The sequence below is a fragment of the Ottowia thiooxydans genome (assembly GCF_040548795.1).
GTDB classification, from domain to species: domain Bacteria; phylum Pseudomonadota; class Gammaproteobacteria; order Burkholderiales; family Burkholderiaceae_C; genus Ottowia; species Ottowia thiooxydans_A.
Genome location: NZ_JBEPSH010000017.1, coordinates 1 through 57,009, shown reverse-complemented (window position 1 = coordinate 57,009; position 57,009 = coordinate 1). Strand labels below are relative to the sequence as shown.

Sequence of the window (57,009 nt, the reverse complement as noted above, 5' to 3'; positions counted from 1 at the left end):
GGTCGTCATAGAACCGGGCCTGTTTCGGACCAGGCCTTGCCCGGGTTATGCGGGCATCGATCTGGCGGTGCGACCTGGCCCTGCACTCAACCGCATGCTGGATGAAGAGCAGCCTGATGCCATCCATATCGCGACCGAAGGCCCGCTTGGCTGGGCTGCCCGGCGTTATTGCTTGCGTCACGGCCTGGCGTTCACCACTGCGTTTCATACCAAGTTCCCGGAGATACTGAACGCTGCGGTGAAAGTGCCCTTGTGGATGGGCTATGCGCTGTTTCGCCATTTTCACCGGCCCTCGTCGGGCGTCATGGTGCCCACGCGCGGTGTGGCGGACATGCTGGCTACTCGCGGTTTTCAAAACCTACGGTACTGGACTCATGGGGTAGACACAGACCTCTTTTCCTTCTCTTCTCAGGCGAGTGAATACCCGCCACTGGGGCTTCTGGCCAGGCCGGTTCAGTTGTTCGTAGGCCGGGTGTCGTACGAGAAGAACATCGAGGCCTTTCTCCAGCTCGATACGCCTGGTACCAAGGTGGTTTGCGGTGTCGGGCCCATAGAAGGGCGGCTGCGTGAACGCTTTCCAGAGGTGTGTTGGCTAGGTGTGCTTCCTCGGGCAGAGCTATCGCGTGTGTATGCGGCGGCTGATGTGTTTGTGTTCCCCAGCCGGGCAGATACCTTTGGCCTGGTGATGCTCGAGGCCATGGCCACGGGCACTCCGGTGGCCGCGTTCCCCGTCGATGGCCCGCTGGAAGTGTTGGCAGAGGTGCCCGGCCAGCCTTGTGGCGGCACCATGCGCATCAATCTGGCCGAGGCCGTTCAGGCGGCACTGCAAATTCCCAGGGAAAACGCGAGGGCGCATGCATTGCGCTTTGACTGGAATCAGGCTGCGCAGCTTTTTGCTGATTTTCTAGTGCCCGCACGCACGGACACTGCTGCATTGAAGCCTGCCTCGTGATACAACGTTAGACGATCAAAATTTCCCCTCAGATGCCTTTGTCTGCCTCCAAATTGCCAGCTATCTTGCAGAAATACCCATTGCAAGACCGTGACCTGAGTATTCTCGGCTTCAATCATCGTGTCATGCACTGGGCGGAGAGGCCGGACGTTCCGCTGCTTGAGCGCTTGCGCTACCTTTGCATCGTCTCGTCCAATCTTGACGAGTTTTTTGAGGTGCGCGCAGAGGCGCATATTTCCGCGTGGCGAGAAACGTCTCGCGTGGATGCCGGTATGCGAAGCATGCTGGATGCTGCCCATGCGCTGGTAGAGCGGCAGTACGCCATCTACAACGGTTCTCTGATGCGGGCACTCGCTGCACAAGGCATGCGCATCGTGTCTCACCTGGACCGCACTGAAGTGCAAAGGCGCTGGGTAAGAGAGCTCTTTCTGCGAGAAGTGAAGCCGCTGCTGGTACCGATCGCTTTGGACCCGGCGCACCCATTTCCGCAAGTCGCCAATAAATCGCTCAACTTCATTGTTCAGCTCAAGGGCAAGGACGCTTTTGGCCGCAGCAACGAGATCGCGATCGTGAAAGTGCCGCGCGTGTTGCCGCGCGTGCTGCGTATGCCTGAAAAAGTGGCAGGCGGGGAGACTCTCTTTGTCATGCTTTCCAGCGTGATTCGTGCCCACCTGGCCGACCTGTTCCCAGGGCGAGAAGTGGGAGAGTTTTCGCATTTCCGGGTGACGCGACACTCAGACCTGTGGGTGGATGAAGAAGAAGTCAAGAACCTGCGTACCGCTCTGCGGCAGGGCTTACACCAGCGTCACTACGGCGAAGCCGTGCGGCTGGAGGTGTCTTCTGCGTGTTCAGACGAATTGGCGCAGTTTTTACTGCGGCAGTTCAAGCTGCCGCCAGAAGCCATGTTCAGGGTGCAGGGGCCGGTGAATCTGGTTCGCCTTCAGCAATTGATTCAGTTGGTGGTTGCGCCTGAGCTGCTTTTCAAGCCGTACGTGGCCAGCTACCCTGCACAACTCAGGGTAGAGCCGGACGAATCCATATTTGACAGATTGCGAAGCAAAGATGCGCTGATTCATTTGCCGTTTGAAAGCTTTGACGGCGTGATCGATTTTCTTCGTCAGGCTGTGCATGACCCGGCTGTTCTGGCCATCAAGCAAACCATCTATCGCACTGGCAATGACAGTCGAATGATAGACCTGCTGATTGAGGCCCAGCGGCGCGGAAAAGAAGTGACTGCCGTCGTGGAGCTCAAGGCACGTTTTGACGAAGAGGCCAATATCAACTGGGCCGAACACCTGGAGCGCACCGGCGCGCAGGTGGTCTATGGCGTAGTGGGCCTCAAGACACATGCCAAGATGCTTCTGGTCACGCGGCGTGAGGGACGCCACCTGCGCCGCTACGGTCATCTCTCTACAGGCAACTACAACCCTCGTACAGCGTCGCTCTACACTGATTTGAGTTACCTCACCGCCGATGCGCGCCTGACTGCTGACATGGAGCAGCTCTTTGTGCACTTGGCCAGCCATAGCAGGCTGCCACGTATGCAACGAATGCTTTTAGCGCCGTTTACGCTTCACAAGCGCATGATTGAAAAGATCCGGCACTCTGGAGAAGCGGCACGCCGTGGCCAACCCGCCCGCATTGTCGCCAAGATGAATGCACTGACCGATCAAGCGATGATAGAAGCGCTGTTGATCGCCGGAGACGCAGGTGCAAAGATCGACCTCATTGTGCGAGGCGCTTGCATGCTGCCAGCCCAGCTGACAAAAAATATCAGAGTGCGCAGCATCATCGGCCGTTTCCTGGAGCACTCCAGGGTGTTTTACTTCCGGGCCGGTGAGAAAGAAGAGCTCTGGCTTTCAAGCGCGGACTGGATGAACCGCAACATGCTGCGCCGGGTGGAGACCGCCTGGCCTGTGACGGACCCCCAACTTCGCCAACGCATCATCGATGAATGCCTGGTCGCGGGACTGCATGACTCTCTCGATGCATGGACCATGGGTGAGGGCGGCAAGTACCACCTGGTCGCGCCCGGGTCTGGCGCTCCAGCACGTGGCTCCCAGGATGCACTGATGGCGCGCTATTCAGCGCAACGAGGAGTTGAAAAGTAATGGACCTTATTTTGTGGCGCCATGCAGAGGCGCAAGAGCCCGAAGGCGACATGACCGATATGGAGCGGGCGCTCACGCGCAGAGGAGACAAGCAGGCGGCGCGCATGGCAGCCTGGCTGGATCGTCAGCTCCCCGACGGAACGCGCATTCTTTGCAGCCCTGCCGTCCGTACTGAACAGACGGTGAAGGCGTTGGCCCGCAAGTACCGGCTGCATGATGAACTGCGCCCTGGGGCGTCGCCCGAGCAGTTGCTGGAATTGGCTGGGTGGCCCAACGCCAAGGCGCCGGTGCTGATAGTAGGTCACCAACCCACGCTTGGAGAAACCATTTCCCGATTGCTTCAGTTAGGCGAGCCCGAGTGTTCGGTCAAAAAAGGTGCCGTATGGTGGCTTCGCAGCCGCGAGCGAGACACCTTGCAGCAGACCGTGGTCGTGACGGTGCAAACCGCTGAACTGCTCTGAATACGACCCCTTGACGTGAGAAGCACGTCAAAACTGGTGCAATCAGTTGGACAGGCGCCAGAGCCAGAAACTCTCACCCCTCTTTGGCGCCCAGTACCAATTGCGTTTGGGTCACCACGGCACACAGCTTGCCTTCGGCAGTCCGTATGCTGGTCTGCCAAACTTGAGTCGTGCGGCCGCGGTGCAGGGCAATGGCTTCGCCGGTGACCACGGTGTTGACCTTGGCTGCCCCTATGAACTTGGTGCTCGAATCGGTGGTGGTGGTGCTTTGGCCTGCGCCAAGATTCAAGACAGTGCCCACCGCGCCCAGCGTGTCCGCGAAGGCCATGTAGGCGCCACCATGGAGTATGGCTCCTGCAGTACAAAGATCAGGCCGAACCATCAGCTCCGCCAGGACGCGTTCGCCGCTGGCCTCGAGCAATCGAACACCCATCAGGCCCGGAAATAGTGGATCAAGAATGCGTTGAACGTCGGGAATAGCGAACACGATAATCCTCCGAGAAAAGGGGCGGGTGGCACGGTGACTATGAGGCAGGATAGCAGGTGAGCGTCGAATCTGACCAGCCAGCCGATCATCTATCTGATCGTCTATCTGATCGCCATCCACCCGCCGTTACCTTGATATTCGTTGTCCCCTGGTACCTTTTGCCTACAATTTAAACTTTCGCTCATAGTCGACGTATTGAACGTCACGCATCGCTTTAAAGGAGTCCGCCATGCCCATGACCACTGCTTCGTTTCCCTCGCGTCATGCCTTGGCCGTGCTGGCTGCTGCCTGTCTGGCCAGTGCCTGCTCGTCGGTCGAGCTGAACCCCCGATACGACCCGCCTCCTGTACGCCTGCCACAGCCACTGCCGGCCCCACAAGCTCCCGTCCCTGTCGATGTAGCTCAGCCTCAGGCCATTCCGCCTTCGCAGCCAGTGCCCCAGGTATTGCCCCCTATAGGCAGCGTTCCTTCGCAACCGTCTGCTCCGCCGCAGGCGCCCGTAGACTCCACCGTCGTCGCGCCGCCCCGTCCCGATGCCCATCTGGTCACATTCACAGGCCAGCTCGATGGCATCAGCGTGGTGCCGGCAACCCGCAGCGCTGGAGCTGGGCAGCTCGATGCGCTGTACGACTCCAACACGCGCACACTGCGCTGGAAGACTTCCTGGAACGGGCTGTCAGGCGCTATCACCAGCGTTCAATTCCACGGCCCTGCAGATGCAGGACAAAACGGTCCGGCAGCCATGATCTGGCCCGGGCCCTTCGGCCCGCGCTACGAAGGCAGAGCGACGCTGACACCGCAACAAGCGGTGGATCTTCTGGATGGCCGTTGGTACGTCAATGTGACGACCAGTGCCTTTCCTTCCGGAGAAGTGCGCGCTCAGCTGCGCATTGTCAGGTAGGCCTTGAAAGCTTGGCGGCAAAGCTGAGCGCTGCTCACAAGCCCATTCTGAGGATCGACCGCCTTACACCGAGTTGCGGTCGATCGACAAGAGCCGTTCGGGCTGAGCCTGTCGAAGAGCCTCACGCGGCGCTTGGACAGTCTCAGCGTGAACGGTTTGATATTTTTGAAAGCAAATGGGTATTAATTGGCGGAGCCCAGGTACCCATTCATCAGCGCAAAAAGCTCATTGCGGTGGTGAATGCCCAGCTTGTCGAAAGCCCGGTCCCTATAGGTCTTCACAGTGGCAGGAGAGAGCTGGAGATCTGCCGAAATCCCCTCGTGCGTCCAGCCCTTGAGCATGCGTTCGCACACTTCGCGTTCACGAATGGTGAGCGAGCTGAGCGCACTGGTCGCCAGCGAGGCGCCAGGGTCCAGAGCCAGATGCCGCTGGACACTTGAAAGAATCAGCGCACATGCGCTTTCTGCCGCATCTATTTCGTCATCGGAAAAGTTAGGTTGCTCCTCTTTCCGGTAGAGGTTGACGGCCAACCAGGCACCTTCGTTTTCACAGACCAGGGATAGTCGCTCACGCAAGGCGTGCTTGCTGTAGATGCGCTCTCGGTGGGCTCGCGGAATTTCGCGTGCATTCCAGTGCACCAGGACCTGCTGCGAGCCGCTGGCCTTTTCACGTGCCTCCATAAAGGTCTCATCGCGCAGGTACAGAGACTTTCTGTAGGCCTGCCATGAATCCAGGGTCCCGTCTGGAGACTGAAAGCTGGCGGTCAGCGGCATGGACGGCGGCATGTCACGGTACAACTGAAATACAGACCACCACGCAATGGGCATGAAGCGATTGATCTGCGCGAGCGCGTCGTTCGCGAAGTTGGTATCGCCTATGCAACCTATCAGTCCAGCCATCGACTCCAGTGCACGAGCGCTGGTCCAGGAACGGATGCGAGTGGGTTGGCTGGCGGAAATGAGCTGCATGCCTGGATTTTGGCTACGAAGGGTCTGAGCTTGGTGTGCGTACTTTCCCGCATGCTATCTCAGCGCAGGCAAGGGTTTTCCCTTGTTTGGTGCGAGCTTTGTCCCCATCGCAGAGGACAGACGGCAGGAGGGATCACAAAGAAAATTTGAACCAGTGCATAGGCTCATGGGCACGGCCCTGACCCCAAGCTGGCGCTTTCTTAGTCCGACTGGCTCCAGGAGCGTCTCTTGAGTATTCGTCCCATTCATTCTCTCAGCGATGTTCGTGCCATCGAATCGCAGTCATTTGAGTCGTATTTGCCCTTCACCAGCGTCATGCACGCCCTGGAAGTGCAAGCGCAAAGGCATCCCACCCGTGCAGCGCTGAAGTACGTAAAGAGTTCAGATCTGGCAGAGCCTGCCCAGCAATGGAGCTACCCCGAGTTAGTGGCTCAGATACGGCGGGCCGCACGCCTGTTCCAATCGCTGTGCGGACAAGAGCAGCCGCGAGTGGCTTTTCTGCTCCCTGCCATCCCTGAGGCGCACTTCACGCTCTGGGGTGCAGAAGCGGTCGGCATCGCTTGCCCCATCAACTACCTGCTGGGTGAGGAACATATTGCCGAGCTCATTCACGCTGCGCAGGTGAACGTTCTGGTGGTTCTGGGTCCGCACCCTGAACTTGATATCTGGTCGCGTGTGGCCGGCATACGCCAGCGATGCCCACAACTGAAGAACGTGTTGGCAGTGGGCGGTTGCGACGCGCTTGGCGCAGGGCAGGGCGATGTACTCGATTTTCATCAAGCCGTCGCATTGCAAAGCGATGCGGCCTTGCGCATCTCAGCCTCATTGGACGATGTGGCCGCGCTTTTTCACACCGGTGGCACCACGGGTAGCCCCAAGCTTGCGCAACACCAGCATCGCAACCAGCTTTGCGCCGCAGCGGGCGCGGCGTGTATGTATGGCGCTTCGGATCAGGACGTCATCATCAACGGTTTTCCGCTGTTCCATGTGGCGGGCTCGTTCGTGTATGGCTTGTCCATGTTCCTGGTGGGTGCGACCGTGGTTCTCCCTACTCTGCTGGGCATGCGAAACACCGGCTATGTCCAGCGCTACTGGCACTTTGCCGAGCGAGAGAAGGCGACGCTGCTGGCGGCGGTGCCTACAGTCATGTCTTCGCTGCTTACTGTGCCCAAGAACGGCGCAGACACTTCAAGAATCCGATGCCTGCTGACGGGCGGATCGCCCTTGCCACCGGATCTCGCAGAGGCTTTTGAACGGCAATTTTCGATGCCGGTACGCAATATTCTGGGGATGACCGAGTGCGGCGGCATTATTGCCATTGAACCCTGTGCAATGGCTCGCACTGCGGGCTCCGTGGGTTTGCCCATTCCGTTTGTGACGGTCCGCGCGGTGAATTCCGATGGACAGGCTGTACCCGCCGGTGAAGACGGCGAGCTGCAAATCCATGGCCCCAACGTCAGCCCCGGCTACACGGACGCCGCGAAGAACGCTGGCGTATTTCTGGAGGGCGGTTGGCTGAACAGCGGAGATGTTGGTCACCTTGATTCGGAAGGGCGCATTTATGTGACAGGCCGTGCCAAGGACATGATCATCCGAAGCAGCCACAACATTGACCCGCTGCTGATAGAAGACACGTTGCACAAGCACCCTGATGTCGCGATGGCAGCGGCCGTAGGGGCGCCTGATGAATACGCGGGTGAGTTGCCTGTGGTCTATGTCACTCTGAAGCCCGGCGCGCAGGCCGACGTCAAAAGCTTGTTGGCCTTTGCCGAACAACACATGCCAGAACGTCCCGCAGTCCCCAAGCAGATCTTCATCCTGGATGCACTGCCCATGACGGCCATTGGCAAGTTCTTCAAGCCCAGATTGAGAGAGTTGGCAACGCAACAAGTCATTGAGTCCCGATTGACGGATCGATCTCTTCAAGCCAAGGTCGTTGCACAAGTGCAGGCTGACAACAAGGGCGTGCAAGTGATTTTCCACTGCGGTGACGACGCGGCAGCTTCTGCGGTCAAGGAAATGATGTTGCCCTTTGCGCTGCGTTGGAGGGTGGCTGATCAAGCGGTTACACAAGGAGCGGCGGCATGAACGGAACCATCCACATGGATAGGCACGGCGAACACGTCGCTGTGATCCGCATCGACAGGCCCGAGGCGCGCAACGCCCTGTCGCCCAAAATGCTCTGCGCGCTGGCCGACGCGTTCCTGGCTGCCCGTCGTGATGCGCACGTGCGAGCGGTGGTGCTCACGGGCGAGGGCGATGCAGCATTTTGTTCCGGAGGCGACCTGGGTTTGACACTGCCGCTTCTGACAGGCGCGCGCGCTCCGCAGGACGAGTTCGACCGGCGCTTGCTTGAGGATGAGCGAACCATGGAGGTCTCGTCCCTGCGCAACTTCGACATCGTCAAACCGACCATCTGCGCTGTCAACGGCACCTGTCTGGCCGGTGGTTTCGAAATGATGCTGGGAACCGACATCCGCATTGCGGCGGATCATGCTCAGTTCGGGCTGCCTGAAGTGCAGCGAGCGTTGCTCCCATTTGCGGGATCCATGGCGCGTCTGCCACGGCAAGTTCCCGCAGCCGTGGCCATGCAAGTGCTTCTGACAGGCCGGCCATTCAGCGCGCAACAGGCATTGCAATGGGGCCTGGTCACGGAACTGCTGCCTCGCGATCACTTGATGGCAAGGGCCCTCGAGCTGGCCGAGCAGATTGCAGGCAACGGCCCCATCGCGGTGCAGGCTGTCCGCCGCGCAGCCATTCAAGGAAGCGGTCTTCCTCTTCACAGCGCGTTTGCTTTGGAGGACGCCGCCAAGCGAGAAGTGTTGAGCAGCGAAGACGCCCGCGAGGGACCGCTCTCGTTCATGGAAAAGCGCGCCCCCCGATTTACCGGCCGCTAAGCCCAGACATACCCCATTACATCAACAAAGGAGCCAACCCATGTCTTTTCATTCAAAGCAGCGTCGACAAGTCTTTCAAACCTGGTTCGCCGTGGCACTTGGCGTGGCCGCTGGCGGAGTCCAGGCACAAGCCAAATACCCCGACCACCCCATACGTTTGCAGGTGGGTTTCGCTCCTGGCACCGGCCCGGACATTCTTGCGCGCACGCTCGCCAAAGGCATGTCGGCCCAGTTGAACCAGCAGGTGGTGGTGGAAAACCGCACAGGCGCCGGAGGCCAGATCGCAGCAACCAACGTCGCCAAAGGTCCCAAGGACGGCTACAACCTGTTGCTCGCCGATGTCAGTGCAATTTCCATCGCGCCTTTCGCATTCTCGAAGATCGGCTACGAACCTTCCAAGGAATTGATAGCTCTTTCGGAAGTAGCGAAAACCGATTTTGTTCTGGTCGTACCCAACAGCTCCCCTGCCAAAGACGCGCAGAGCTTCATGAAAATGGCGGCCGCCAAAAACGGTAAGGTTGATTTTGGGACTTTCGGTGCAGGCAGCCCCGGACACTTTGGCGCCGTCATCCTTGGGCAACTAGGCAGCTTTCCCCTGGAAGCGGTGCACTACCGCCAAACCGGCGATGCCGTCACGGCCACCATCGCCGGCCAGATTGACGGCATATTGATGTCCACCCCACTCGCCATGGCACAGATCAAAGGCGCCAAAGTCAAAGGCCTGGCTACGACAGCGCCCAAACGTTCGCCTTTGCTGCCCGACGTTGCCACCTTCGCAGAGCAGGGCTACCCGAAAGCGGACTTCTCAGCGTGGTTCACCGTGTTCGCGCCCACGGGAACACCTGAGCCCATCTTGCAACTGCTCAGCGAAAAAGTGATTGCTGCGGTGCGCGACCCCGAAATCAGCAAGACGCTGGTTGAGGCTGGTTTCTCTGTGACGGGCACCGGCAGAGAGGAAGTCACGCGCATGATCGCCGCGGATACTCCTCGGTGGAAAAGCGTGGTGGAGGCTTCTGGGTTCCGCGGGGTGGATTGACCTTTTTAGGGGATCTCGCGCCGTCCTCCAGGGGGCGCAACCTGTCGTTTGAATCTGGTCGGTATTTATTCCTTCCCTTTGAGAGAGGGTGGGGCGGGGGTGGCTAACCGGTGAAGGCAAGCAGCGGGGGGTTAACTCCCTCTCCCCGTGGGGAGAGGGCGGGGCGGGGCCGGCCAACCGGTGAGGGCAAGCGGCGGTTGATTGATCGCTGCGGTTACTAATTACCTTCTGCTCTTCACTTGAGGTCGGAGGCCGGGGAGTGCGCCCGGCAGCGCAGCCACCTTCTTTTGGTCCGCCAAAAGAACCTGGCGCAAGAAAAGGCGGCCCCACTTGCCGTGCCTATGCCGGCCGCGACCCTTCACTTCGCTACGGGCAACCTGCGCTGCTCGTTCGAAGGGCGGTGTCGCAGAAACTCCCTGCGTTCGCTTCGCTCACTTCGGTCAAACAACTGCGACAAGCTAGATCACGAAGCAGTGGCATCTTGCAGTGCCACTGCCCGCCCCTCGCCCTGTGCTGCTCGGCACGTCCAGAGGGGTGGGATACCCACTCGGGCCATTGCTTCGCTCGGCCCTACACGTATCAGTCGCAAGCGACGGGTTTTACTCCTTCTCCCGCTTGCGGGCGCCCGGCTAGGGGAGAGGGCGGGGCGGGGCCGGCCAACCGGTGAGGGTAGGCTGCGCCTCCAGAATCAGCGGCGTGTACTAAGCGATGAGAGGTCAAAAACCTCCTGTGTTGCACTTTGCAATCACACCCCACCCCCCAAGAATGTTATGGTTCGCAACATGCTGTTGCCGACCGCCCCCAACACCCCGTCCCTCCGCTCTGCCACCAACCCTTCCCACGCCAGAGCCACCCGCCGGCTCATCGGCGCAGCCCTGCTGGCCTTGCTCAGCGCCTGCGGCACCCAGCCCGTCCTTTCGCCACCTATTAAGTCATCCGCGCCACCGCCGCCGCCGGATCGCGAGCCGCAAATGGCCGCATTCAGCGCGCAACTGAACGGAAAAAGCGTCGTGCCCCGTTCAGACAGCGGCGCGCAAGGCCAGGTGGTCGCTGTCCTCGACCGCAAGACCGGACTTTTCCGCTGGAAGCTGAGCTTCGAAGGTCTGAGCGGCCCGGTGCTCCGCGCGAATTTCCACGGCCCCGCCATGGATGGCGAAGTGGCCAACCCACGCATCGCGTTAGGCCAACGCGGCGTTTCAAGCCCCAGCGAAGGCCGGGCCATGCTCACGCCTTCCCAGCGGGCCGATCTGCTGGCAGGCCAGTGGTATGTCAATCTGAGCACCGCCAAGTACCCAGACGGCGAAATCCGCGGCCAACTGATTGAAAAGCATTGATGGACAAATGCAGCTCGAGAATCACTGATCGAGCCGCCTGGCTCTCCGAAAACTGACCAAAAACCACAGATTTGGGCGTTCCTGTCCCCAGGGGGCGGGCATTCTATCCCTTTTTCAGCAAAGATTCGGCTGAAAAAGTACACTATGGGGTTGTCTTCAAGACTGGCCTACGTGAACGCCCCCATCGACGTTTCCTTTTTTCCGCGCGCCGCCAAGCCCCTTCCCAGTTACAAGCCCTACTGGGCCAAGCGCTTCGGTACCGCTCCTTTTCTGCCCATGAGCCGGGCAGAGATGGATGTGCTCGGCTGGGATTCGTGCGATGTCATCCTGGTAACGGGCGACGCCTATGTCGACCACCCCAGCTTCGGCATGTCCGTCATCGGGCGTGTACTTGAAGCACAGGGCTTTCGGGTCGGCATCATTGCCCAGCCTGATTGGCAAAGCAGCGAGCCTTTCAAGGCATTAGGACGCCCCAACCTCTTCTGGGGTGTCACGGCCGGCAACATGGATTCCATGATCAACCGCTACACGGCTGATCGAAAAATTCGCAGTGACGACGCCTACACCCCCGGTGACATCGGCGGCAAACGGCCCGATCGCGCCGCCATTGTGTACAGCCAGCGCTGCCGTGAGGCCTACAAGGATGTGCCCATCGTCCTCGGCGGCATAGAAGGCAGCCTGCGCCGTATTGCCCACTACGACTACTGGAGCGACAAGGTCCGCCGCTCCATCGTGGTGGACAGCAAATGTGACCTGCTGCTCTACGGCAACGCCGAACGCGCGCTGGTAGAAGTGGCGCACAGGCTGGCGCGGCGCGAATCCGTGGAGAACATTACCGACGTGCGCGGCACGGCCTTTGTTGCCCGCGCCACGCCCGAAGGCTGGTTTGAACTGGATTCGACAGAGGTCGATCGCCCAGGTCGGGTGGAAGATCACATCAACCCCTATCAGACCACCAGCGAGCAAGCGGCTGCGCAAGGAAGTGTCTGCGAGGCTGAGTCAGGCACCCAAGACGCCTCCAAAGCCAATACGCTGGCTGCCGAGCAGCCTTTGCGCTTTGTTCGGGGGGCGGGGCGTGTGTCCTCCACCGGTTCAGTTGCACCTGCGGGTGCCGGCACTGCGTTGCAGGGGGAGGTCGTAGCCACGCCTACGGCCGTTCTTCGTCCGCCACGCGAGCGCACGGTCATCCGTCTGCCCAGCTACGAAAAGGTCAAATCAGACACGGTGCTCTATGCCCACGCCAACCGCGTGCTGCATCTGGAAACCAACCCTGGCAACGCGCGCGCCCTGGTCCAAGCCCATGGTGAAGGAGCCACCGCGCGCGATGTCTGGATCAATCCACCTCCCATTCCGCTCACCACGCAAGAGATGGATCTTGTCTTCGATCTGCCCTATGCGCGCAGTCCGCACCCCAGCTATGCGGATGCCCGAGGGCGCCATGATGGCGAGACCAAGATCCCCGCCTGGGAGATGATCCGCTTTTCCGTGAACATCATGCGCGGCTGCTTTGGGGGGTGCACCTTCTGCAGCATTACCGAGCATGAGGGCCGCATCATTCAGTCTCGCTCAGAAGACTCTATCGTGCGCGAGGTCGAGGAAATGCGCGATAAGGTTCAGGGCTTTACCGGCATAGTGAGCGATCTCGGCGGCCCCACGGCCAATATGTACCGGCTGGGCTGCTCGTCTCCCTTGATAGAGGCCGTCTGTCGCAAGCCCAGCTGTGTTTATCCGGGGATTTGCCAGAACCTCACCACCAATCACGATCCCCTGATCAAGATCTACAAGCGTGTGCGTACGCTCCCCGGCGTTAAAAAGGTGTTGATCGGCTCCGGCTTGCGGTACGACCTGGCAGTGAAATCGCCAGCGTATGTCAAAGAACTCGTGCAGCATCACGTTGGAGGCTATCTCAAGATTGCCCCCGAGCACACGGAGGAGGGCCCGCTCTCCAAGATGATGAAGCCGGGTATCGGCAGCTACGATCGGTTCAAGCAACTCTTCGAACAATTCAGCGAAGAGGCAGGAAAGAAACAGTTCCTGATTCCCTATTTCATCGCGGCGCACCCCGGCACGACCGATGAGGACATGCTTAATCTTGCCCTCTGGTTGAAGAAAAACGGCTTCCGTGCAGACCAGGTGCAGGCTTTCTACCCGTCGCCCATGGCCACGGCGACCACCATGTACCACACCGGGCTGAATACCCTGAAAGGTATTCACCGCGACGAGCGCGCTGAAAAAGTGGATACGCCCAAGGGTGAACGCCGCCGGCGCCTACACAAAGCGTTTTTGCGCTACCACGACTCCAACAATTGGCCTCTGCTGCGCGAAGCGCTGAAAGACATGGGCCGAGCCGATCTTGTTGGTAATGGCAAGCACCACCTCATTCCCTCCTGGCAGCCTCTTTCCGATGGTGGCTACCAGACAGCTCGGCGAAAAAATAGTACACCGGCCACGACCTCGGCTTCAGGCGCATCCGTTTCCGCGAAGCCGCGTGTAGGTTCCTCCGCCGCGGGCAAGGTAGGACGTCGTGACGCCGAGATGGCGGCCTATGAACCGGTTGAGGACGTGCGGTTTCGCACTAGCCGGCCCACACCGGGTCAGCTGCTCACGCAGCACACTGGCCTTCCACCGCGTTCTACGGGCCAGGGCGGCAAGCGAAAAGCGCCTAATCGCAAGCCGAGATAAGCAGCCCGTTCCAGGGCGCTTTAAGGTTTGAAGGGCCTGGGAGCTTTTCGGACTTGGAAGTTGCCCGCTGCAAATGGACCGCATCGGTCCATTTCTCTTTTGCTTCCTGACCCAAAGCGGGGACGGCACACTAGTGGCCTGCGAACCCAAGAGCAGGCCATCCCGGAATGATGGCGGGGCGGATGCTCTCCTCTCCCTCCATCCAACATGGCTTTAAAAGTGGCATAGTCGCTAGAGCCTATGGTCGTTTTCGGGGCTCCAAGCCCGAAAGCCTCCTGGCGCTGAACTGTCCAACTCGGGTAGACTGGTTTCCACTATGCGGCATCATCCTCGTACTTCGCTGCAGCGTCTCGCGCTCGCTGCTGCCACTTTCGCTGCTTGTGCAGCGCCGAGCTGGGCTCAATTCGACCCCGCCAAGGTAGTTGTCGAACCAGAGGGAATCGCCAGGCAATTTCCCGATCCGGCGCAGGCCTACCAAACACCCGGCTTTGCTGCTGGGCGCAAAGACTTCACCTCGCATGCAGAAGTCTTCAGCTTCATCGATGACCTGGCACGTCAATCACCCCGAGTCGTTATCGAGACCATGGGCCGCTCCCAGGAAGGTCGGGCCATGGCGCTGGTGGTGCTCACGGGCACACGAGGCTTCAACCCAGCGCTGCCAACCGTGATGCTCTTGGGCCAACAGCACGGCAATGAACCAGCGGGGGGAGAGGCGGCTTTGGTTCTTGCGCAAACGCTTGCCACGCAACGCAGCGCGCTGCTGGAGCAAGTCAATGTATTGATCGTGCCGCGCGCCAATCCAGATGCCGCAGAGCACTTCCGGCGAGTCACGACGAGCGGCATCGACGTCAATCGCGATCACCTGCTGTTGCGTACGCCGGAGGCCCTGGCGATTGCCAGCGCGGTGCGGCGCTATCAGCCTGCAGTCACGCTGGACATGCACGAATTCACCGTTGCAGGGCGTTGGGTGGACAAGTTCGGATCGATGATGCGCTACGACGCGCTTTTGCAAGCGGCCTCGGTGGGCAATCTGAACCCGACCATTCGATCATTGCAAGACCGTTACTTGTCCGCCGCCCGCTCGGCCATCGAAGCTGCTGGGCAGCAGGTGTCCGACTATCACACGACCTCGCCAGATCCGAAGAACAAGACGGTGTCTATGGGCGGCGTCAATGTCGACACGGGGCGCAACGTCGGTGGCTTGCACAATTCTGTGAGCATCTTGCTCGAAACGCGCGGCGTTGGCCTGGGCCGGGCGCACTTGGGGCGACGGGTGCAGGCCCACGTGGCTGCCGCCATGGGTGTGATCGAGGAAGCCGCCAAGGATGGCGCCTCGCTGGTGCGCACGCGTGCGGAGGCCGGCTCAGCCAACGCACAGCAGGCGTGCCGCGGCAACATGGCCTTGGTGGTGCGCCAGACCCCGGAGCGTCGCACGCTTAGTTTTCTCGACGCGCGTACGGGGGAGGTCCGCGAGATCGACGTCGACTGGCGAAGCGCATTGCAGTTGGAGAATGTGCGCGAGCGAGCACGGCCCTGCGGCTACCTGATTGGCGCCGATCAGAAGGCTGCCGTCGAACAGTTGCGCCTACTGGGCGTGAAGGTTCAGGCATTGAACACGGCGCCCTCGCGCAAGCCTTGGGACGTCGAAAACTATGTGGTCGAATCGGAATCATCCGGGCAACGGCAAGACGCACGCGGCGCTATCGATGATGATGGGCAGGGCATCCGCCAATTGACTGTGCGTACAGAGCCCGCCAAGGCCGTGCCAGCCAGGGGCAGCTACTACGTGTCCATGAGCCAACCGCAGGCGGGCCTCATCAGCGCTGCCTTGGAGCCCGATTCCCAGAACAGCTTCGCGGCCAATCGCATCATCGCCTTGGATTCCGCGCAGCTTCGTCGCGTGACGCGGGTGCCAGCAGGTTTCAAGCTCGATCGCGAGCGGTAGCGAGAAAGCAGCCTTTGACGCCGGACGATGGACCGTCCATAGGGCAGCGATAATCCGGTGGAGAATGAAAAAGGCAGTTGAGAGCTGCCTTTTTTTGCGAAAGCCTGATACCACTTTGCGCTCAATGAACCTCAAGCGGCGTTATTTATTCAGCGCAACCCGGATGCGCCAAGTTGCTTGATATCGAATCGCGTTAAATAGATAAATTCCGTTCGGGCTGAGCCTGTCGAAGCCTTGCACAGTGCTTCGAGCGGCCCAGTATGAACGGATCTACAGGCTTAAAGACGATTGGTAGGAGCCCGCAAACGACCCGGAGCAGGTCGGCGGGGAGATTTGAGGAGGAATGAGTGTTGGTATCAATTGCTTATCTGGTGGTCCTTGTGTGGATCCTGTATCTCGTCTGGAGCCAGCGGGTCATGAAACGCCTGCAGAACGAGCTGGCCGCCGATTTGAAGGGCGTTCGTTTCTGGCGCGTGAATCTGGCTCGTCCTGCTTTCTTCAAACGCTGGTTCAATGTGCTGCCGTTTGAGGCCAAGGGCATCCTGATTGAAGAGGGGTCTCAATTGCGAGTGCGCGGCTACTGGCGCAGCAACAGGAAGAGATTTGAGTCTGTGCTGCGAAAGGCTGAATGCCAGCCGAGCTGGCTCGGCAACCGCTCGATCAAGTCAGGCAACATGTATTGGGGGCAGCTGAGAACGCCTAAAGGCGACTTGCTGTTTTCCGCCGATACAGGGGCCTATGCCTTGCCGTCGCGCGAAAGCCTGAAAGACATTTTCTCTTCCATCTTTCCGGAGCTCGAGTTACCAGAAGACGCCATTCAGGACTTTGCTCTGGAGAAAAATTCCCGCAGCATTGCGGCGATGGTGTTCTTCTTTGGCTTGTTGGCGTACGCGGTCATCGATTCGTTCTTCGTCTCGCGCTACGAATTGACCGACCAACAGTTGTTTCGCATTCTTTTTCACCCGGGCGTGTGGATAGGTTCGGCGGTAGTTGGAAGTGTCATGGCCATCGGCGCTTACAGGTGGATGCTCTCCGGTCACGTTCCGTCCCGTGAATCGCTGGTGCTTTCGTTCTTTGTCATCAGCGCGATAGGGTTCTCGGCACTGCCACTGGCCAAACGTGTGGATCAAGTCCTTGCGGCCGAGCCCAGCAAAAACTACGCTTATCGAGTCAATCTGCCGGCGCGTTTGGAGCCGGCCGATGAAGCTCTTGGTTTGCCCAGGCTGCGGTTTCCCAAGTCAAGAGAGTACTGGGATCAATTCAAAGATGGGCAGCCTTACTCCATTCCATTTTTGAGAGGTCCCTTGGGACTATGGCAGCTGGATCATGAGAAATTTGACCCGCCGTTGATCGCTTTTTTTGAGAAGCAAGGGCCCCGGAAATAGTCTTTCTGAGGACTACTCCATAACTTCCGACTAGCTCTGCGCAGACTGAAAACAGAAGGCCACACAGATGCCGTAGGTAGACTAGGGCCTATTCACACGTCTTAAAAGGTCTGTACCTCCCATCAGCCATCAGCCATCAGCGATCAGCCTGCACTTCAATTACTCATGTACACATGACACAGTCACCATCAACACTGCCCGCAGCCTCCGACGTTCTGGCCTTCTGGTTCGGAGGCATGCCCCCCACAGATGCGGCCGCACTTCAGGTGCAAAGCCAATGGTTTACCAAATCGGATGCGTTTGACGAGCAGATTCGCACGCGTTTTGGCGCCACTATAGAAGCTGCTGTCCAAGGTGAACTGGATTCCTGGGCCGCTGAGCCATTGGGATGGCTTGCTTTGATCATCGTGCTGGATCAGTTCACCCGCAATGTGTACCGTGGCCAGGCCGCGAGCTTCTCGGGAGACAGCGCGGCCTTGCGCTGGTCCGACCGAGGATTGGCCGAAGGCTGGGATCGCAGCCTGCCGCTCATGGCCCGTCCGTTCGCCTACCTTCCTTTGGAGCATTCCGAAGATCTCGCACGGCAAGACCAAAGTGTCGCGGTTTTCCAGGCGCTGGTGGCCCAGGCGGAGTCAGCCAAGGCGCCTGCGCCGGTGATTGCTACTCTTCGCTCCAATCTGGATTACGCCGAGCGTCACCGCGATGTCATTGACCGCTTTGGTCGGTTTCCTCATAGGAACGCCTTCCTGGGGCGGGCCAGCACCCAGGCTGAAACTGAGTATCTGGCGCAGCCCGGCTCAGGTTTCTGATGGGCTGAAAAGCGTCGCTCAAGACCCATGTCCAGCTTCGATTCGCAGCGCGAGTGCGCTGCCCGCAAGCCTTGCGCCAGCAATGATGCTGCGCAAGGTAGAGTCCGCGATGGCTCCGGAAAGCCCGTTGGCGTATCCAATATCAAGGCGAAATGAAAATGCTTCAATCTACAGAGAGTTTGGGAGATACCCCTGCTGATCGGCTTCCACCCATTCCCCCGGAAAAGTGGACTGCAGAGCAGCGCGTGCGCGCAGAGGCCATCATCCAGGGGCCGCGGGGAGCGTTGATATCGCCCTTTGTGCCGTTGCTACGCAGTCCCGAGTTGATGGATCACGCGCAAGCCATGGGCGAATACTTGCGTTATCGAAGTGCCTTGGGCCTGCATCTGTCGGAGTTCGCTATTTTGCTTACAGCGCGTGATTGGACCCAACAAGTGGAATGGGCTATTCACGCGCCTATCGCCCTGAGGGAAGGCGTGCCTGCCGCCACCATCGAAGCCATCGCTCAGGGCCGGCGCCCGGTGGGCATGACCGTAGAGCAGTCCCTGGTCTACGAATTTGTCGGCGAACTTCAACGCAACAAGTCGATCTCCGATGCGACCTGGGCCGATTTCGTGCAGCACTTTGGTGAACGCGAAGCCATGGATCTCGTGGGCATCGTGGGTTACTACTCGTTTTTGTCAATGGTGATGAACGCGGCCCGGACAGCCGTGCCGCCGTCTACGGCAGCGAGGCTGCAGCCACTCTGATGGGAGTTTCCCGGTCTTCCGGGAAAGCTTCGGGTGATCGGTGCCCATATCCCCAGAGGCCAGACTGCCGAGCGCGGCCAAGGCTCTGTGGCAGGGCAGGGGACCTTACGATCACATGGGTTGATTAGGGCATGTTACTGGAACACGCCCTAGTCGCAATGCTGTTCACTTAAGCACACAAATACCCGTTCGGGCTGAGCTTGTCGAAGCCGGGTGCGACGCTTCGACAAGCTCAGCCCGAACGGACTGGGTTTAACTGAACAGCATTGGTCCTAGTCGGCCTTCATGATGGTCTCTCCGCGCAGGAGACCTGTATCGCGAATGTTGACTTTGTGCCGCTTCCAGCCTGCATAGGTCCGCTTGAAGTAGCGCAGAGAGATGAGGTAGTAGAACACCTTGAACATGAACAGCGAACGGCGGTACGCCGGGCCGTGGTGCAGGTCTGCAGCCAGCAGAGACATCAAACCTTGCTTGATCTTGAACATGTTCTTGGGGTGCATGAACATATCGCGAATGGTTGGGTTCGTGGCTCTGTAGATGAACCAGGAATAGTCCTTCGGGCCTGCGCGCATCCGCGCTTCCAGCGCCTGCCGGGCCAAGGCGAGTTCTGCCGGCTGGTCCAGGGCCGTTGCCACCAGTTTCGCGCCATCGAAAGCGCCTTGCATGGCAAGAAACACGCCAGACGAAAACATGGGGTCGATGAAGGTAAACGCGTCGCCGATCATCAGGTACTGATCGCCGGTGGCATGCGTACTTGAATACGCAAAGTTGCCGGTGGCGTGAACCTTGTCGTCCACCAGGGTGGCGTCTTTGAGCCTGTCTGCCAATTCAGGGCACAGCGCGATCGTGTCGTAGAAGTATTCTTTCAGCGGCTTGTTCCGGGCCTTGAGATAGTAGGCCCAGCAGACTGCGCCTACGCTGGTGGTGCCATCAGCCAGAGGAATGAACCAGAACCAGCCGTGCTCGAACCAGCAAATGCTGATGTTGCCTTCACGCTTGCCTTCCAGTCGCCGTACATCGGTAAAGTGTCCGAAGAGGGCAGTGCTGTTGTGGTCAGGGTTCTTGTTCTTGCATTTGAACTTGTTGGCCAGAAGGGTGTCCCGCCCGCTGGCATCGACCAGAAATCGCGCACGCCATTGGCGCTTGCTTCCATCATCAAGCAGCGCCTGCACCTTCACACCATCCGCAGTGAAGTCTACATCTCGGACTTTCGCGCCTTCCAAGGTGCGGGCCCCGGCCTTGCCGGCATTGCGAAACAGAACTTGATCAAGGTCCGAGCGGCGAACCTGCCATGCAGAAGCTTTTGACGGGTCCCAACCCTCTGCGAAATCCACATAACTGCAGTAGTTCAGATCTGGCCTGACAAATTCGATGCCGAACTTGGGCATACCGATTTTTTCGACCTCTTCGCGCACACCCAGTTGATCGAACAAGGCGACGTTGCCTGGAAGGAGCGATTCACCGATGTGAAACCGCGGGTGATGTTCTTTTTCCAGCAATACAACGTCACGCCCTTCGCGGGCCAGCAGCGCGGCAATGGTAGACCCGGCGGGCCCACCGCCCACCACCAGAACATCGCAATTTTCAGTCTCAAGCATGGTGCGTGATTTTCATGAAGCAGCGTAAAAGCGGATATCGTAGCGTGCCTGGCGAGCGCACACTGTAGGAGGCTGACCAGGGCGTGTCAAAACGCCCTAGCCCATCATCTCAAAGTCAATGAACCCGCGCTCGACGTTAGTCGACAGTAGTTTTGCGCGCACCTTGTCGCCTACCTTGACGGCCTGGCCACGAGCGACTACAAGCTTGCCTTCTGCGGGGGGCGTAAAAATCCGCACCCACGTATTGCCCTTGGAGGCGCCGGTGACTACGCCACTGAAGATTTCGCCAATGCGGGACTCCAGCAGCATGGCTGCTTCGGACTTGCGCAACTGCCGTTCGACCTTGTTGGCAGCATCTTCCTGCCTTGTGCAGTGCACCGCCAGGAACTCCAGTTCGCTATCGGAGTAGGGGGAGGGAGCTTCCGACAGGGCCGCCTTGATCAGGCGCTGGGTAATCAGGTCTGGGAAGCGGCGGTTGGGTGCAGTCGAATGGGAGTAGTCTCGTACCGCCAGCCCAAAATGGCCGACCTTGGGCCCACCCGGTCTCTCGACCACATATTCGCCACGCCCCATCAGCTTGACGATGGTCAGCGATAGGTCTGGAAATCGCTCCGGGTCTCGTCGACGTTGCTTGGCCAGAAAACTCTCCAGCGCCAGTGAATCAGGTTCCACCGGAAGAGTCTCACCGTATTCTGCGGCGATCTCGGCTATGCGAGCCCAGCGTTCAGGAGAGCGTACGACCCGCCGGATGGAGGAGCGGTGCTTAACCGCCAGATAGCGGGCAGCAACGCCGTTGGTAGAGACCATGAACTCTTCTATCAACTGGCGAGCGTGGTTCTGTACCTGTTGGCGGATCTCTACCACTTTGTCGCCGTCGAAAACCGCCTTGGGCTGGAAAGTCTGAAATTCCAGAGAGCCTTTTTCTCGCCTGACGGCGCGAAGCTGCTGCGCCAGCGAGTGCTGAGTGCGCAGCTGTTGGTCCATGCCCGGCACGCTGGCCGCAGCTTCTGGAAGCGGCCCTTCGCCATCAAGCCAGGCGGCAACCGAGTCGTAAGCCAGTTTGGCTTTGTTATGGACTCGCGCGCGCACGATGTTGGATGAGTTCTGCGTGCCGTCCGGCTTGAACACCATTTCGGTCACGGTGGCCGCCCGAACTTCGTGAGGATTGAGCGATGTCAGGTCGGTGGAAAGCTTCTCGGGCAGCATCGGAAAGATGCGTGCAGAGGTGTATACCGACGTGGTGTTCGCTTGGGCGTGCTGATCGATTGGCGTGTTCTTGGGCACAAGGATGTCGACGTCCGCTATGGCAACGAGGATTTTCACGTTGCCATCGGGGAGCACTTCGCTCACTGAAAGCTGGTCCAGATCGCGAGAATCGTCGTTGTCTATGGAACACCAGAGTAGGCTGGTCAAGTCGGCCAGGCCGGCGCTTTCATTCGTGTCGGATGTCGTAATGGCTTTGAGTTGTTCCAATGCCGCACTTGAAAATTCCGGCTTCAGTCCGCGCTCGTGCATCGCGACCACGGCCAGATCGGCCAACTCTTCTTTTTGGTGAGGATGCAGACCCATTCGGCAGAACTCCAAAGATTGCTGCTGCCCGAGTGGCCAGGCAGCATGGCAGCATCTTAGCCTGCACTGGGGCGACGCTGAGGTGCAGGCGCCTGCTTCCGCTTCACGCCCTCGGTAAGGTGTGAAGCGGTATGTCGTTCTCGCGCGCCAGAGCGTCCAACTGCTTGCGGGTCTTGTCCGCTGCCCAATCCGCAATGGCTTTGCGTGAGGAAGGCATTAGAAGCGTCTTGATATCTGCAGAAGCAAGGCCCGCCACGCGGCAGAGCGCAGCTGCAAAGTGCGGCTCCAGTGCGGCGACTGCTACCCGCCCGTCCTTGCAGGCATACACGCTGTAGCCTGCATGAGCGCCGCCGACCGCTCCCTTGGGTTTTGTCAGCCCCCAGCCACGTGGCAGAGCCAGCCAGCCAGCGGCGTCGGAAAGTGCGATCTCCTGCCTGACCCCCTTTGCGGTCGAACGAGCCGCGAGCACGGCTGCCAACACCGCTTCACTGCCCATCAGCGCGCCGGACATGTCTGCGAACAAGGTGGCGGGTAAGTCAAGCGCCGGCACCAAACCGGCTTCCGCCAGATAGGTGAGATCGTGCCCTGGCTCCTCAGCTCGATCGCCAGGCGCGCCCACAATGGTCACCAACGACAGTTGGGGGTGGCGAGCATGCAGCGCTTTCCATCCAAGCCCAAGCTTGACGAGCGCGGAGGGCCGAAACGATGTGATGAGCACATCGGCGCGAGCCAGTTCGCGGTGCAGCGCAGCTTGCCCCTTGTCGCTCTTTAGATCGGCCTGCAGAACACGTACACCCTTGTGCATGGCCTCATATGCGTTGGGCGCATATTGGCCCATGGGATCGGCCGGCATGCCGCCGCGTGCAGGTGGCTCAATCTTGATACAACGTGCGCCCCAGGCTTGCAAGCGCATCAAGGCGGCCGGCCCGGGCAGGTTGAGTGCGAGGCTCACAACCCGAACGCCTCGCAAAGGTTTGATGGATGATGGGGTGACCATGGTTTTTCCTCTCAATTAGGTTCAGCTTTGCCTACGGATTACCAGCTTCCTGTGCCTTGCGTTTCTCCGCGTTTTTTTTCACCCGATCAAGGAGCGATGGTTTTTCATCGGTGGCCTCCGAGGTCACGGGGGGCGTGGTCGACGCCGGCGTGGAGCGCGCTTTGGGATTCTTCCATGCTTGGTAGGCGCCTATGGAAAAGAAGAGAAGAAACAGCAGCAATGCGGCTAGAAGCACCCATTTGATCACTTTGCCCAAAAAGCGCTTGCCGAAAAGGCCCACCAGAAAAGCCCATAACAATGCAATCGGGCCGAAGATCACATGCATCAACAGCGAGCGTCCTATCGATTCGCTGTGATTGCTTTTGAATGACAGGTGCTTCAGTTCGTCTGGCAGACTTACGCCCAGTTTTTCGGCACGCGCCGCCAGCTTAAGAGCCGTGTCGCGGTCTTTCTTGACACCAAGGCCACGGTCATACGCGCGCGCCAGTCCGACCAAAGCCCACCGGCCCGCAACGTCTTCGTCGCCGGCTTCCTCCAGAGCTTCCTCCAAAAGCTGGAAGGCCTGGACTTGTTCTTCGCTGCCGCTATCTTTGGTTTCTCCTGCCTGTATCATTTCTGCCAGAAGCCGCTTGGCGTTAGCGGCTACGGGGCCCTCGCCATCTTCAATGGCCTGCTGCAGCCAGCCTTCTGCCTCTTCGAAGGACTTGCCCACCATCTTTCCCTGGCGATAAAGTTGCGCTAGCTTGACTTGGGAATAGGCGTGTGAGTTCTCTGCGGCGGTCGTCAGGTGATCCAGGTAAAGCTGAATGCCTTGCGGGTCGTCCGCCAGCGGCACTTGGGTGATCCACACCTTGCCGGATTCGTTGTACCTGAGGCCTTGGTCCTCTATGGCGTCTGCCAGGCGACCATGTGAGAACGGCTCGTCATGAACATTCGCTGCTTCGATCAGGGTGGGGGCTAGCTTCAAAAGACTGTAGCCCGGGGCACGCCCCTGCACGACCCACCAGTAGGCGTTGGCCACGGCGCCATGCCAGCCAAGCTGATACGAACGTAAAAACCAGAACAAGGTTTGATCACCGTCCTGCTTGACGCCGCGTCCCTGGCCGTAGGCGACCTCGGCCAGCCGCAAGGCGCAGAGTGCGAGACCTTCGTCTGCGCCTTTTTTCCATGCGTCATAAGCGGGGCCGGCTTCGTCCAGCACTGTGTTGAGATAGTCGCCCAGAGAAAGAAAAGCATCTTCGTGCCCCAGCGCTACCAAGCGCTTCAACTGAGGCAGGATGAGAGGGTCGTTTTTGTCCTGTGCCCAGCGCGCCTGAGTGCCTTCCCAGAGAATATCCGTATATTCCGGGTCCAGCGCCAGCGCCTTCTCGCTGTATTGGATGGCGTCCTGATGACGACCGTCGCAGCGATCGACCAGGACACGCCAGTAATAAGCGAGTGGATCTTGGGGTACGGCCGCAATCGCTTCATCAATCAATCGCCGGCCAGCTTCGCGTTCGCCCCGAAACATGGCGCGATAAAAGCCAAGCACAGATTTCGTTAGACGCGCTATCCGTTGTTGGCCGTAGGGCGTCAGTGAAGCCCGCTCCGGTGCAGCGACATACTTTTCCATGGCTTCAATTGAGCCGCCCCATTCAGGACGCAAGCTCTGTAGCCGTGCGGCATGAAGCGCATAGGAGGCCGGGTCTACCGATAAACCGTAGCCAAACCAGTCCTGTCCGTTGGGAAAGTGCAGCCCCTTGGCGACTGATTCACCTGCTATCCACACCATGCGGCCGATCATGGAAAGGGCGAGCCCGGGGTTTTTTACAGTTAGCGCGGCGCGGTGAAACAACAGGCAAGCTTCACCGAAAGACTCATGAATTAAAGCCCATTGGGCCTGCGAGACCTGATTGGCCGACGACGTACCACGTGCCAGCCTTCCACGCGCCCACAGGTATTGGCCCCGCATCATCAGCGCCGCATAGCTGCCAGGAGACTTTCGCAGCCATTGCTCTGTGGCTTCGTCCATCGAGCGCAACGCGCTGGCGCCCGCTGCCATGGCAGCTGTTTCAGCCTCGCTGTCCGGGTCTCTCAGGTACTCGTTGTGCAGCCCGAGCAGCCAGGTTTCGCAGGTATTGAATTGATGGCTCAGCAGGTAGCTGCGCGCCGTTTGGAGATAAAAAGTCATGGCGATGACTGTCGAGTTGAAAAACAGGGAAATGACGACCGCCACTGTATCGCAGAGCCTCACGCCCAAGCACCAACCGAGAAGCGCTGCGGTCGCCTATCCGCTCGAAGTCACACTATTGGCTATTTCCTCTCTTCAAAGAGCGCTGGACCACCAGGCGCAGGGGCCACCATGTTGAAACACCACTCAGGAATTCAGCCACTTGCGGTGCCAAAATCCAGCGGCAGGCCCACGTAGTTCTCTGCGATGGTCTTCATGCCACTTTCCGAGTTCATCAAGTAGTCCAATTCCGCATTCTGGAACTTGGAGGTGATCGCTTCATCGTGAGGAAAGCGGTGCATGAGTTGCGTAAACCACCACGAAAAGCGCTCTGCGCGCCAAATGCGTGCCAGGCACTTGCGCGAGTAGTCATCAATGCCCGCTTCGCTGTTCTCCTTGTAGAACTCGACGATGGCGTCGTGCAGGAACTTCACGTCGGTGGCGGCCAGGTTCAGCCCCTTGGCTCCCGTCGGAGGCACGATATGTCCCGCATCGCCGGCCAGAAACATGCGACCAAATCTTAAGGGCTCGGTCACGAAGCTGCGAAGCGGCGCGATACTTTTTTCAAGAGAAGGTCCGGTCACCAGGTCGCGCCGGCCTTTGTCATCCAGGCGGTGTTTCAACTCCTGCCAGAAGGCGTCGTCCGTCCACTCTTCTACCTTGTCGGTCAAAGGTACCTGCAGGTAGTAGCGGCTCCGTGTGGCGCTGCGCTGGCTACACAGCGCAAAGCCGCGCGGGCTGTTCACGTAGATGAGCTCGTGGTTGACCGGAGGGGTATCAGAAAGCATTCCCAACCAGCCAAAGGGGTAGACCTTTTCATACTCCTTGATGGCGCTGCGCGGCACGCTGGCGCGGCACACGCCGTGAAAGCCGTCGCAACCCGCAATGAAATCGCAATCAATGCGTTCGCTCTTGCCGTCTTTCTCATAAGTGACGTAGGGCTGAGTACCGTCGTAGTCATGCACGCGCACATTCTTGGCTTCATACACAGTAGGCAGCCCAGCGGCGGCGCGCGCTTCCATCAAGTCTCTGGTCAGTTCAGTCTGCCCGTACACCATCACGTGCTTGCCGCCAGTAAGCTTGTCCAAGTCCACCCGGTGGCGCTCGCCAGCAAACAGCATCTCAAAACCGCCGTGCACAAGCCCCTCTTTATGCATGCGCGCTCCTACGCCGGCCTCGTCCATCAGGTCGATGCTGACCTGCTCCAAAATACCCGCGCGGATTCGCCCCAGCACGTATTCACCCGAGACACGTTCCACGATGACGGCATCAATGCCTGCCTTGTGGAGCAACTGCCCGAGCAACAGGCCCGAAGGTCCGGCGCCCACGATAGCGACTTGAGTGCGCATGAAGCATTCCTTTTCTTAACAGCGGACGGCGATCCCGGCCTTTTTGTTGGTTGACGTTGACGCGCGCCACGTTGCGTTGCGTCGTATTGGCATCCGCTTACGCATTGGCCTCCTTTTCCCCCTCTCTCTCTGGGCGAGGGTGTGGGGCGGGGCGGGGCCGGCCGACTGGAGAGGGCACGTAGCGGTTGACCAACCATCAAATTTCCACGAGCTTAGGACCGCCCTTTCTTATCCGCCAGAGCCAATTGCATCCATTGCGCGATGACTGGGTCAAATGTGCGATCATCGCGCAGAACTACTCACGAACTGGCCGCCATGAACATCGCACGCGCAGACACCATTGATGGCTTGGTCAAGGGCCTGGCCGTGCTCGAGAGCTTCGACACGGAGCGCCAGCGCCTCAACGCCACGCAAACCTCAGAGCGTGCAGGATTGACGCGCGCTGCTGCACGGCGCCACCTGCTCACGCTCACTCATCTGGGTTACCTGGAGACGGATGGCAGCCACTTCTGGCTGAGCCCTCGGGTGCTGCGCCTGTCTGGTGCCTACCTTGCTTCCGCCCGGTTGCCGCGCGTCATCCAGCCCACGTTGAACCGTCTCGCATCCGAAACACAGGATGTCTACTCTGCAGTGGTATTGGATGGTGATGAAGTTGTCATCATTGCGCGTAGTTCGGGCGCCGTCCCTGCCACCCGGCTCATGGCCTACGGCATGCATCTGGGAGCCAGGCTTCCCGCGCATGCCACCTCCACAGGCAGGGTCTTGCTGGCAGCATTACCGAAGCTGCAACTGAGCACCTGGCTGAAAGCTCGAACACTGCCGCGGCTGACTCCCCACACGACGACTGACATCCGAGCCTTCAAAGCACTGCTGGCCGAAACAGCCAGTCAGGACTATTGTGTGGCGAGCCAGGAGCACGAGTTGGGCGTACATGCCGTCGCCGTCCCGCTCAGAAATCCTCAGGGCTGCGTGGTGGCTGCGCTGAACGTCATCGTGCCTCAAGGAAGGATTCGGGAAGCGCCGCAACTGGAGCAGGCATTGGAGAGGCTGCGACAGGCAGCGCTCGAGCTCAGGCAAATGCTTTGAACCGCTCAGAAGGTCCGAGGCTTCCTGTCGCAAACACGTCTGGACAAGATGGCCAATTCAGCTAGCATGCTCTCGCCTTCCAAGGGCGTTATCCAAGGTGCCTTTCGAGTCATCTTCCAGATTTGCCGTACAGCTTGCCCTTGACCTTGCATTTCAATAACGACAGGAGACAACAGTGTTCAGCCACATCATGATCGGGACCAACGATCTCGAAAAATCCAAACAGTTCTACGACAACGTGCTCGGCGCGCTGGGCGTAAAGCCCGGATTTCTGGATCGTCATCGCGTGTTCTGGCGCTCCAGTACCGGCACCTTCAGCGTGAGCAAACCCATCGATGGTGAACCATCGACCTGTGCCAATGGCGCGACCATCGGGTTCAACATGGACTCTCCCGAGCAGGCCGACCGCTTCTATGCTGCCGCGCTCGCGAACGGCGCTGTGGCGGTGGAGGACCCACCCGGTTGGCGCGGAGGCCCCAATGGTCTCTACCTCTGCTACTTTCGTGATCCGGATGGTCACAAGATCTGCGGCCTGCACCGCCCGCCCAAGCCATAGCATTGGCTGACCCGGATCCGCGTGAGCTGTTGGCATGCACGCCCGCACACCACGCAGAGCCGATTTATCCGTTTCTCTGGGCCAAGTACTCACGGTACGTGAGAGTGCTTATGCGTTTTCCGTCTATGCATACTCTCTTTTTCCATTTTATGGAACGATAGACTCACGTATCGGAAAATTTTAAACTGCAGACCACTGCAATCACACGAGAAAGTTCATGAACTACACCCGTCGATTTGTTCACGTGGCCGTGTTGGCTACGCTCGCTAGCGTTGCAGTTCCTGCATTGGCACAAAGCCAGAGCGCATGGCCCAACAAGCCCGTTCATTTCATCACGCCTTATCCGCCAGGCGGCTCTTCGGATGCCATTACCCGCTTCATAGCCGATGGCGTCTCGCGCGTGCTGGGTCAACCAGTTGTGGTCGAGAACAAGCCGGGTGCCGCTGCCACGATGGGTACAGACTATGCGTCTCGTCAGGCGCCGGATGGTTACTCATTCCTGGTGGCACCCACGGCCGCCGTGGCTCTGGCTCCCTACCTGCTGAAGACCGTCAAGTACACCCACCAGAATTTCGAACCGGTGGCCAAACTGGCTTCGTCCTACGGACTGGTGACTGCGCGCAAAGACGCACCGTTTTCCGACTACAAAGGCATGATTGCCTACGCCAAGGCCAACCCCGGCAAGCTGACCTTCGCCACCAACGGGGTAGGCTCCATCGTGCACTTGACAGGGGTACTGTTGCACAAAGAGACTGGTGTTCAGCTCGTGCACGTCCCTTATAAAGGTGCTGCTGAGTCCACCATAGATCTCATGGGCGGTCGTATCGACCTCATGTATGACCCGGCCACTGCTGCGCGTGTCAAAGCTGGTGAACTCAAGGGCCTGGCCACCAACAGCGGCATCCGCAATCCAGAGCTGCCCGATGTCCCCACTCTCAAGGAGCAGGGTTTTGGGGATGGCAGTTCGTTCAGCTGGTTTGCCATCTTCGCGCCCAAGGGAACGCCTCAGCCTATTGTCCAGCGCATGGCTGAGGCTGTGCGGCAGGTGCTCGATGCGCCAGAGGTGAAAAAGCAACTCCAACTGTCCGCCCTCTATCCCAATTACGAAGACCCGGCGACATTCGCCAAATCTCTCAAGCGGGATGCAGAATTGCTTCAAAAGGTGGTGAAGGACGAAGGCCTCAAGATCGAACAGTGATCCTGTGATGACTCCAGCTGTGCCATGAATCTGCTCGGGCGCAGGGGACTGCGGAGGACATGAAGGGCCTGGCAATGCTCAGGCCATGCGTTCCGACTACCAACTATCTTTCACGAGCGAAAGACACCACATCTGCAATTTCAGCGACGTGGTCGGCCAATTCCGTGGCCAGGGCCTGCAGTATCTTGCGCCCTTCTGGCAGCAAGTGGACTTCCACCTGACGGCGGTCGACTGCACTGGTTCGGCGCTCCACCAGACCTGCTTCCTCGCAACGTGAAATCAGCGCGACCACGCCATGTGGTTGCGCCTGCAAACGTTCTGCAATTTCGCTGATCGACGCCCATTCGCGTCCCGAAAAACCCTGTGTGTGCAGCAGAGCCTGGTATTGCAGAACCGTAATGCCGTGCGCGCGCGCCGCGTCTTCGCTAAAGCGCAGAAAGCGCCGAAGTCTGAATCTGAAATCTGACAGCGCTTCGAGTCGAGGCTTGTCTATGGGCTTTGCAGGGGAAGGCATGGCAACCGGCCAAAAGCCAATGAATGCGACCAACCTACTGTAACAGGGCTAGGTAATCCGGAGCAGCACAGTGCGAGGGTAATTACTCATACTGTGACGTATTAATTACTCATAACATGACCTAATTCCGTAAGTTTTATGTAAGCTTCAAAAGGAGATTGGCCCATGCATTTGCGGATCAAACGCAAGAAAGACTTCATAGCAGGACTCATGTTCGCCGCCGTCGGGGCGGCCTTTGCCATTGGCGCTTTCGACTACACCGTTGGCAGCGCTGCAAGAATGGGTCCGGGCTACTTTCCGCTGATGGTCGGGGTACTTCTTACGGTCTTGGGCTCTGCGGTGGCCTTGTCTGCGCTCGGATCTCAACCCGGCGGCGAGGGTGATCCCGTGGGGAGAATTGCCTGGAAGCCGCTCGGCTTCATCATTGGTGCCAACCTGCTGTTCGGCCTGCTGTTGGTGGGGCTGCCGTCCCTGGGCCTTCCCGCCATGGGTCTGATCGTTGCGGTGTATGCATTGGTCATTGTTTCCTGCATGGCGGGGGCAGCCTTCAGCATGAAAACAGCACTGGTGCTGGCCACCGTACTCGCTGTGGGAAGTTACCTCACCTTCGTCATGGGCCTGGGCTTGCAGTTTCAGGTCTGGCCAACTTTCATCAGCAGCTAAGCGCCATGGAAGATCTCATCAACAACCTATCGCTTGGTTTTGCTACGGCGGTCAGTCTGCAAAATCTGTTGTACGCCTTCATAGGTTGCCTGCTGGGCACCTTGATAGGCGTATTGCCCGGCATCGGACCCACAGCCACGGTCGCCATGTTGTTGCCCGCGACCTACGCGTTGCCACCCGTGGCAGCGCTCATCATGTTGGCGGGCATCTACTATGGCTCCCAATATGGAGGATCCACGACGGCCATACTGGTCAACCTGCCCGGAGAGGCCTCGTCGGTGGTGACGGTGATCGACGGACATCAGATGGCCAAGAAGGGGCGGGGTGGGCCAGCCTTAGCTGCCGCAGGCCTGGGTTCATTTTTCGCCGGCTGTGTCGGCACCATGATGCTCGCTGCCTTTGCCGCGCCGCTGACTGAGGTTGCATTCAAGTTCGGCCCGGCCGAGTATTTTTCTCTAATGGTTCTGGGCCTGATCGGCGCAGTGGTGCTCGCGTCCGGCTCGCTTCTGAAGGCGATCTGCATGATTCTTCTGGGCTTGCTGTTGGGCCTTGTCGGAACAGACGTGAATTCGGGTGTGGCGCGCTACGCCTTCGACGTTCCCGAACTCACAGACGGTCTGAGTTTCATCGCGGTGGCCATGGGGGTTTTTGGCTACGGTGAAATCATCTTCAACCTCGCGCGGCCAGACGAGGAGCGTGAGGTCTTCACCGCCAAGGTCTCGGGACTTATGCCGTCGAAGACCGATCTAAAACGCATGGTGCCGGCTGTGCTGCGTGGTACGGCCCTGGGTTGCTCACTGGGTATCCTGCCGGGTGGAGGCGCATTGCTATCCGCATTTGCTGCCTACACCATAGAGAAGAAAACCAAGCTTGACCCCGCTGAGGTACCTTTCGGGCAAGGCAACATCCGGGGGGTTGCTGCACCTGAAGCGGCCAACAATGCTGGTGCTCAAGCATCTTTTATTCCTATGCTCACCCTGGGCATTCCACCCAATTCCGTGATGGCCCTGATGGTCGGTGCGATGACCATTCACAATATTCAGCCCGGCCCCCAGGTGATGACCAGCAATCCAGAGCTTTTCTGGGGGCTGATTGCTTCGATGTGGTTGGGCAACCTGATGCTGGTGATTCTGAATCTGCCCTTGATCGGGCTGTGGGTGAAGCTGCTCACCATTCCCTACCGCTGGCTTTTCCCCGCCATCGTCCTGTTCTGTGCCATTGGGGTGTATTCCACCAATAACAATGTTTTTGACATTTGGCTCATCGCGATTTTCGGCGTGGTCGGCTATGGCTTCCTCAAATTGAGTTGCGAGCCGGCGCCGCTGTTGCTCGGGCTGATTCTGGGGCCCATGATGGAGGAGAACCTGCGCCGTGCGCTGCTGCTCTCGCGAGGCGACTGGACCGTGCTGGGCACGCGACCCATTTCGCTGGGGCTCTTGCTCGGAGCGGTGCTCTTGCTGGTCATCGTGCTGGCGCCCTCCGTGCGCTCCAAGCGGAAGGAGGCTTTTGTTGAAGATGTCGGATAGCAGAGGGAGCGCAAAGGCTGTTCGTCTTTCGGGAGATTGAGCATGCCATGGTGTAGATTCGGTCATCAGCTCGCTTCTACCCTTGGCCTGCTTCAGGAGAGGTCACAGCAATCAGGCGGGAGGCTAATGGCAGCTTCGCCGCCTTGAGTTCTTTGCATGCAAGTCGGGGGTGACGTTCCAGGCCGCGGTCAAAGCACGCGGCGGATGGAGGGCTTCAGTTCTGCTTCATCTTCATACTCTAGGCTCCACTGCATGAGACTCCTCCTGATTGAAGACGATCCTTCCCTGGGCGGCTCGCTGCAGGCCTGGCTGCAGATGGATGGCTATGCGGTCGATTGGCTGACACGCGGTGATCAGGCTGCTGTTGCACTAGCGACCCATGAATACCAATGTGTCCTGCTGGACCGGGGTTTGCCCGGCCTGGATGGCGATGCCGTTCTTACCGCCCTGCGGGCTGCCGGGGCGCCCAATGCGCAAATGCCTGTGATCGTTATCACGGCGCGGGATACCCTGGCGGACAGGGTGCAGGGGCTGGATCTGGGCGCTGATGATTACCTGGTGAAGCCTTTTGATCTGGAAGAACTCTCCGCACGGGTTCGGGCGGCATTGCGCCGCAGCTCGGCCCAGGCTGCTCCGGTTTTCCGGCATGGCTCCGTAGAGCTCGACCCCGCCGCCAAGCGCGTGAGCTTCAACGGTGAGCTGTTGACGCTGACCGCACGCGAGTTTGCCGTCTTGCAAGCCTTGATGCGTCGGCCTGGCCACATCTTGAGCCGCGCGCAATTGGAAGAAGCACTCTATGGCTGGGGAGAAGAAGTTGAGAGCAATGCCATCGAGGTCCATATCTACAACTTGCGCAAGAAACTGGGCAACCGATTCATCGTGACGGTGCGCAACCAGGGGTATGGATTGGCACCGGCATGAAGCTCTTCAAAAAGTGGGCCGGCCAAAGTGGGCTGAAGTCTGAGAAGGGCACGCCAACGCGCCCCGCCTGGTCGCTGCGGCGACGGCTGTTGTTGATGGTGATGGGCACCAGCATCAGCCTGTGGCTGGTGAGCCTTGCCATTGTGGTGGGCGTTGCCTGGGTCGCCACCAGCGAAGTGTTCGACGATGCGCTGGAAGAGGGCGCTCGCCTGGTGCTGCAACTTGGCTTGCAGGGAGAGCGCGATGTCCAGCGGGGTCAAGAACCTGATCTTGCGCGAGGCCAAGAGCTGAAGCTTCGCATTTACTACCAGCTGGTGGCAGCCGATGGCCGCGTCATCACGCGAGGTGAAGACACCCCCAAGGAAGCTTTTCTTGCAAACCCCAAGCACAAGGAAGAAACCACAGTCTGGGTGGACGGAAAGCTCTGGCGTGTACATGCGCGCACTGGAGAAGGGGGCGTCACTGCGCAGGTTGGCCAACCTATGGAGGAACGCCTGGAGTTGCTGGCGGACATGGCCGAAAGCCTGGCGTGGCCCGCGTTGGGTCTGTTGGCTTTGCTTGGGTTCCTGAGCTGGTTGCTGATTCGTCGCCTTCTGAGGCCGCTGGAACATGCGGCGCTTCAAATCAGCGCCAAGTCGACGGATGACTTAACGCCTGTGCAGGCACACAATTCTCCTCGTGAACTTCAATCCATTCTGGACGCGCTCAATGCATTGCTGGCGCGTTTAGGGATGGCACTTAGCAGCGAGCGCCGATTCACGGCTGATGCGGCTCATGAATTGCGCACTCCCTTGGCGGCGCTGCGCATGCGAGTACAGCTCATTCAACGAGAACTCAAGCTCCCTGGCTCGCACCTTGAACAACTTCGCGCGGATCTGGATCGGTGCACGGCCCTGGTAGAAAGCCTGTTGGCACTTGCTCGGCTGGAGCCACAATCTTCCCCACCCGACATGGCGATGGTAGATTTGCATGCGTTGCTAGGCAGCCTGAATCTGGAAAGTGCGCATGCCTTGGGAATGAGGCTGGAGCGATCACTTGCGGAGCCTCACATCTGGGCTTCACCCACCTTGGCAGCGAGCGCATTGCGCAACTTGTTTGACAACGCAGTGCGCTACGGTCAGCAAGGGGGCCGGGTGCGTATTGAGACGACGAAGCTTGCGCACGGAGGTGTTCGTCTGGCCGTGCGTGATGACGGCATAGGTGTCCCTGCAGATCAGCGCGAACGCCTGGGTGAGCGCTTCTTCAGGGTTTTGGGCACTGGTAAAACCGGCAACGGTCTGGGCTTGTCCATTGTCTCGCGCATTGCAGAGTTGCATGGCGCATCACTGCGCTTTGAGGATGGGCTGGACGGCCGGGGCTTGAGTGTGGTGTTGGATTTTCCGCCACGTTCCTAGGGAGAAGTACTTTTCTGCTGCCTTCAGATTGCCTTCATGTTGGGCCGCTCCAATGGAGTCATTCCGCGATTGGCGGGATGACTTTACCAAGCACAAGGAGTTGAATCATGCATAAAGCCCTATCCGCATTTGCCGCTGCAGTCGTTTTGGCCCTGGGAGCCTCTGTGGCGATTGCCCAGTCTGCCAGCTACACCGGGCCCAGCAGTTCCAACAAGCCCGCAGCTGCAGGCACCTATTCCGGCCCGAGCGCTGTGCCGCTCATGACCGTCAAGCAGCTGCTGGACACGGGGCGCGATGATCAGCACGCCCGTCTGCAAGGCCGCATTGTTTCGCACAATGGCGGAGACCGCTATACCTTTGAGGACGCAACGGGTCGCATCACCGTCGAGATCGACGACGACAGATTTCCTGCTGGCCAGAGCATCAATGCAGAGCACCGCGTGGAGCTTCTGGGTGAGTTTGACAAAGGCATACGCAAGACAGAATTTGAAGTGGATCGCATGGCGCTGCTGCCTTGATAAGCTGCACATGTGGCCCCAAATCAAGGGTTGAATAGTTTGCAGACTTACCCTGGCACCGTCGGTGCCAGCTAATCAGTACAACGGTGACCCCTCTTGCGCAGCATGCTTACTCTCTGCTGCAAAGCATGACACATGGGAGCCAGGGCGCATGGAACCTTACAGCCGCCCGGAGATCTATGAAGCGTCTTCTTGTTTTCGTGTCTGTACGTGATTGCCAATTTCGGCAGCACCATTTGATTCATCAAGGAAATTAATGAGCACCGAAGAAATCCGCGCCATCCTTACCATCTGCCTCCTGGCTTCCTATGCAGACGGTGACAAGCACGACCGTGAACGTGAGCAGATCAGGCAGGTGGCCGAAGGCTTGGCGCAGGACCAGCAGATCAATCTGCCTGGCCTTTATCAGGAAGTCCTGCTGCGCCGCGTTCAGCTGGCTGACGTGTTGCCCCGGTTGACCAGTCCGCAATCGCGTCAGCTGGCTTACGAAATGGCTGTCTGCGTATGCGAAGCCGATGGACAGACCAGTGCGCAGGAACAGGTGTTCCTGGCCAACCTGAAGCAAGGCCTGGGTCAGGCAACGACTGAATTTGTCGCACAGGCCGATGCCATCGCCGCTGCCCCCTTGGCCGTGGGAGCTGCGGCAGCTTTGCCTGAAGCGGTCAAGGCTGGGCAGGACGCGCCACACCCTAATGCCGTTGATGAATTGCCCACGGCAGATGCTGCGCGCCGAACTGGAACGCTGTCCGTGGCGGAAATGGACCGCAAGATCCTCAATGCTTCCATCGTAAACGGCGCTATCGAGCTATTGCCAGAAAATCTATCCACCTTGGCCATCATTCCTCTGCAGATGCGAATGGTCTATCAGGTGGGGCAGAGTTACGGCTATGAACTCGATAGCGGTCATATCAAGGATTTGTTGGCGACGCTCGGCGTGGGCCTGACCTCGCAGTACCTGGAACAAGCGGGCCGTCGCCTGCTCTCCGGCATACTGGGCAAGGGCATGCTCGGAGGCCTGGGTAGACAGGCCGTCAGCAGCGGTATGAGCTTTGCCTCTACCTATGCTTTAGGGCATGTCGCCAACCAGTACTATGCAGGTGGGCGCACCTTGAGCACCCAGATGCTGCGCAACGCCTACCAGCACGTCATGGCAGATGGTAAACAACTGCAAACGCAGTACCTGCCGCAGATGCAGGAAATGTCGCGGGGGTTGAACACCGCCAAGATCATGCAAATGGTGCGCGGCAAATAACAGCTAAAGAAGCAGCCCAAGTCGCCGCTCGAAAGGAAGCCGAACGCGATTTCTCAGGCTCAGCAAATCCGTTCATTAGCTGCTTTTGCGTTTGTTCCTGCTGCGTCGGCTGGCTGCACCAGCGAGCAGCAGGCCCGTCAGCATCAGGCCCCAGGTTTGCAGTGTGGGCACGGCAGTGACGGCTGCCGGTGCAGGCGGCGCCGCCAACTCAAAATTGGCAGAAAAACTTCCCCCGGACTGGGTTGTGGTGAAGGCGACGTTGTCGACCGCGCCGCGGAACACTCCGTTCCATCCGGACCCTATGTAAGGTACGACCGCGATCACCACGCTGGCACCGCTGAACGGAGAAGCCGAGCCATTGCACGTACCTCCAGTGGCAAACAAAGAGAATGCGCAGTACCCAGACAGACTCGGTGTCCACATGATGGATGAGGCATTGATGGTGGAGGTCACCCAGGTGTTGGTGGCCGGATCTGTGTTGGTTTGATAGTAGGGCTCGAATATCAAATACGAGCGGTCACCCGTCGTCGTTGCGTTTCCATCGGCGTCGATCAAAAGAGCATAAGACGGGGCTTGCGCTGTCGGGTTGGTGCTACTGGCATCCCGGTACCAGTCATATTGCCCGGACGTGAATTGCGTCAGCGTTCCCAGGGTCCCGAAACTGCTTGCGCTGGAGGCGCTGTAAGTCCATTCGGCAGATCCGCTGCCATCGGGGGACGTCATCAGGATGGACCCATTACCGCTTCGAGCGTAATCCGCTGTGATTCCTGTGGTGCCTCCCGCCGAAGCGCTTCTGTACCACTGCTGATCAGCCTCTGGATCCGGGCTGGTTGCAATGCCCGAGGGTGTTGTGATCGTGACGGCTTGAACTCCTGCTGCGCTCATTGCCAACAAGCTTGCAATAACCAAAGAAAAACGACGACTACCAAACATGAAAACTCCCTGATGACTTTTAAGTTTCCAAGTCTAGGCTTCACAAAACGGGTGCCATCTTCGTGGTAACCCTTGTAGGTGCTTGTCGTGTAAAGGTTTTTTGTGAACGATAGGATGCAATGAAGTTAGCGTTAACTACCTTTGGTACGCATGCGGAGTTAAAGTGAAAACCCTTAGTACGGAATGCCTATGGCAAGTATTCGGATTTTTCTTAACCACCTCCAACCGAAAGCAGAGCTGATGTCAGGCCTTGAATGCGCTGGCAGTGGTCTTGCTGCGTTTGGGTGGAGGATTGATGGCCGCGGAGTTGATGAGTTCCTGCGCTCTGCGTTTGGCCAGCTCCTTGTAGAGAGCCTCTGATGTTCGCAGAATCTTTGATAGGGCTTTGACGGCACCTTGTTCATCTCTCGCGCGTAGCGCTTTGATCAATTCACGCCTGAACGCGACGCCTCCCGAAACCTGCTCCGAACCCACCTCTGCCATCAGCTCTTGCCAGGCCTGCGTCAGACCGCGAACCACGATGACTGCCACCGGATTGCCTGCGGCTTCAGCCAACATGTTGTGAAACTCCACGTTGATGCGGATGCGATCTTCCGATCGGCCCTCGTCATGAGCCGCAGCAGATTGGTTTACGTTGTCTTCCAGGGCGTCGATCTGCTCTTCAGTCAGCCTTTCAATGGCGGCGGGCATCAGCGAACCTTGAATCCACTGGCGAGCTTCGAACAGTTCGGCAATGGAAATGCTGCTGAGCCTGAGCAGGTCCGACATGGCGCCGGAGACCACGCTTGCCTTGCCCGCAGTGATGAAGGTTCCTCCGTATTTTCCCAGCCGAGTCTCCAGCAAGCCGCCCGTCTCCAGCGCTCTGAGCGCTTCGCGCAGAGCGGACCGGCCGATGCCCAGCAAGGTACTCAGTTCACGTTCGGCTGGAAGTCGATCGCCGGGACGGAGGGCGCCGTTGAACAACAGCGCTCTTACTTTTTCCGCCGCCTCATCAGTCGTTCGCAATGTCTTTCTCCATCTCAACGCAACACGTGTTGGCAGTGTATGCCGAGATTCTCATGCTGCGTTTGGATAGCTTCTGAACGTGTTCGTTCGATGTGACCCGGTCCTGCAGACGGTTCGGTGGGAATGCAAAAAAACTTGAGAACAGGGGGCTTGCACATTCCATTTCTTTGGGAATACACTATGGTCAGACCATTAAAAAGCCTGCATCTCACACCCTGTTTGCCCGCCCTTGGAGGACCGGAAGGCTCTCGGACAAAGGCTTGGCGTGCGCGTGAGGTGAGGCCGTGATGGGACAGGTTCGTTCTTCTCCAAGGAGGTCCTCGATGTCAGCGTGTAAATCTGCTTTCACTCTTCGCCGTGAACTCGGCATGTTCCTTGCGGGGCTGGCTTGCACGCTAGCCACTGTCGGGCTTGCGCAGGCTCAAGCGCAACCGCAAACACAGGTATGGCCTGCACACCCGGTCAAGTTGATCAGCCCGTGGCCCGCAGGTGGAAGCAACGACACTTTTTCACGGCTCATCGCCACGCGACTGACCACCACATTGGGCCAGCCTGTCATTGTCGAAAACAGGCCTGGTGCTTCTGGCACGCTGGGCGTCAGTCAGGTGGCGCGCTCACCGGCTGATGGCTACACCCTTGTGATGGGCAGCTCTCCCACCCATGCCACAGCTCTGAGCATCTACCCGCAACTGAGCTATCACCCTTTAAAGGATTTTGCGCCCGTCACCTTGGTCGGGTCATCGGCCAATGGATTGGTGGTGCATCCTTCAGTCCCTGCCAATAGCGTTGCAGAGTTGATTGCGCTGGCCAAGGCCAGGCCTGGAAAGCTGAGCTACGCCTCCACAGGAAGTGGATCCTCACAGCATCTTTCCGCTGAACTCTTCAAGGTCATGACAGGCGTGGACATGCTCCACGTACCTTACAAAGGGGCTGCGCCGGCGGTGTCAGATATCGTGGCAGGGCACGTCAATCTTGGTTTTCATAACCTCGTTGATGTTCTGCCGCACGTGAAGGCAGGCACGCTTCGCTTGCTGGCTGTGACTTCGGCGCAGCGCACCAAGGCGCTGCCTGACACGCCAACGATCGCCGAAGCGGGTGTTCCGGGCTATATGGCCGAGGTGTGGTTCGGCGTGTTTGCGCCGGCAAAGACGCCCCGTCCTCTCATCGACAGACTTCATCGCGAGATCAGCGCGGCACTTGCAGAGCCAGAAATCCGCGCGAGATTCGATGCATCCGGCATGGACGTGGTCGGCAGTGGTCCCGACGCATTCGCGCGCTATGTGCAGGAAGAAATTACCAAATGGTCCGACATCGTCCGTCGGGCTGACGTCAAACCCAACTAAACAGGAGATCAAACCAATGACGTTTTCAGTACTGGCTCGCTGCGAGCAAACCGGCATGTTCGGCATGGCTATCGCTACCCGGCCCATTGCCATCGGAGCCAAGTGTCCTTTTGTGCGTGCCAAGATCGGCGGCCTGGTGGTGCAAGCCAACGGTGATCCGCGTCTGGGAGCGCTGGGTCTTAAGCTTCTTGAAATGGGTTACTCCGCAGAGAAGGTGCTCAAGGAACTGCTTGACAGCGATGGTGCGGACAATATTCCATGGCGTCAGATCTCGGTGGTCGATAAGGACGGCAGAACCGCTGCGCATACAGGAAGCACCAACGAAGAATGGGCCGGTCAGATCGTGCGGCGCAACCTGGTGGTCATTGGCAACCGCCTGTCCAACGACAAGGTCGCCCAGGCCATGGCAGATGGATTTGAGAACGCACAAGGTGAGTTGGCGCACAAACTGCTGGCGTCTTTGGAGGCTGGCAGAGATGCAGGAGGGCAGGTGGCTGGGCAATACTCCACCGCCTTGCAAGTGCACAACGAACGCAGCTATGCCTGGGTAGATCTTCGCGTTGATGAGCACAATGAACCGATTGCCGAGCTGCGCCGCTTGTATGGCTTGTATGTGCCCCTGATCCCGTATTACCAGGAGCGCCCCTCCAACCCGTCGATGCCCCGAGACGATGATTGGCGCAAGCAACTGGGAATCAAGGGCGGTCCGCGTTAAGGCGCGCTGAGATAGGGCGGCCCGTGTAGGGCGGCCCGCGTTATGGCGACCGACCTCAGGGCAGGACGCTGTTCACCCATGGGGTCGCCTCGTCGAGGCAGCTCTGGGGGAGGCATCGTCCACTAACGCATATCACGCATTTTTTGCGGTGATCAATTTTTCTCTAAACTGCGGGCATGCCTATGTCCGACACCATCACCACGCTTGATCAATTGCAGCAGCTGTTTGGCCCCGTGGGCGAGGCGTCGCTGCGCAAGGAGGCCAACTTCATTCCCGCGGTCTACCGGCGATGGATTGAGGCCTCGCCCTTTGCAGTCCTCGCGACCTCCGGGCCCGGGGGGCTCGATGCATCGCCCAGAGGCGATCCGGCTGGGTTTGTCGTTGTAGAAAGCGATAAAAGCCTGCTGCTACCGGAGCGACGAGGCAACAACCGTATCGACAGCTTGCGAAACATCCTGACAGATGATCGCGTGGGCTTGCTGTTTTTCATCCCGGGAGTGGGTGAAACTTTAAGGGTCAATGGCCGCGCATCCATTCACACCGACATCGAACTATTGGATCGTCTTGCCGAAGGGGGCAAGCGACCGCAGTGTGTGATACGCGTGGCTGTCGAAACCGCATTTTTCCAATGTGCGCGGGCCATGCAGCGCTCGGGCCTATGGTCAGACATATCGAAACCGGCCGGCGTACCGACGCCTGGTGAAATGCTGCAGGCTCTGACAGAGGGCGGAATCGATGGTCAGCAATACGATCAGGCGCTTCCGGCGCGTCAGAGCACAAGCCTTTATTAAGGCGCCAGCGACACCTTAAACGCCCAGGTGCTGCGTCAGCAGACCAGGCTGAGCGATCAGTTGCGCCGAGGTGCCTTCGAACACTACCTGGCCTTTGACGAGAATGACGTTGCGGTCGGTCACTTGAGTGACGTGTTTCCAGTTTTTATCGACGATGACGCTGCTGATGCCACTGTGGCGGATGACATCGCAGATGCGCCAGATCTCTCTTGCGATCAGCGGGGCCAGGCCTTCAGTCGCTTCATCAAGAATCAGCACATCAGGGTTGGTCATCAAGGCCCGACCAATGGTGAGCATCTGCTGCTCACCACCGCTGAGTTGTTGGCCGCCATGCCCCAGACGCTCTTTCAGTCGCGGGAATGTTTCCAATACGCGGTCGTAGGTCCAGTCACACTGGCCGCGTGTGCCAGGGCGAGCAGCCATTTTCAGGTTCTCCACCACACTGAGGTTGCCGAAGATACCGCGTCCTTCAGGTACATAGGCCACGCCGAGCTTGGCGATCTCGTACGGTGCACGGCCTGTCATGGGTTTGCCCATGACCAGCACGCCGCCAGCGCGAGGCTTGACCAATCCCATGATGGACTTGAGCAAGGTGCTCTTGCCCATTCCGTTTCGGCCCATCAATCCAATGGTTTCACCGCGCCGCACGTGAAAGTCGATGCCGCGCAGGATATGGCTGGCACCGTAGTAGCTATGCAGGCCAATGGCACGAATCAGTTCTTCATCGTCAGGCTGAGCCACCGCCTCTTCCCAGGTCTTGCGCGGACGCAGTGGATCGTTGGGGTCATCAGGTACGTTGGCATTGGTACGTGTAGCCATTTCAAATCCTATTGGTTTCCGAGCGAACTTCCGTCATCCGCAAAAGGCCGCAGAGCAGGCCATACGCGCGCCATCGCAGAGCGGGCTGGGTCCCGTCGCTGGCGTCCCGTCGAGGACGGCGCGTGAGCCATCAGGGGGGCCATCAATGCTCTCCGAGATACGCGGCCTGCACACCTTCGTCGCTTCTGACGTCTGCTGGCAAACCACTGGCGATGACAGTGCCGTTGACCATCACGGTCAGGTGATCGGCGAGGGCGAAGATGGCATCAATATCATGTTCTACCAACATCATGGCGTGCTGCGGCTTGATGCGAAGCAGCAGCTCGACCATGCGCTCGGCTTCTGCCACACCCATGCCGGCCAGAGGCTCGTCAAGCAGCAGAACTTGAGGGTTGGTGGCCAGCGTCATGGCAATCTCCAGCTGACGCTGCTCCCCGTGGCTGGCTGCGCCTGCGATGGATGTGCGCCGAGAAGTGAGTCCGGCAAGCTCCAGCGCGGACTCTGCTCGCTCGTTCACCTCGGCATCCTGCGCGGCATTTTGTAGCCAGCGCAGGGGATTCCAAGGTTGTTGTGCGGTGCGTGACTGTGCGGCCAGACGTACGTTGTCCCACACGGTAAAGGGCAGAAATATGTTCGTTTTCTGATAGCTGCGCCCAAGGCCTCGGCGCGAAATCTGCTCAGGTGAGGCTCGCGTGATGTCGTGGCCACCCAGCATGATGGTTCCGGACGTAGGTGGCAAATCTCCAGAAAGCAAATTGGTCAGGGTGGACTTGCCCGCGCCGTTGGGGCCAATGACCACATGAATGCGATCACGCCAAAGATCCACGGACACGTCGTTCACGGCCGCCAGACCGCCGAATTTCTTGGTCAGATTCCTGGCCGAAAGGAGCACTTCACTCATCGCCAGCTCCTTTGCGGTGTGTCAGTTTTTGCAGCACGCCCAAGATGCCCCTGGGAGCGAAGCAAATGACGAGCACAATGAACAAGCCCATCCAGAGTTGCCAGTGCTTGCCCAGGTTGATGCCTGCCACGGCAGGAAGATCCTTGAACAGTTCCAGCATGAACTCGAACGCAAAGGCGCCGACAATCGCGCCCGCGAAGTTACCCATGCCTCCCAGGATGATCATCATGATCACGTGGGCGCTCTTGTGAAAGCCCATGAGTTCCGGGTTGACGAAGCCTGTCTGGGCTCCCCACAGGTAACCCGCAAGGCCCGCCAGCGCACCAGCGAGCGTGAAGGCGGTGAGCTTGTAGCTGAAACTACCGAAGCCGACGGCGCGCATGCGATGCTCGTTGACCCGTATACCGGCCAGTGTGCGGCCAAAAGGGCTCCAAAGCAGGCGCCTGAGGAACAGGTACACGGCTACCAAACAAAACAGCGTGAAATAGTAGAAAACGGCTTTGTTTTCGAGATCGAAGATGCCGGCATCAGGCTTGAAGTTGATGTAGATCCCGTCCGAGCCGCCTAACGACTTGTTGTCGAAGAACAGAAAGAACACCATCTGGGCAAACGCCATGGTGACCATGATGAAGTAGATGCCTTTGGTTCGAACGACGAAAAAGCCAATGACCAGGGCCGCCGCGCCAGAGACCAATACAGCCACTGGCAAGGTCCACCACAGGCTGACAGGTTCGCCTTGCGGCGTGAGAAACGCCAGCGTGTATCCCGCAATGCCGAAGTAAGCCGCATGACCCAGAGAAACGAGCCCGGTCACGCCTTGCAGCAAATCCAGACTCATGGCGAAGATCGCCAGAATCATCATGCGAGCGACCATCTGCTGGTAGAACTCGCTGCCGACAAAGGGAAACGCAGCGAGCGCGATGAACCCGAGCAGCATCACGATCTGAATGCTGCGCGGCAGAGTTTCGAGGTGAGATTGAGGTGCGCTCATTGCTTGAACAGCCCTTCAGGCTTCCACAGCAGCACAGCTGCCATCAACATGTAAACCAGCATGCCTGCAACTTGCGGCAGCAGAACCTTGCCAAACGTGTCAACCAGACCCACCAGAATGGCGGCGATCAATGCACCCCGTACGGAGCCAATACCGCCAATGACGACCACCACGAAACACATGATGAGCACCTGCGAACCCATGTTGGGGTACACACTGGAAACAGGGGCGGCGATCATGCCAGCCATGGTGGCCAGGCCTACCCCAATGGCAAACACAATGGCATGAATGAGCTTGATGTTGATCCCAAGCGACTCAGTCATGTCGCGGTTGAAGGCGCCTGCCCGAATCTTCATGCCAAGGCGTGTTTTATTGATGAGCAGGTAAAGGCCTATAGCGAGCAACAAACAGATGCCCATCATGAAAAGTCGGTAGACTGGATAGGACTGATTTTCAGTCAAGGTAATGGAGCCGGCCAGTACGTTGGGGATGGTCACGCCGTGAACATCATCGCCCCAGAGAAGCGATCTGACCTCTTCAAAGATGTAGATCAACCCGAATGTGAGCAGCACCTGATCGAGGTGGTCCCGGTGGTAGAAGTGCCGGAACAATATTCGCTCAAGAATCAATCCGAAAATGACCGACAGAATCGTTCCACCGATGATGGCCAGCGTCAGGCTGCCAAACATGCCGGAGAGCGAATACGCCAGGTACGCGCCCAGCATATAGAAACTGCCGTGAGCCAGATTGACCACGCCCATGATGCCGAAGATCAGCGTCAAGCCGGCCGCAAGCATAAACAACAGCAGGCCATATTGCACGCTGTTGAGCAGCTGAATAAGGAAGTTCGCGAAGTCCACAGAGCAATACGGGTTCGTTCAAAAAAGCCGGCGTCAACCGCAAGCGTGAGTCCGGCCTTTAGCGAACCAAAAGGCACGCTAAAGGGCGAGCGCGGAGCGGAGCCTAAACTCCAGCCCGAGAGGCCGCGGAGCAGGCCATTACAGGCCGCCGCGGAGCTGGCTTTGCCAGGCCGCCAGCGGCGTCCCCCTTATCAAGGCGCCCGGCCAGGGGGGGAAGGCGCGAAGCGCCTCAGGGGGTTGGTTACAACTTACACCCAGCGCCCGAGTCCGCCAAAGCCTTGGCCGCCACGCCCAGCACCTTGTTGTCACCTTTTTCCACCACGCGCAGATAAATATCCTGCACCGGGTTGTGGGCCTTGCTCATGGTCCACTTGCCGCGGGGGCTGTCGATGACGGTGGTTTCCAGGGCTTTGTAGAGAGCCGCCTTGTTGCTCATGTCGCCTTTGACGGAGGTCATGCCTTGCAGCAGCAGCTGGCCGGAGTCGTAGCCTTGTACGGCATACACGTCAGGCTGCATTTTGAATTGGCTGGCGTAGGCCGAGCGGAACTGCTTGTTGCGCGCGGTGTCGAGCGAATCCGCGTAGTGCAAGGTGGAGAACACGCCTTCAGCTGCGGGGCCGGCGGCTTCAATCACGCCTTCGGTCAGGAAGCCAGAGCCGTAGAGCGGAATTCTTTCTTTCAGGCCCGCAGCGGCATAGTCCCTCATGAATTTCGCAGCACCCGCGCCCGCAAAGAAGCAGGCCACCGCATCAGGTTTGAGCGAAGCGATTTCGGTCAGCAGCGCCTGGAACTCCACGTTCGGGAAGGGCAGGCTCAATTCCTTGATGATGGTGCCGCCTGCCTTGAGGTAGCCTTCCTTGAAACCTTCCAGGGATTCGTCGCCGGCGGCGTATTTCCAGGAAATCCAGACCGTGCGCTTGAGTCCCTTGTCCATCATGGGCTTGCCCAGGGCCTGCGTAGGCTGGCCGTTGGTGAAGCTGGTGCGGAACACGTTGGGAGCGCAAAGCGCACGTGTGGCGGCGTGAACGCCTGCATTGGGAATGATGCTGAGCACGCCGCTGTCGCGCGCCACTCTCTGGATGCCCATTTGAACACCGGAGTGCACGGTGCCGATCAAGACATCTACTTTGTCGCGCTGGACAAGCTTGCTGGCGTTTTCCACGCCTTTGGATGGCTCGGATTCGTCGTCGACTTTGTACCATTCGATCTCACGGCCACCCAGCTTGCCACCTTTTTCGGCAATCGCCATGCGAACGCCGTTCTCGATGGCTACACCCAGCTGTGCGAAGGTGCCGGTGTAGGGCAGCATGAAGCCCACTTTGATCTTATTGCTTTGCGCACGCACGATCTGTGGAAGCAGCAGACCGACGGAACTCGCTCCTGCCAGTGCTGCGCCGCGGGAAAGCATGAGGCGGCGGTTGGGAGAGCGAGGGGAAGATGCATTCATTGCGAGAACTCCTTTAGGTGTCAAGTTTATGGCGTGCGGTGCTCGCATTGTTGTTGATCTCTGGAATCGTCACCATATGAGTATCCCTTAGAGAAGAACACGTAGACCGGCCCCGTAGCTGGGAGTTGAATGGGGCTCTCCTCGGCTGAGAGCGACGTACGAGCAGCTTTTCCTCGGACAGGTTGGTCGAAGCACCGTTTGGAATGCGCCTGTCTTATCAATTGAAAGGCATGCTTTCTTGAAAAACGGATGAGGCGCATATAAGAACAACAAGCGGTCTGTCTACCAAAATGATGAAATAAAGTGCTCACTGAGAAGCAGTATATTTCACATCACCCCATAGAGAATACGGGTTTTCCCCTGTTTTAGACGATTGATTTTGGCCGCTTTGGGCCGCGTGGGGGGAGAACTTAATTGCGGACGAGGCCAATCCGGCCACGTTCTAATACGGCAGCCAGTGGGAATTTTGCGCGAATCCAGGCGCCATGCAGGAGTGGGGCAGGGCGAACCCAAGCGTGAGCACGCTCGAGTACCGCCCGTTCCATGCCCCGATGCTGGCTTGCAGCCGGGCAGCGGCGCAGCGGTGCGGTCGCTAAATCCTGAAGAGAGCTTGGAACTGCCGGCGGTCGCGCCGCTCTTTCCAGTTCCAGACTTCACGGCCTTCCAGACTGAGAGGACCCCAGGCGGCGATGGCGTGACCTTGCCCGCCGCCTACGACATGCAGACGCGAGGTGGCCAAGGGTATTTTTTTGAATGAGCCGCCGAACATGGCGGTGCGCAGGTTGGCTTCCAGCAGGGGGCCAATATCTGCGGACGCACCCTCAGGGACGATGAATACCTGACGGTGGTGCTCGCTCTGCAGCCGCTCATTCACCATGGGCAGGCCCGTGGCTTCTTCGAGGAGGCCGGCATGCCGCAACCATTCAGGCGGGTTGGCGCCTGCTGCCAGCAGAGGGGCGTCGCAGATCAAACTGGCGCCACTTTGCAGTTCCAGGACTTTACCGTCCATTCCAGTGCAGCGATCTTGCAGGAGCGTCACGTTAAGTTGCTTTAGCCGGTTCAGCACACGCCGCCTGAGCCCGGCAGATTCCTCAGCCAACAGAGGCTCCTCACCTGCAATGAGCGTCACACGGGTGCCGTGCGGAGCAGCCAATGCGTGGGCGGCTGCCATGGCCAGTTCAGCCCCGGCGATGCCTTGACCTATGACGGACACCTGCAGCGCACGCTCCTGAGACAAGGCTTTCAGCTGGGGCCAAAGTTGTACAAAGGTTTCGATAGGCCGAACGAACAGCGCATTTCGGCGGGCACCGGGCATGCTGGCTTCAGCCAGCTCGCGATCAATTACTGCCTCCGTATCAATGGAGAGAACGTCATAGGGAAGTGCGTCGCCGCTAGAAAGCTGCACTCTGCGCGTACCAGGGTCGAGGGCGTGCACATGCGCGGGTACAAAGGTCGCGCCGCTGGCTTCTACCAAGGCGTCCAGGGGCACGCGAATATCGTCCAGCGCATAGTCGCCGGCCACATGGCCTGGCAGCATGGCACTGTCGATGTAATACGGGTGAGGCGTCACCAGCGTGGCATGGAACTCGCCGGCTCCATGTCTGGCCAAGCCTTTAAGTACCTGCAAGTTTGCACGCCCGACGCCCAGCAGCACCAAGTGTTTCCGGGAGGGGTTCACGGTCATGGGATGCAGTGTATCGGCTTACAGCGGCAAGCTCCGCGTGTATACGTTGCAATCCGTAGCATCACACACGGTTTTAGAAGGTGTCATGCCAACAGGGCCTGCGCAAACTCACGTGCGCGGAAGGTCTGCAAATCTTCCAGTTTTTCCCCCACACCCACAAAATAGACCGGCATTGGGCGTCCTTGAGCGGGGTACTCACGCGCAATGGCGCACAGCACGCCTCCTTTGGCGGTGCCGTCGAGCTTTGTAACAATTAGGCCCGTGAGCTGCGCCGCAGCGTCGAAAGCCTTCACCTGCGCCAGGGCATTCTGGCCTGTATTTCCATCGATCACCAGCAGGACCTCGTGCGGCGCTGTCACATCGGCTTTGGTGACCACGCGGCGAATCTTGCTGAGCTCCTCCATCAAGTGCTTCTGCGTGGGCAGGCGTCCAGCCGTATCGACCAGAACCACATCCATGCTGCGTGCGCGCCCAGCGGCCACGGCGTCGAAGCTGACCGCAGACGGGTCCGCTCCCTGCTGACTGATGATTTCAACCTTGTTGCGGTCTGCCCAGACCGAAAGTTGTTCGCGCGCAGCAGCGCGAAATGTGTCGGCGGCGGCCAGCAACACAGTGGCCCCAGCGTCCGCCAGATGTTTGGTGAGTTTGCCAATGGAGGTCGTTTTCCCGGCGCCGTTCACGCCCGCAACCATGATGACGGTCGGGTGGTATTCACCCACCACCAGCTCTTTTTCCAGCGGTGCCAGCATTTCTTCGATGGCCTCTTGCAGCAGCATCTTGACTTGCGCCGGCTCCGTGGCGCGGCTGTCTTTCACGCGGCGCTTGAGATCCGCGAGCAGGAACTCGGTGGCAGCGACTCCAGTGTCAGCCAGCAGTAGTGCGGTTTCGAGATCTTCGTAGAGTGCGTCATCGATTCTTGTGCCCGTGAACACAGTGGTGATGCTGCTCCCGGTTTTGCGCAGGCCGGTCTTGAGACGATCCAGCCAGCCCGTCCGAACTACAGGCTCGGGCGTGATGAATTCAGGCGCGGATGATTCGGGCAGGACGGCGGGCTGAGCGGAGATGCTCTCGCTAGCCAGTGCTGCAGGAATCGCGGGGGGTGTATAGGGTTGAGACGGTGCGAGGGGGGCGGAGGGTGGTGGGGCGTAGGCTGCAACTGGTGCGACGCGCGCCTGTTCAGGCGCTGGAGCCGGAGCGGAGACCAGTGGCGGCACGGGCACGGCTGCGGGGACAGGTGGGGGGGAGGAGACGGGCGTCGGCGCGGCCAGTGCCGACTCAACGGGAGAAGGAACGACGTCAGTGACGGGCGCTTCTACGGGCGCGGATTCTGGCGCGGGGGTTGGTTTTTTTTTGCGGAAGAAACTGAACATTTGATTCTCTGATTTGCACCCTGATCGCTCACACCTTCTCAGGCGCTCTTGACCACCAGTGAGAATTCACTGGCTGGCGTCACTTTTCCAACTACTGCAGCATGGCCGAAGCCACGTTGCCGAAAGACCGAAAGCACTTCGTCCACACTCGCAGGAGAGCACGATACCAAAAGGCCTCCGCTGGTTTGCGGATCGGTCAAAAGTGCCCGATCCGGTTCGGAAAACCCATTTGGTAGATGCACCTCGTGCTGGTATGCAGCCCAGTTGCGAGCAGAAGCTCCCGTGATGATGCCTTGCGCAGCTAATTCGCGTACGCCCGCCAAGACCGGCACGGAAGGCCAGTCGATCTGGACCGTGACACCGGCACCTCGGGCGAGTTCCAGTGCATGTCCTGCCAGCGCAAAGCCGGTGACATCCGTCATTGCGTGCACGCCGGGCAGAACTGAAAGGGCAGGGCCCGCAGCGTTCAACTGGGTCGTGCTGGCGATCATTTGCGCATAACCTTCTGCGCTCAGCTGATTTTTCTTGAGGGCTGCCGAGAGTATTCCAACGCCCAGCGGCTTACCCAGTACCAGCATATCGCCCTCCTTGGCGCTGGCATTGCGTTTGACCCGATCCGGATGCACCAGGCCCAGCGCCACCAGGCCGTAGATGGGCTCTACGGAATCTATGGTGTGACCGCCTGCAATGGGAATACCGGCCTCGCGGCATACAGAGGCTCCGCCTTCCAGGATTTTGCCAATGGTGGCAGTGGAAAGAACGTTGATGGGCATGCCGACCAAGGCCAGCGCCATGATAGGTGTGCCACCCATGGCATAGACGTCTGACAAGGCATTTGCAGCAGCAATGCGCCCGAAGTCGAATGGGTCGTCGACGATGGGCATGAAGAAGTCGGTGGTGGCGACAAGCGCCTGGGTTTCATTCAGTTGGTACACCGCGGCGTCGTCGGACGTCTCTATGCCCACCAGCAACTCTGCCGGGATGGGCATGGCGCCGGTGCCTTTCAAGATGCTGGAAAGCACGCCGGGGGCAATCTTGCAGCCGCAGCCGCCGCCATGCGAGAGAGAGGTCAGCCGAGGTTCAGCTTCAAGGGGTGCGATTTGTCCACTCATGCATGGATTGTCTCCGATGGCGGCCCGCCTGGCGTCTTCATGGAGCATGCACAGGTTTGAAGGGCATTGAATTCCGGCACACTAAGAACGTGTTTGCGATCTATCCGGGCGCCGGGCTTCCGGGCGCCGGGCTTCCGGGCGCCGGGCTTCCGGGACCCGAATAGACCGTAAATGCATTCTTAGGGAACATTCTCCATGGGTTCTTACTCTCTCTTGTCTATGAATTCAAGATTGTTTCGTGTCGTCAGCCCTCGTGTGCTTGGCTTGACTCTCGCATGCAGCCTGCTGGCGCCTCCAGTCGTGTTCGCTCAAAAGACATCGGTTTCGGAGACGGCACCGCCCGGTCAGCAAGCTGCACGGTCTGCAACAGCCGTGAGCCAGTTCAAGCTGGACAACGGGCTGACGGTGATCGTCAAACCGGATCACCGCGCTCCGACGGTGGTGAACATGTTGTGGCTGCGTGTGGGCTCCATGGATGAAGTCGATGGTGCGAGCGGAGTCGCCCATGTGCTGGAGCATATGTTGTTCAAGGGCACGAAAAAGCTCAAGCCCGGTGAGTTCTCTCGCCGCGTTGCAGCCCTGGGCGGGCGTGAGAATGCGTTTACCTCCCGCGACTACACAGGCTACTACCAACAGGTACCTGCCTCGAAGTTGGCCGATGTGATGAGCCTGGAGGCAGATCGCTTCGCCAACAACCGCTGGAGCGATGAAGAGTTTGCCAAGGAGCTCGAAGTCGTCAAGGAAGAGCGGCGCATGCGCACCGATGACAACCCACGAGCTGTCTTGGGTGAGCAACTGAACGCCAGCACTTTCGTAGCGTCTCCGTACCGGCGGCCTGTAGTGGGGTGGATGGGCGATCTTGATTCGCTCAAACCTGATGATGCACGCGCTTTCTACCAGCGCTGGTATGTCCCTGCCAACGCTGCCGTGGTGGTGGTGGGCGACGTAGATCCACAGGCGGTTCTGGCTCTCGCAAAAAAATATTACGGCAGCATTCCTGCCCGTGCGGTGCCTGAGCGCAAGCCGCGCGACGAGCCCGCGCAATTGGGCATGCGGCGCATTCAAGTCAAGGCGCCGGCTGAACAGGCGGTTGTGTCGATGTACTTCAAAGTGCCTCGCCTTGAAGGTGTGGCGCCCACGGCTGCCAATGACGATGCACTGGCCCTTACCGTGCTGTCTGCCGTGCTGGACGGCTACAGCGGCGCCCGGCTTGATCGCGCTCTGACACAAGGCCCCAACCGTGTGGCCGACTCGGCCGGTGCTGGCAACGGCTTGATGGGGCGTGGGCCTCAAATCTTTTCGCTTTCTGGCGTGCCTGCAGCGGGCAAAACCCCCGCAGAGGTGGAAGCGGCGCTGCGCGAACAGGTCGCCAGGGTGGCCCGCGAAGGTGTCAGTGAAGAGGAACTGGCCCGTGTCAAGACGCAGTGGGTTGCCGGAGAGATCTACAAGCTCGATTCGGTCATGGCTCAAGCGCAGGAACTGGGAAACCTCTGGGTGCAAGGACTGCCCCTGGACGCGGATCAACGTTTGATTGCCCGCCTGCGAGGCGTGACTGCCGAGCAAGTGAAGTCCGTTGCCGAGCGGTACTTCGGTGACGACCAGCTCACCGTGGGCACCTTGCTGCCGCAACCGCGCGATCCGAATCAGAAGCCCCGCACTCCGCCAGCTGGCATGAGGCACTAAACGAGCATGACATTTTTTAAAAAAACATCGGCCCGCACATTGCTGGTCATCTCCTCAGCGTTCGGTTTCCTTGGCTCAGCCCTGGCGGCTATCCCGATCCAGAACTGGAGCCAGCCCAACGGCGCTCAGGTATTTCTGGTGGAGAGCCCCTCCATCCCCATGGTGGATGTGCGCATAGATTTCGATGCGGGCAGCCGCCGCGACACACGGGCTCAAGCCGGCCTGGCCGACGTGACTGCGATGATGGCCGGGAAGGGCGTGCGGGCCACTGGCAGCGAACCCGCGCTGGATGAAAACCAGCTGGGCGAAGCGTGGGCCGATCTTGGCGCCAGCTTCGGCGGCGGCGCCACCTCGGACCGCATGAGCTTTCGGTTGCGCACATTGACGGAACCCGATCTCTTGAAAAAAGCTGTGCATCTGGCTGCCCGTGAACTGGGCGAGCCTTCCTGGCCGGAGGACGTTTGGCAACGTGAGCGCGAGCGCATGACGGCGTCTATCAAGGAGTCTCGCACTCGCCCAGGCACCATCGCCGGACTGGCGTATTCCAAAGCGGTCTATGGCACGCACCCATATGGCTTCGAAGTAACGCCCGAGTCTTTGGCGGCGATTTCAATCGAGAACATGCGTGACCGATACGCCGCCGGCATATTGCCCTGCCGCGCCAAAGTCACCGTGGTGGGCGCGGTTACGCGCGCTCAAGCCGAAAGCTTGGTGACTGAGCTTTTTCAGCGTTTGCCCTCGGGCTCTGGCGCAGCGTGCCCATCCTTGCCTGCCATACCTGAAGTGGCGGCGCTCTCTGCTCCGCAGGATGAGCGAATTGCTTTCAAGTCCGCTCAGGCTCAGGTCTTGATTGGTCAGCCGGGCTACAAGCGAGCCGATCCCGATTACTTCTCGCTGCTGGTGGGCAACTACATCCTGGGCGGTGGGGGCTTTGTGTCCCGCCTGACGACCGAAGTGCGTGAAAAGCGCGGGCTTTCCTATTCGGTGGGGAGCTACTTCTCTCCGGCGCTGCATGCGGGTGCGTTTACCCTGACGCTGCAAACGCGCCCGGATCAGGCAGATGAAGCTATCCGCGTATCCAAGCAGGTGCTGGCCGACTTCATGGCCAAGGGGCCGACACCAGCTGAATTGAAGGCCGCCAAAGATTATCTGCAAGGGGGCTTTGCACTGCGCATTGACTCCAATGCCAAGCTGCTCGATTCCGTCGCCGACATGGCCTGGAATGGTTTGCCTCTGAACTATCTGGATACCTGGGTAGAGCAGATCGGCCGAGTATCCGTTGCAGACATCCAGGCGGCCTTTGCGCGCAAGCTTCAGCCCGAGAAAATGGTGACGGTGGTGGTCGGAGGCGCTGGTTCCTGAGTACCCAGATGGCTGAATGCCCTTTTGGCCTTGGTCGCCAATGGGGTTTCATCGAACTTTCATGTTGAGTAGGTAAGTTCGTCTTGGAGTTTTGAGTTTCCACGGCGAATCGATGGGCCTACCTGTACCTGACATGAAGATTTCTCTCCCAGTTCTCACACGGCGTGCCGCTTTGCGCCTCGGAATGGCCGGCACTACCGGCCTATTGGCCGCGCCCGCCGTGCTTGCTCAGGGTTCCAGATCGCGGAATGAGCCTCCCACGGTACTTCAGATCGTGGACACCGCCATCGAACAGCAAGACGTCGCCAAAGACTTTTTTATCGGTTCGCTGGCGGCCTGGCAGGATTTCAGCAAGCAGGACATTCTGCGTGGCCGCACGGTGGTGCACCGCAAGCTCGAAATCGATTCGACGGCGAAGGATTGGAGTGCCGGTCTGGCCGAACTGCGGGACAACCCTTCTATCGTGGCCGTCAGTGGCTCCGTCTCCGAAGGAGCGGCACGTCAATTGGCGCAGCATCTGGCTGCCGCCAAACTACCGCTCGCTCATGTCGCACCCTGGCTGCACGACATCGACAAGGCAGACGAAAGAACCTTCCCCATTTTTGCCAACCGTCAGATGCAGATCCGGCATGCGCTTCGTTCGCTCTCTATGGTGGGTGTACGGGAAATCGGAGCCGTCTATGCAACTTCGCGAGATCGAAATCTGTACAAGGCGAGTGTGGCCAATGCTGCCGCGGCCTTGAAATTGCAGGTCGTCGGCTTTGAAGGGGCGGATGATCCGCGCGATCTGGGGCGCCAGATGTCGGCGAGGTCGCCGGTGGTGATGCTGTTCCTCGGGGGGACTCCCGAACTGGCCCGTTTCACACAAGGGCTTGCGGACCAGTCGCGCCAACGCTACGTCGTGGCGCTCGCAGAAGTCAATCTGCAAATTCTCAGACAAATGGGGGCCGTGCCCACCATTCCGGTCATCGGCGCCCAGGTAGTGCCCTTGACGAGATCGCAGATGCCCGTTGTGCAGGCCTACCGAGGCACCTTGGCGCGTTTGTTCGATGAACCCACATCATCTCTTAGCCTGGCGGGCTATTTGGGGGCTCGCTACACGCAGCAGGTGTTGGCAGCCATGACCGGGCCCATAGATCGGCCCAGTGTGCTGTCTGCATTCCAGCAGCGGCAGGCGATTGACCTTGGCGGTTTCAGAGTAGCGTATGACGCGCAGGGGTTGGGGAGTACCTATGTGACACAGAGCATGCTGACTGTGGAGGGGCGAGAGGTCGGGTAGATGGCTGGCAGAGCGTGGCGGCTCTAACGTCTCCCTGGGCGACGACAATGTAGGGATGAGCACCAAGCCTTCAACAAGAAGCACCCAAGCTGCGCCCCACGTCGTGCGCATCATCGGCGGCCAATGGCGGCGTACGCGTTTGCCTGTAGCCGACAAACCCGGACTGCGCCCCACACCAGATCGCGTGCGTGAAACGCTGTTCAATTGGCTGGGCCAGGATCTGGCTGGCTGGCACTGTGTGGATGCTTTTTCAGGTACCGGCGCCCTTGGGCTTGAAGCAGCGTCCAGAGGGGCAGACGATGTGCTGCTCATTGAGCAGGACGCCGCCCTGGTGGCCAAACTGCGTCAGCTGAAAGAACAACTCAAGGCTGAGAAGGTTCAAGTCCAGCGCGGTGATGCGCTTGCAGTCTTGCGGGGCTTACCAAGAGCCAGCAAAGACCTGGTCTTGCTGGACCCGCCTTTTGCTGCTGACCTGTTCAGTTCCGCGCTTGCGGCTGCAGCCCCCCTGGTGAGGGCTGGAGGCTGGGTGTACCTGGAAGCGCCTTCGCAGGCAGATGGTGCCGAGCTGGAGGCCCTCGGGCTCACCTTGCATCGGCACTTGAAAGCTGGCGCGGTGCACGCTCATCTGCTACAGCGCGCACCGGCATAATGACTTGATCTGCGCAGCCCAACAAGGAGATCTTCGATGAGTCGTGGCGTGATTGCCGTATACCCTGGTACCTTCGATCCCATTACGCTGGGGCACGAAGACATTGTGCGTCGCGCGGCGGGGCTGTTTGATCACGTCATCATTGCCGTGGCGATAGCGCATCACAAGAAAACCCTGTTCACACTGGACGAACGCCTGGCATTGGCTGGCGATCTAGCGCAAAGGGTGGGCAATGTGAGCGTGCAACCCTTTGAAGGGCTGGTCAAAGACTTTGTGATCAAGCAAGGCGGCAAGGTCATGGTGCGCGGGGTACGCGGCGTCACAGACTTTGACTATGAGTACCAACTCGCGGGTATGAACCGCAATCTGGCACCTGATATCGAAACCATTTTCCTCACACCTGCGGCGGCGCTGCAGTCGGTCAGCAGCACCTTGATTCGCGAGATTTCGCAGCTAGGGGGAGACGTTGCACCTTACGTGTCACCCTTGGTGCTTCAGCGACTGCAAGAGAAAGTGCGTGCCAGGTAAGGCTATCCGTCAGGATTGGCGGCAGGCTTGACCAGGAGGGCGTGGCGCGGAGCCAAAGGCCAGCGCCACGGGGTCAATCCCCTTATTGTTCGACGAACGCCCGCTCGACCACAAAATCGCCAGGCGTTGTGGTGTTGCCTTCATGGAAGCCACGCTCTTCCAGCAGCGTCTTGATGGATTTGAGCATCTCGGGGCTGCCGCAGAGCATGACGCGATCAAGCTGTGGGTTGAGTTCGGGCACGCCAAGATCACGTGCCATCTGCCCGCTTTCTATCAAGTCCGGAATGCGGCCTTGCGTGGTAAATGGTTCACGCGTGACCGTCGGGTAGTACTTCAGCTGCTGGCTCACCATTTCCCCAAGCAACTCATGCTCAGGCAGTTCCTTGGTGATGTAGTCGTGATAGGCCAGCTCGCTGACCAGGCGGCAGCCGTGAACCAGAATGACTTCGTCGAATTTCTCGTAAGTCTCCGGGTCCCGGATCAAGCTCATGAACGGAGCCAGGCCCGTGCCTGTTCCGAACATGTAGAGGCGTTTACCAGGCAATAGATAGTCGATCAGCAGGGTACCAGTGGGTTTATGCCCCACGATCACCTTGTCGCCGGGCTGAATGTGCTGCAGCCGGCTGGTCAGCGGGCCATCCTGGACCTTGATGCTGAGAAATTCCAGCGCTTCCTCATAGTTGGCACTGACAATCGAGTAAGCCCGCAAAAGCGGCTTGTTATTCACCCGCAGGCCAATCATGGTGAAGTGGCCGTTAGAAAAGCGCAGGCTGCTGCTGCGCGTGGTGGTGAAGCTGAAAAGGCGATCCGTCCAGTGTCGAACGGTCAGAACTGTTTCTTCGTCAAAAGCGGCCATGATTGAGAGTGAAGGCGGTAAATCAGCACCGCGGCGCAATACGGCACACGGGTTAACCCGAGATTGTCTCATCGCTTTGGAAGAAATTGGGCTTTCCTAATCCTAAATCCATATGAAACTTCGGCTATTCATATGAATTTAGATATATGTATATGTGCCGAAGGTATGAAGGTGGACCACTCAAAAGGCCGCCGAGCGGACCACTATGGCCACCCGCGGAGCTGGCTTTGCCGGGTCGCTGTTGCTCTCCCCTGGCCGGGCGCCCGCCCGCAGGAGAGGGAGCAAAACCAGAAGGTCGCGGAGCAGGCCATTCGCGAGCACCCGCGGAGCTGGCTTTGCCAGGCCGCTAGGTGCGTCCCCCCTCAGGGGGAAGGCGCGCAAGCACCTGGCCGGGCGCCCGCCCGCAGGAGAGGGAGCAAAACCAGAAGGTCGCGGAGCAGGCCATTCCAGTGCACCCGCGGAGCTGGCTTTGCCAGGCCGCTAGGTGCGTCCCCCTCAGGGGGAAGGCGCGCAAGCGCTTGGCCGGGCGCCCGTCCGCAGGAGAGGGAGCAAAACCAGAAGGCCGCGGAGCAGGCCATTCCAGTGCACCCGCGGAGCTGGCTTTGCCAGGCCGC

50 protein-coding genes (1 of these 50 only partly in view) are annotated in these 57,009 nt (G+C 59.2%); 31 read left to right on the top strand and 19 right to left on the bottom strand.

The genetic code is table 11. The features are described 5' to 3' along the window. The 3 genes in view from ABIE13_RS26955 to ABIE13_RS26945 are tightly spaced (at most 32 nt apart) and all read left to right on the top strand, a layout consistent with a single transcriptional unit that may run on beyond the window. Window positions 1-952, top strand: partial view of a glycosyltransferase family 4 protein gene (locus ABIE13_RS26955; protein WP_354449306.1) — the 3' portion only. 104 nt of this gene lie to the left of the window's left edge; the window shows 952 of its 1,056 coding nt (coding positions 105-1,056); the start codon falls outside the window, past its left edge; the stop codon is at window positions 950-952. Between the two features lie 32 nt (window positions 953-984). Then, a complete protein-coding gene (gene ppk1 / locus ABIE13_RS26950) occupies window positions 985-3,063 on the top strand; it encodes a polyphosphate kinase 1 (RefSeq protein WP_354449304.1) in 2,079 nt (692 codons plus the stop codon). Then, window positions 3,063-3,524: a SixA phosphatase family protein gene (locus ABIE13_RS26945; protein ID WP_354449302.1), complete on the top strand. Its 462-nt coding sequence runs from the start codon at window positions 3,063-3,065 to the stop codon at window positions 3,522-3,524. The genes ppk1 and ABIE13_RS26945 overlap by 1 nt, the downstream gene beginning before the upstream one ends. A gap of 73 nt (window positions 3,525-3,597) precedes the next feature. On the opposite strand, the gene ABIE13_RS26940 is transcribed toward ABIE13_RS26945, so the two are convergent. Continuing rightward, window positions 3,598-4,011, bottom strand: a complete 414-nt coding sequence (locus tag ABIE13_RS26940; RefSeq protein WP_354449301.1) for a PaaI family thioesterase — start codon at window positions 4,009-4,011, stop codon at window positions 3,598-3,600. Between the two features lie 229 nt (window positions 4,012-4,240). Between ABIE13_RS26940 and ABIE13_RS26935 the strand changes: the two genes are divergently transcribed. After that, complete coding sequence (locus ABIE13_RS26935) at window positions 4,241-4,912, top strand: CHRD domain-containing protein (protein ID WP_354449299.1); 672 nt, start codon at window positions 4,241-4,243, stop codon at window positions 4,910-4,912. A 182-nt stretch (window positions 4,913-5,094) separates the two neighbouring features. Here the strand turns inward: ABIE13_RS26935 and ABIE13_RS26930 are convergent, their stop codons facing one another. After that, on the bottom strand, window positions 5,095-5,880 hold the full coding sequence (locus ABIE13_RS26930; RefSeq protein WP_354449297.1) for a helix-turn-helix transcriptional regulator: 786 nt from the start codon (window positions 5,878-5,880) through the stop codon (window positions 5,095-5,097). Window positions 5,881-6,108: 228 nt separating this feature from the next. On the opposite strand from ABIE13_RS26930, the gene ABIE13_RS26925 reads away from it, so the two are divergent. The 9 genes from ABIE13_RS26925 (at window position 6,109) to ABIE13_RS26885 (ending at window position 18,717) form a co-directional block, all read left to right on the top strand. Then, entirely contained in the window at window positions 6,109-7,968 is a 1,860-nt protein-coding gene (locus tag ABIE13_RS26925) for an acyl-CoA synthetase (RefSeq protein ID WP_354449296.1), read from the top strand. Continuing rightward, window positions 7,965-8,777, top strand: coding sequence for an enoyl-CoA hydratase/isomerase family protein (locus ABIE13_RS26920; protein WP_354449294.1), 813 nt, complete (start codon window positions 7,965-7,967; stop codon window positions 8,775-8,777). Before ABIE13_RS26925 ends, ABIE13_RS26920 begins: the two co-directional genes overlap by 4 nt. Before the next feature lie 40 nt (window positions 8,778-8,817). After that, complete coding sequence (locus ABIE13_RS26915) at window positions 8,818-9,813, top strand: Bug family tripartite tricarboxylate transporter substrate binding protein (protein WP_354449292.1); 996 nt, start codon at window positions 8,818-8,820, stop codon at window positions 9,811-9,813. 770 nt (window positions 9,814-10,583) lie between these two features. Beyond that, a complete protein-coding gene (locus tag ABIE13_RS26910) occupies window positions 10,584-11,147 on the top strand; it encodes a CHRD domain-containing protein (protein ID WP_354449290.1) in 564 nt (187 codons plus the stop codon). A 171-nt stretch (window positions 11,148-11,318) separates the two neighbouring features. Next, window positions 11,319-13,829, top strand: coding sequence for a YgiQ family radical SAM protein (locus tag ABIE13_RS26905; RefSeq protein ID WP_354449288.1), 2,511 nt, complete (start codon window positions 11,319-11,321; stop codon window positions 13,827-13,829). 316 nt (window positions 13,830-14,145) lie between these two features. Continuing rightward, the gene (locus ABIE13_RS26900) at window positions 14,146-15,774 is read left to right on the top strand and encodes a M14 family metallopeptidase (RefSeq protein ID WP_354449286.1); all 1,629 of its coding nucleotides are present in this window, start codon (window positions 14,146-14,148) and stop codon (window positions 15,772-15,774) included. A gap of 347 nt (window positions 15,775-16,121) precedes the next feature. Continuing rightward, the gene (locus ABIE13_RS26895) at window positions 16,122-17,159 is read left to right on the top strand and encodes a hypothetical protein (protein ID WP_354449284.1); all 1,038 of its coding nucleotides are present in this window, start codon (window positions 16,122-16,124) and stop codon (window positions 17,157-17,159) included. A gap of 173 nt (window positions 17,160-17,332) precedes the next feature. Continuing rightward, on the top strand, window positions 17,333-17,968 hold the full coding sequence (locus ABIE13_RS26890; RefSeq protein WP_354449282.1) for a DUF924 family protein: 636 nt from the start codon (window positions 17,333-17,335) through the stop codon (window positions 17,966-17,968). A gap of 152 nt (window positions 17,969-18,120) precedes the next feature. Beyond that, window positions 18,121-18,717, top strand: coding sequence for a carboxymuconolactone decarboxylase family protein (locus ABIE13_RS26885; RefSeq protein ID WP_354449280.1), 597 nt, complete (start codon window positions 18,121-18,123; stop codon window positions 18,715-18,717). A 272-nt stretch (window positions 18,718-18,989) separates the two neighbouring features. Here the strand turns inward: ABIE13_RS26885 and ABIE13_RS26880 are convergent, their stop codons facing one another. The 4 genes from ABIE13_RS26880 to ABIE13_RS26865 all read right to left on the bottom strand — a co-directional run bounded on the left by ABIE13_RS26880 (window position 18,990) and on the right by ABIE13_RS26865 (window position 25,051). Next, complete coding sequence (locus tag ABIE13_RS26880; protein WP_354449278.1) at window positions 18,990-20,315, bottom strand: NAD(P)/FAD-dependent oxidoreductase; 1,326 nt, start codon at window positions 20,313-20,315, stop codon at window positions 18,990-18,992. 96 nt (window positions 20,316-20,411) lie between these two features. Beyond that, a complete protein-coding gene (locus tag ABIE13_RS26875) occupies window positions 20,412-21,884 on the bottom strand; it encodes an RNB domain-containing ribonuclease (RefSeq protein ID WP_354449276.1) in 1,473 nt (490 codons plus the stop codon). Between the two features lie 103 nt (window positions 21,885-21,987). Next, window positions 21,988-22,881 (bottom strand): CoA transferase, encoded by an 894-nt coding sequence (locus ABIE13_RS26870; protein ID WP_354449274.1) that lies wholly within the window; start codon window positions 22,879-22,881, stop codon window positions 21,988-21,990. Between the two features lie 31 nt (window positions 22,882-22,912). After that, complete coding sequence (locus ABIE13_RS26865; protein ID WP_354449272.1) at window positions 22,913-25,051, bottom strand: hypothetical protein; 2,139 nt, start codon at window positions 25,049-25,051, stop codon at window positions 22,913-22,915. Here ABIE13_RS26865 and ABIE13_RS26860 point away from each other — a divergent pair. Further along, window positions 25,050-25,229, top strand: a complete 180-nt coding sequence (locus tag ABIE13_RS26860) for a hypothetical protein (RefSeq protein ID WP_354449270.1) — start codon at window positions 25,050-25,052, stop codon at window positions 25,227-25,229. The two genes, ABIE13_RS26865 and ABIE13_RS26860, sit on opposite strands and share 2 nt — an antisense overlap. A 16-nt stretch (window positions 25,230-25,245) precedes the next feature. Here the strand turns inward: ABIE13_RS26860 and pobA are convergent, their stop codons facing one another. Further along, entirely contained in the window at window positions 25,246-26,439 is a 1,194-nt protein-coding gene (gene pobA / locus ABIE13_RS26855; RefSeq protein WP_354449268.1) for a 4-hydroxybenzoate 3-monooxygenase, read from the bottom strand. Window positions 26,440-26,754: 315 nt separating this feature from the next. On the opposite strand from pobA, the gene ABIE13_RS26850 reads away from it, so the two are divergent. The 3 genes from ABIE13_RS26850 (at window position 26,755) to ABIE13_RS26840 (ending at window position 29,279) form a co-directional block, all read left to right on the top strand. Beyond that, entirely contained in the window at window positions 26,755-27,525 is a 771-nt protein-coding gene (locus tag ABIE13_RS26850; protein WP_354449266.1) for an IclR family transcriptional regulator domain-containing protein, read from the top strand. A 175-nt stretch (window positions 27,526-27,700) separates the two neighbouring features. Then, the gene (locus ABIE13_RS26845; protein WP_354449264.1) at window positions 27,701-28,081 is read left to right on the top strand and encodes a VOC family protein; all 381 of its coding nucleotides are present in this window, start codon (window positions 27,701-27,703) and stop codon (window positions 28,079-28,081) included. A gap of 217 nt (window positions 28,082-28,298) precedes the next feature. Continuing rightward, entirely contained in the window at window positions 28,299-29,279 is a 981-nt protein-coding gene (locus tag ABIE13_RS26840) for a Bug family tripartite tricarboxylate transporter substrate binding protein (protein ID WP_354449262.1), read from the top strand. A gap of 103 nt (window positions 29,280-29,382) precedes the next feature. Here the strand turns inward: ABIE13_RS26840 and ABIE13_RS26835 are convergent, their stop codons facing one another. Further along, window positions 29,383-29,793 carry a MarR family winged helix-turn-helix transcriptional regulator gene (locus ABIE13_RS26835; RefSeq protein ID WP_354449260.1) on the bottom strand — a complete coding sequence of 137 codons (411 nt, stop codon included), beginning with the start codon at window positions 29,791-29,793 and terminating at the stop codon, window positions 29,383-29,385. 171 nt (window positions 29,794-29,964) lie between these two features. On the opposite strand from ABIE13_RS26835, the gene ABIE13_RS26830 reads away from it, so the two are divergent. The 6 genes from ABIE13_RS26830 to ABIE13_RS26805 all read left to right on the top strand — a co-directional run bounded on the left by ABIE13_RS26830 (window position 29,965) and on the right by ABIE13_RS26805 (window position 36,067). Further along, a complete protein-coding gene (locus tag ABIE13_RS26830) occupies window positions 29,965-30,456 on the top strand; it encodes a tripartite tricarboxylate transporter TctB family protein (RefSeq protein ID WP_354449325.1) in 492 nt (163 codons plus the stop codon). Window positions 30,457-30,461: 5 nt separating this feature from the next. Next, window positions 30,462-31,982, top strand: coding sequence for a tripartite tricarboxylate transporter permease (locus ABIE13_RS26825; RefSeq protein WP_354449258.1), 1,521 nt, complete (start codon window positions 30,462-30,464; stop codon window positions 31,980-31,982). Between the two features lie 252 nt (window positions 31,983-32,234). Next, complete coding sequence (locus ABIE13_RS26820; RefSeq protein WP_354449257.1) at window positions 32,235-32,903, top strand: response regulator transcription factor; 669 nt, start codon at window positions 32,235-32,237, stop codon at window positions 32,901-32,903. Continuing rightward, window positions 32,900-34,297, top strand: a complete 1,398-nt coding sequence (locus ABIE13_RS26815) for a sensor histidine kinase (RefSeq protein WP_354449255.1) — start codon at window positions 32,900-32,902, stop codon at window positions 34,295-34,297. The genes ABIE13_RS26820 and ABIE13_RS26815 overlap by 4 nt, the downstream gene beginning before the upstream one ends. A gap of 107 nt (window positions 34,298-34,404) precedes the next feature. After that, on the top strand, window positions 34,405-34,815 hold the full coding sequence (locus tag ABIE13_RS26810; protein WP_354449253.1) for a YgiW/YdeI family stress tolerance OB fold protein: 411 nt from the start codon (window positions 34,405-34,407) through the stop codon (window positions 34,813-34,815). A 256-nt stretch (window positions 34,816-35,071) separates the two neighbouring features. Next, window positions 35,072-36,067 (top strand): YcjF family protein, encoded by a 996-nt coding sequence (locus ABIE13_RS26805; RefSeq protein WP_354449251.1) that lies wholly within the window; start codon window positions 35,072-35,074, stop codon window positions 36,065-36,067. Window positions 36,068-36,142: 75 nt separating this feature from the next. On the opposite strand, the gene ABIE13_RS26800 is transcribed toward ABIE13_RS26805, so the two are convergent. Continuing rightward, window positions 36,143-37,000, bottom strand: a complete 858-nt coding sequence (locus ABIE13_RS26800; RefSeq protein WP_354449249.1) for a hypothetical protein — start codon at window positions 36,998-37,000, stop codon at window positions 36,143-36,145. Window positions 37,001-37,243: 243 nt separating this feature from the next. Continuing rightward, a complete protein-coding gene (locus ABIE13_RS26795) occupies window positions 37,244-38,005 on the bottom strand; it encodes a FadR/GntR family transcriptional regulator (protein WP_354449248.1) in 762 nt (253 codons plus the stop codon). A gap of 323 nt (window positions 38,006-38,328) precedes the next feature. Between ABIE13_RS26795 and ABIE13_RS26790 the strand changes: the two genes are divergently transcribed. The 3 genes from ABIE13_RS26790 (at window position 38,329) to ABIE13_RS26780 (ending at window position 40,854) form a co-directional block, all read left to right on the top strand. Continuing rightward, the gene (locus tag ABIE13_RS26790; RefSeq protein WP_354449246.1) at window positions 38,329-39,348 is read left to right on the top strand and encodes a tripartite tricarboxylate transporter substrate binding protein; all 1,020 of its coding nucleotides are present in this window, start codon (window positions 38,329-38,331) and stop codon (window positions 39,346-39,348) included. 16 nt (window positions 39,349-39,364) lie between these two features. Next, window positions 39,365-40,063 (top strand): DUF1028 domain-containing protein, encoded by a 699-nt coding sequence (locus tag ABIE13_RS26785; protein WP_354449244.1) that lies wholly within the window; start codon window positions 39,365-39,367, stop codon window positions 40,061-40,063. Window positions 40,064-40,245: 182 nt separating this feature from the next. Next, window positions 40,246-40,854: a pyridoxamine 5'-phosphate oxidase family protein gene (locus ABIE13_RS26780; protein ID WP_354449324.1), complete on the top strand. Its 609-nt coding sequence runs from the start codon at window positions 40,246-40,248 to the stop codon at window positions 40,852-40,854. Between the two features lie 15 nt (window positions 40,855-40,869). Here the strand turns inward: ABIE13_RS26780 and ABIE13_RS26775 are convergent, their stop codons facing one another. The 8 genes from ABIE13_RS26775 to selD form a co-directional block, all read right to left on the bottom strand. Beyond that, window positions 40,870-41,673: an ABC transporter ATP-binding protein gene (locus ABIE13_RS26775; RefSeq protein ID WP_354449242.1), complete on the bottom strand. Its 804-nt coding sequence runs from the start codon at window positions 41,671-41,673 to the stop codon at window positions 40,870-40,872. Window positions 41,674-41,815: 142 nt separating this feature from the next. Next, entirely contained in the window at window positions 41,816-42,574 is a 759-nt protein-coding gene (locus tag ABIE13_RS26770) for an ABC transporter ATP-binding protein (protein WP_354449240.1), read from the bottom strand. Beyond that, on the bottom strand, window positions 42,567-43,565 hold the full coding sequence (locus tag ABIE13_RS26765) for a branched-chain amino acid ABC transporter permease (protein ID WP_354449238.1): 999 nt from the start codon (window positions 43,563-43,565) through the stop codon (window positions 42,567-42,569). The genes ABIE13_RS26770 and ABIE13_RS26765 overlap by 8 nt, the downstream gene beginning before the upstream one ends. Beyond that, window positions 43,562-44,425 (bottom strand): branched-chain amino acid ABC transporter permease, encoded by an 864-nt coding sequence (locus tag ABIE13_RS26760; protein WP_354449237.1) that lies wholly within the window; start codon window positions 44,423-44,425, stop codon window positions 43,562-43,564. Before ABIE13_RS26760 ends, ABIE13_RS26765 begins: the two co-directional genes overlap by 4 nt. 241 nt (window positions 44,426-44,666) lie before the next feature. Continuing rightward, window positions 44,667-45,872 (bottom strand): ABC transporter substrate-binding protein, encoded by a 1,206-nt coding sequence (locus ABIE13_RS26755; protein ID WP_354449235.1) that lies wholly within the window; start codon window positions 45,870-45,872, stop codon window positions 44,667-44,669. Window positions 45,873-46,464: 592 nt separating this feature from the next. Continuing rightward, the gene (locus tag ABIE13_RS26750; RefSeq protein ID WP_354449233.1) at window positions 46,465-47,556 is read right to left on the bottom strand and encodes an NAD(P)/FAD-dependent oxidoreductase; all 1,092 of its coding nucleotides are present in this window, start codon (window positions 47,554-47,556) and stop codon (window positions 46,465-46,467) included. A gap of 83 nt (window positions 47,557-47,639) precedes the next feature. Next, complete coding sequence (gene ftsY / locus ABIE13_RS26745; protein WP_354449231.1) at window positions 47,640-48,926, bottom strand: signal recognition particle-docking protein FtsY; 1,287 nt, start codon at window positions 48,924-48,926, stop codon at window positions 47,640-47,642. Window positions 48,927-48,964: 38 nt separating this feature from the next. Continuing rightward, on the bottom strand, window positions 48,965-50,038 hold the full coding sequence (selD, locus tag ABIE13_RS26740; RefSeq protein WP_354449229.1) for a selenide, water dikinase SelD: 1,074 nt from the start codon (window positions 50,036-50,038) through the stop codon (window positions 48,965-48,967). Window positions 50,039-50,257: 219 nt separating this feature from the next. Here selD and ABIE13_RS26735 point away from each other — a divergent pair, with 219 nt between their 5' ends. From ABIE13_RS26735 to coaD, 5 genes are all read left to right on the top strand, one after another. After that, window positions 50,258-51,721: a M16 family metallopeptidase gene (locus ABIE13_RS26735; protein WP_354449227.1), complete on the top strand. Its 1,464-nt coding sequence runs from the start codon at window positions 50,258-50,260 to the stop codon at window positions 51,719-51,721. A gap of 6 nt (window positions 51,722-51,727) precedes the next feature. After that, entirely contained in the window at window positions 51,728-53,083 is a 1,356-nt protein-coding gene (locus ABIE13_RS26730; protein WP_354449225.1) for a M16 family metallopeptidase, read from the top strand. Window positions 53,084-53,216: 133 nt separating this feature from the next. Beyond that, window positions 53,217-54,362, top strand: a complete 1,146-nt coding sequence (locus tag ABIE13_RS26725; RefSeq protein WP_354449223.1) for an ABC transporter substrate-binding protein — start codon at window positions 53,217-53,219, stop codon at window positions 54,360-54,362. A 55-nt stretch (window positions 54,363-54,417) separates the two neighbouring features. Beyond that, on the top strand, window positions 54,418-55,011 hold the full coding sequence (rsmD, locus tag ABIE13_RS26720) for a 16S rRNA (guanine(966)-N(2))-methyltransferase RsmD (protein ID WP_354449221.1): 594 nt from the start codon (window positions 54,418-54,420) through the stop codon (window positions 55,009-55,011). Window positions 55,012-55,047: 36 nt separating this feature from the next. After that, window positions 55,048-55,539: a pantetheine-phosphate adenylyltransferase gene (gene coaD / locus ABIE13_RS26715; protein WP_354449219.1), complete on the top strand. Its 492-nt coding sequence runs from the start codon at window positions 55,048-55,050 to the stop codon at window positions 55,537-55,539. An 82-nt stretch (window positions 55,540-55,621) separates the two neighbouring features. Here the strand turns inward: coaD and ABIE13_RS26710 are convergent, their stop codons facing one another. Next, a complete protein-coding gene (locus tag ABIE13_RS26710; RefSeq protein ID WP_354449217.1) occupies window positions 55,622-56,395 on the bottom strand; it encodes a ferredoxin--NADP reductase in 774 nt (257 codons plus the stop codon). Window positions 56,396-57,009 lie beyond the last annotated feature (614 nt).

What these genes read in the sequence shown, in the direction of transcription:
- ABIE13_RS26875 (WP_354449276.1), bottom strand. Translation starts at nt 21,884, where the DNA reads ATGGGTCTGCATCCTCACCAAAAAGAAGAGTTGGCCGATCTGGCCGTG.
- ABIE13_RS26755 (WP_354449235.1), bottom strand. Translation starts at nt 45,872, where the DNA reads ATGAATGCATCTTCCCCTCGCTCTCCCAACCGCCGCCTCATGCTTTCC.
- ABIE13_RS26850 (WP_354449266.1), top strand. Translation starts at nt 26,755, where the DNA reads ATGAACATCGCACGCGCAGACACCATTGATGGCTTGGTCAAGGGCCTG.
- ABIE13_RS26725 (WP_354449223.1), top strand. Translation starts at nt 53,217, where the DNA reads ATGAAGATTTCTCTCCCAGTTCTCACACGGCGTGCCGCTTTGCGCCTC.
- coaD (WP_354449219.1), top strand. Translation starts at nt 55,048, where the DNA reads ATGAGTCGTGGCGTGATTGCCGTATACCCTGGTACCTTCGATCCCATT.
- ABIE13_RS26710 (WP_354449217.1), bottom strand. Translation starts at nt 56,395, where the DNA reads ATGGCCGCTTTTGACGAAGAAACAGTTCTGACCGTTCGACACTGGACG.
- ABIE13_RS26900 (WP_354449286.1), top strand. Translation starts at nt 14,146, where the DNA reads ATGCGGCATCATCCTCGTACTTCGCTGCAGCGTCTCGCGCTCGCTGCT.
- rsmD (WP_354449221.1), top strand. Translation starts at nt 54,418, where the DNA reads ATGAGCACCAAGCCTTCAACAAGAAGCACCCAAGCTGCGCCCCACGTC.
- ABIE13_RS26820 (WP_354449257.1), top strand. Translation starts at nt 32,235, where the DNA reads ATGAGACTCCTCCTGATTGAAGACGATCCTTCCCTGGGCGGCTCGCTG.
- ABIE13_RS26785 (WP_354449244.1), top strand. Translation starts at nt 39,365, where the DNA reads ATGACGTTTTCAGTACTGGCTCGCTGCGAGCAAACCGGCATGTTCGGC.
- selD (WP_354449229.1), bottom strand. Translation starts at nt 50,038, where the DNA reads ATGAGTGGACAAATCGCACCCCTTGAAGCTGAACCTCGGCTGACCTCT.
- ABIE13_RS26920 (WP_354449294.1), top strand. Translation starts at nt 7,965, where the DNA reads ATGAACGGAACCATCCACATGGATAGGCACGGCGAACACGTCGCTGTG.
- ABIE13_RS26800 (WP_354449249.1), bottom strand. Translation starts at nt 37,000, where the DNA reads ATGTTTGGTAGTCGTCGTTTTTCTTTGGTTATTGCAAGCTTGTTGGCA.
- ABIE13_RS26765 (WP_354449238.1), bottom strand. Translation starts at nt 43,565, where the DNA reads ATGAGCGCACCTCAATCTCACCTCGAAACTCTGCCGCGCAGCATTCAG.
- ABIE13_RS26930 (WP_354449297.1), bottom strand. Translation starts at nt 5,880, where the DNA reads ATGCAGCTCATTTCCGCCAGCCAACCCACTCGCATCCGTTCCTGGACC.
- pobA (WP_354449268.1), bottom strand. Translation starts at nt 26,439, where the DNA reads ATGCGCACTCAAGTCGCTATCGTGGGCGCCGGACCTTCGGGCCTGTTG.
- ABIE13_RS26770 (WP_354449240.1), bottom strand. Translation starts at nt 42,574, where the DNA reads ATGAGTGAAGTGCTCCTTTCGGCCAGGAATCTGACCAAGAAATTCGGC.
- ABIE13_RS26805 (WP_354449251.1), top strand. Translation starts at nt 35,072, where the DNA reads ATGAGCACCGAAGAAATCCGCGCCATCCTTACCATCTGCCTCCTGGCT.
- ABIE13_RS26815 (WP_354449255.1), top strand. Translation starts at nt 32,900, where the DNA reads ATGAAGCTCTTCAAAAAGTGGGCCGGCCAAAGTGGGCTGAAGTCTGAG.
- ABIE13_RS26835 (WP_354449260.1), bottom strand. Translation starts at nt 29,793, where the DNA reads ATGCCTTCCCCTGCAAAGCCCATAGACAAGCCTCGACTCGAAGCGCTG.
- ABIE13_RS26945 (WP_354449302.1), top strand. Translation starts at nt 3,063, where the DNA reads ATGGACCTTATTTTGTGGCGCCATGCAGAGGCGCAAGAGCCCGAAGGC.
- ABIE13_RS26750 (WP_354449233.1), bottom strand. Translation starts at nt 47,556, where the DNA reads ATGACCGTGAACCCCTCCCGGAAACACTTGGTGCTGCTGGGCGTCGGG.
- ABIE13_RS26775 (WP_354449242.1), bottom strand. Translation starts at nt 41,673, where the DNA reads ATGGCTACACGTACCAATGCCAACGTACCTGATGACCCCAACGATCCA.
- ABIE13_RS26910 (WP_354449290.1), top strand. Translation starts at nt 10,584, where the DNA reads ATGGTTCGCAACATGCTGTTGCCGACCGCCCCCAACACCCCGTCCCTC.
- ABIE13_RS26880 (WP_354449278.1), bottom strand. Translation starts at nt 20,315, where the DNA reads ATGCTTGAGACTGAAAATTGCGATGTTCTGGTGGTGGGCGGTGGGCCC.
- ABIE13_RS26885 (WP_354449280.1), top strand. Translation starts at nt 18,121, where the DNA reads ATGAAAATGCTTCAATCTACAGAGAGTTTGGGAGATACCCCTGCTGAT.
- ABIE13_RS26870 (WP_354449274.1), bottom strand. Translation starts at nt 22,881, where the DNA reads ATGGTCACCCCATCATCCATCAAACCTTTGCGAGGCGTTCGGGTTGTG.
- ABIE13_RS26780 (WP_354449324.1), top strand. Translation starts at nt 40,246, where the DNA reads ATGTCCGACACCATCACCACGCTTGATCAATTGCAGCAGCTGTTTGGC.
- ABIE13_RS26915 (WP_354449292.1), top strand. Translation starts at nt 8,818, where the DNA reads ATGTCTTTTCATTCAAAGCAGCGTCGACAAGTCTTTCAAACCTGGTTC.
- ABIE13_RS26730 (WP_354449225.1), top strand. Translation starts at nt 51,728, where the DNA reads ATGACATTTTTTAAAAAAACATCGGCCCGCACATTGCTGGTCATCTCC.
- ftsY (WP_354449231.1), bottom strand. Translation starts at nt 48,926, where the DNA reads ATGTTCAGTTTCTTCCGCAAAAAAAAACCAACCCCCGCGCCAGAATCC.
- ABIE13_RS26860 (WP_354449270.1), top strand. Translation starts at nt 25,050, where the DNA reads ATGGCGATGACTGTCGAGTTGAAAAACAGGGAAATGACGACCGCCACT.
- ABIE13_RS26935 (WP_354449299.1), top strand. Translation starts at nt 4,241, where the DNA reads ATGCCCATGACCACTGCTTCGTTTCCCTCGCGTCATGCCTTGGCCGTG.
- ABIE13_RS26890 (WP_354449282.1), top strand. Translation starts at nt 17,333, where the DNA reads ATGACACAGTCACCATCAACACTGCCCGCAGCCTCCGACGTTCTGGCC.
- ABIE13_RS26865 (WP_354449272.1), bottom strand. Translation starts at nt 25,051, where the DNA reads ATGACTTTTTATCTCCAAACGGCGCGCAGCTACCTGCTGAGCCATCAA.
- ABIE13_RS26735 (WP_354449227.1), top strand. Translation starts at nt 50,258, where the DNA reads ATGAATTCAAGATTGTTTCGTGTCGTCAGCCCTCGTGTGCTTGGCTTG.
- ABIE13_RS26825 (WP_354449258.1), top strand. Translation starts at nt 30,462, where the DNA reads ATGGAAGATCTCATCAACAACCTATCGCTTGGTTTTGCTACGGCGGTC.
- ppk1 (WP_354449304.1), top strand. Translation starts at nt 985, where the DNA reads ATGCCTTTGTCTGCCTCCAAATTGCCAGCTATCTTGCAGAAATACCCA.
- ABIE13_RS26790 (WP_354449246.1), top strand. Translation starts at nt 38,329, where the DNA reads ATGTCAGCGTGTAAATCTGCTTTCACTCTTCGCCGTGAACTCGGCATG.
- ABIE13_RS26810 (WP_354449253.1), top strand. Translation starts at nt 34,405, where the DNA reads ATGCATAAAGCCCTATCCGCATTTGCCGCTGCAGTCGTTTTGGCCCTG.
- ABIE13_RS26840 (WP_354449262.1), top strand. Translation starts at nt 28,299, where the DNA reads ATGAACTACACCCGTCGATTTGTTCACGTGGCCGTGTTGGCTACGCTC.